General features: G+C 29.4%; 53 protein-coding genes, 1 tRNA gene and 1 riboswitch. Of the genes, 34 read left to right on the top strand and 20 right to left on the bottom strand.

Going from position 1 to position 52,047, the window contains the following annotated elements; translation table 11 throughout:
- The 3 genes from IAA47_01430 to IAA47_01420 form a co-directional block, all read right to left on the bottom strand.
- Positions 1-344, bottom strand: a 344-nt coding sequence (locus tag IAA47_01430) for a RidA family protein (GenBank protein MBU3841657.1), incomplete at its 3' end; no start/stop codon positions are given.
- Between the two features lie 74 nt (positions 345-418).
- Positions 419-1,186: an XdhC/CoxI family protein gene (locus tag IAA47_01425; GenBank protein ID MBU3841656.1), complete on the bottom strand. Its 768-nt coding sequence runs from the start codon at positions 1,184-1,186 to the stop codon at positions 419-421.
- A 12-nt stretch (positions 1,187-1,198) separates the two neighbouring features.
- Positions 1,199-2,014 carry an EF2563 family selenium-dependent molybdenum hydroxylase system protein gene (locus IAA47_01420; GenBank protein ID MBU3841655.1) on the bottom strand — a complete coding sequence of 272 codons (816 nt, stop codon included), beginning with the start codon at positions 2,012-2,014 and terminating at the stop codon, positions 1,199-1,201.
- Between the two features lie 140 nt (positions 2,015-2,154).
- On the opposite strand from IAA47_01420, the gene moaA reads away from it, so the two are divergent.
- The 7 genes from moaA to nhaC all read left to right on the top strand — a co-directional run bounded on the left by moaA (position 2,155) and on the right by nhaC (position 8,842).
- Positions 2,155-3,132 (top strand): GTP 3',8-cyclase MoaA, encoded by a 978-nt coding sequence (moaA, locus tag IAA47_01415; GenBank protein MBU3841654.1) that lies wholly within the window; start codon positions 2,155-2,157, stop codon positions 3,130-3,132.
- Between the two features lies 1 nt (position 3,133).
- Entirely contained in the window at positions 3,134-3,565 is a 432-nt protein-coding gene (locus IAA47_01410) for an MOSC domain-containing protein (protein ID MBU3841653.1), read from the top strand.
- 107 nt (positions 3,566-3,672) lie between these two features.
- Positions 3,673-4,815, top strand: coding sequence for an ABC transporter ATP-binding protein (locus tag IAA47_01405; protein ID MBU3841652.1), 1,143 nt, complete (start codon positions 3,673-3,675; stop codon positions 4,813-4,815).
- Positions 4,799-5,659 carry an ABC transporter permease gene (locus IAA47_01400; protein ID MBU3841651.1) on the top strand — a complete coding sequence of 287 codons (861 nt, stop codon included), beginning with the start codon at positions 4,799-4,801 and terminating at the stop codon, positions 5,657-5,659. The genes IAA47_01405 and IAA47_01400 overlap by 17 nt, the downstream gene beginning before the upstream one ends.
- Positions 5,652-6,425 carry an ABC transporter permease gene (locus IAA47_01395; GenBank protein MBU3841650.1) on the top strand — a complete coding sequence of 258 codons (774 nt, stop codon included), beginning with the start codon at positions 5,652-5,654 and terminating at the stop codon, positions 6,423-6,425. The genes IAA47_01400 and IAA47_01395 overlap by 8 nt, the downstream gene beginning before the upstream one ends.
- Positions 6,426-6,491: 66 nt before the next feature.
- Entirely contained in the window at positions 6,492-7,301 is an 810-nt protein-coding gene (locus IAA47_01390; GenBank protein ID MBU3841649.1) for a peptidylprolyl isomerase, read from the top strand.
- 158 nt (positions 7,302-7,459) lie between these two features.
- On the top strand, positions 7,460-8,842 hold the full coding sequence (gene nhaC / locus IAA47_01385) for a Na+/H+ antiporter NhaC (protein ID MBU3841648.1): 1,383 nt from the start codon (positions 7,460-7,462) through the stop codon (positions 8,840-8,842).
- A gap of 72 nt (positions 8,843-8,914) precedes the next feature.
- On the opposite strand, the gene IAA47_01380 is transcribed toward nhaC, so the two are convergent.
- Both IAA47_01380 and ptsG read right to left on the bottom strand, forming a co-directional pair.
- Positions 8,915-9,718 (bottom strand): hypothetical protein, encoded by an 804-nt coding sequence (locus IAA47_01380; protein ID MBU3841647.1) that lies wholly within the window; start codon positions 9,716-9,718, stop codon positions 8,915-8,917.
- Positions 9,719-9,868: 150 nt separating this feature from the next.
- Positions 9,869-11,356 carry a glucose-specific PTS transporter subunit IIBC gene (ptsG, locus tag IAA47_01375; protein MBU3841646.1) on the bottom strand — a complete coding sequence of 496 codons (1,488 nt, stop codon included), beginning with the start codon at positions 11,354-11,356 and terminating at the stop codon, positions 9,869-9,871.
- Positions 11,357-11,530: 174 nt separating this feature from the next.
- On the opposite strand from ptsG, the gene IAA47_01370 reads away from it, so the two are divergent.
- The 8 genes from IAA47_01370 (at position 11,531) to IAA47_01335 (ending at position 18,750) form a co-directional block, all read left to right on the top strand.
- A complete protein-coding gene (locus IAA47_01370; protein ID MBU3841645.1) occupies positions 11,531-12,658 on the top strand; it encodes a helix-turn-helix domain-containing protein in 1,128 nt (375 codons plus the stop codon).
- A gap of 108 nt (positions 12,659-12,766) precedes the next feature.
- Complete coding sequence (locus IAA47_01365) at positions 12,767-13,471, top strand: radical SAM protein (protein MBU3841644.1); 705 nt, start codon at positions 12,767-12,769, stop codon at positions 13,469-13,471.
- Between the two features lie 41 nt (positions 13,472-13,512).
- Positions 13,513-13,588 (top strand) — tRNA-Thr (locus IAA47_01360).
- Positions 13,589-13,830: 242 nt separating this feature from the next.
- Positions 13,831-15,090 (top strand): sugar ABC transporter substrate-binding protein, encoded by a 1,260-nt coding sequence (locus IAA47_01355; protein MBU3841643.1) that lies wholly within the window; start codon positions 13,831-13,833, stop codon positions 15,088-15,090.
- The gene (locus IAA47_01350) at positions 15,090-15,971 is read left to right on the top strand and encodes a sugar ABC transporter permease (protein ID MBU3841642.1); all 882 of its coding nucleotides are present in this window, start codon (positions 15,090-15,092) and stop codon (positions 15,969-15,971) included. The genes IAA47_01355 and IAA47_01350 overlap by 1 nt, the downstream gene beginning before the upstream one ends.
- Entirely contained in the window at positions 15,958-16,797 is an 840-nt protein-coding gene (locus IAA47_01345) for a carbohydrate ABC transporter permease (protein MBU3841641.1), read from the top strand. Before IAA47_01350 ends, IAA47_01345 begins: the two co-directional genes overlap by 14 nt.
- Positions 16,798-16,815: 18 nt before the next feature.
- Positions 16,816-17,583 (top strand): CoA activase, encoded by a 768-nt coding sequence (locus IAA47_01340; protein MBU3841640.1) that lies wholly within the window; start codon positions 16,816-16,818, stop codon positions 17,581-17,583.
- Positions 17,584-17,601: 18 nt separating this feature from the next.
- Positions 17,602-18,750, top strand: coding sequence for a 2-hydroxyacyl-CoA dehydratase family protein (locus IAA47_01335; GenBank protein ID MBU3841639.1), 1,149 nt, complete (start codon positions 17,602-17,604; stop codon positions 18,748-18,750).
- A gap of 145 nt (positions 18,751-18,895) precedes the next feature.
- Here the strand turns inward: IAA47_01335 and IAA47_01330 are convergent, their stop codons facing one another.
- From IAA47_01330 to IAA47_01280, 11 genes are all read right to left on the bottom strand, one after another.
- On the bottom strand, positions 18,896-19,540 hold the full coding sequence (locus tag IAA47_01330; GenBank protein ID MBU3841638.1) for an amino acid ABC transporter ATP-binding protein: 645 nt from the start codon (positions 19,538-19,540) through the stop codon (positions 18,896-18,898).
- Between the two features lie 2 nt (positions 19,541-19,542).
- A complete protein-coding gene (locus IAA47_01325) occupies positions 19,543-20,169 on the bottom strand; it encodes an amino acid ABC transporter permease (protein MBU3841637.1) in 627 nt (208 codons plus the stop codon).
- Between the two features lie 21 nt (positions 20,170-20,190).
- Positions 20,191-20,952, bottom strand: a complete 762-nt coding sequence (locus IAA47_01320) for an amino acid ABC transporter substrate-binding protein (protein ID MBU3841636.1) — start codon at positions 20,950-20,952, stop codon at positions 20,191-20,193.
- 286 nt (positions 20,953-21,238) lie between these two features.
- Positions 21,239-21,805 (bottom strand): xanthine phosphoribosyltransferase, encoded by a 567-nt coding sequence (locus IAA47_01315; GenBank protein MBU3841635.1) that lies wholly within the window; start codon positions 21,803-21,805, stop codon positions 21,239-21,241.
- A 68-nt stretch (positions 21,806-21,873) separates the two neighbouring features.
- A complete protein-coding gene (locus IAA47_01310) occupies positions 21,874-24,123 on the bottom strand; it encodes a molybdopterin-dependent oxidoreductase (GenBank protein ID MBU3841634.1) in 2,250 nt (749 codons plus the stop codon).
- Positions 24,123-24,578 carry a 2Fe-2S iron-sulfur cluster binding domain-containing protein gene (locus tag IAA47_01305; GenBank protein ID MBU3841633.1) on the bottom strand — a complete coding sequence of 152 codons (456 nt, stop codon included), beginning with the start codon at positions 24,576-24,578 and terminating at the stop codon, positions 24,123-24,125. The genes IAA47_01310 and IAA47_01305 overlap by 1 nt, the downstream gene beginning before the upstream one ends.
- Positions 24,578-25,366, bottom strand: a complete 789-nt coding sequence (locus IAA47_01300) for an FAD binding domain-containing protein (GenBank protein ID MBU3841632.1) — start codon at positions 25,364-25,366, stop codon at positions 24,578-24,580. The genes IAA47_01305 and IAA47_01300 overlap by 1 nt, the downstream gene beginning before the upstream one ends.
- A gap of 29 nt (positions 25,367-25,395) precedes the next feature.
- Positions 25,396-26,730: a purine permease gene (locus IAA47_01295; protein ID MBU3841631.1), complete on the bottom strand. Its 1,335-nt coding sequence runs from the start codon at positions 26,728-26,730 to the stop codon at positions 25,396-25,398.
- A gap of 88 nt (positions 26,731-26,818) precedes the next feature.
- Positions 26,819-26,918, bottom strand: a riboswitch (purine riboswitch).
- A 248-nt stretch (positions 26,919-27,166) separates the two neighbouring features.
- A complete protein-coding gene (gene pepT, locus IAA47_01290) occupies positions 27,167-28,381 on the bottom strand; it encodes a peptidase T (GenBank protein ID MBU3841630.1) in 1,215 nt (404 codons plus the stop codon).
- A 33-nt stretch (positions 28,382-28,414) separates the two neighbouring features.
- Positions 28,415-29,791 carry an MATE family efflux transporter gene (locus IAA47_01285; GenBank protein ID MBU3841629.1) on the bottom strand — a complete coding sequence of 459 codons (1,377 nt, stop codon included), beginning with the start codon at positions 29,789-29,791 and terminating at the stop codon, positions 28,415-28,417.
- A gap of 23 nt (positions 29,792-29,814) precedes the next feature.
- Positions 29,815-30,249, bottom strand: a complete 435-nt coding sequence (locus tag IAA47_01280; GenBank protein ID MBU3841628.1) for a MarR family transcriptional regulator — start codon at positions 30,247-30,249, stop codon at positions 29,815-29,817.
- A gap of 149 nt (positions 30,250-30,398) precedes the next feature.
- Between IAA47_01280 and IAA47_01275 the strand changes: the two genes are divergently transcribed.
- Positions 30,399-31,781, top strand: a complete 1,383-nt coding sequence (locus tag IAA47_01275) for an aminopeptidase P family protein (GenBank protein ID MBU3841627.1) — start codon at positions 30,399-30,401, stop codon at positions 31,779-31,781.
- 74 nt (positions 31,782-31,855) lie between these two features.
- Here the strand turns inward: IAA47_01275 and IAA47_01270 are convergent, their stop codons facing one another.
- From IAA47_01270 to IAA47_01260, 3 genes are all read right to left on the bottom strand, one after another.
- A complete protein-coding gene (locus tag IAA47_01270) occupies positions 31,856-34,060 on the bottom strand; it encodes a penicillin-binding protein (GenBank protein ID MBU3841626.1) in 2,205 nt (734 codons plus the stop codon).
- A 9-nt stretch (positions 34,061-34,069) separates the two neighbouring features.
- Positions 34,070-35,131: a 23S rRNA (adenine(2503)-C(2))-methyltransferase RlmN gene (rlmN, locus tag IAA47_01265; protein ID MBU3841625.1), complete on the bottom strand. Its 1,062-nt coding sequence runs from the start codon at positions 35,129-35,131 to the stop codon at positions 34,070-34,072.
- Positions 35,132-35,245: 114 nt separating this feature from the next.
- On the bottom strand, positions 35,246-36,370 hold the full coding sequence (locus IAA47_01260; GenBank protein MBU3841624.1) for an alanyl-tRNA editing protein: 1,125 nt from the start codon (positions 36,368-36,370) through the stop codon (positions 35,246-35,248).
- 245 nt (positions 36,371-36,615) lie between these two features.
- On the opposite strand from IAA47_01260, the gene IAA47_01255 reads away from it, so the two are divergent.
- The 16 genes from IAA47_01255 (at position 36,616) to IAA47_01180 (ending at position 49,976) form a co-directional block, all read left to right on the top strand.
- The gene (locus IAA47_01255; protein ID MBU3841623.1) at positions 36,616-37,458 is read left to right on the top strand and encodes a fumarate hydratase; all 843 of its coding nucleotides are present in this window, start codon (positions 36,616-36,618) and stop codon (positions 37,456-37,458) included.
- A gap of 20 nt (positions 37,459-37,478) precedes the next feature.
- Positions 37,479-38,036 carry a Fe-S-containing hydro-lyase gene (locus IAA47_01250; GenBank protein ID MBU3841622.1) on the top strand — a complete coding sequence of 186 codons (558 nt, stop codon included), beginning with the start codon at positions 37,479-37,481 and terminating at the stop codon, positions 38,034-38,036.
- A 183-nt stretch (positions 38,037-38,219) separates the two neighbouring features.
- On the top strand, positions 38,220-38,909 hold the full coding sequence (locus IAA47_01245; GenBank protein ID MBU3841621.1) for an ATP-binding cassette domain-containing protein: 690 nt from the start codon (positions 38,220-38,222) through the stop codon (positions 38,907-38,909).
- Between the two features lie 2 nt (positions 38,910-38,911).
- Positions 38,912-39,844: an ABC transporter substrate-binding protein gene (locus IAA47_01240; GenBank protein MBU3841620.1), complete on the top strand. Its 933-nt coding sequence runs from the start codon at positions 38,912-38,914 to the stop codon at positions 39,842-39,844.
- Positions 39,822-40,571 (top strand): ABC transporter permease subunit, encoded by a 750-nt coding sequence (locus tag IAA47_01235; protein ID MBU3841619.1) that lies wholly within the window; start codon positions 39,822-39,824, stop codon positions 40,569-40,571. The genes IAA47_01240 and IAA47_01235 overlap by 23 nt, the downstream gene beginning before the upstream one ends.
- Complete coding sequence (locus tag IAA47_01230) at positions 40,568-41,245, top strand: ATP-binding cassette domain-containing protein (GenBank protein MBU3841618.1); 678 nt, start codon at positions 40,568-40,570, stop codon at positions 41,243-41,245. The genes IAA47_01235 and IAA47_01230 overlap by 4 nt, the downstream gene beginning before the upstream one ends.
- A 55-nt stretch (positions 41,246-41,300) precedes the next feature.
- Positions 41,301-42,155: a S1 RNA-binding domain-containing protein gene (locus tag IAA47_01225; protein MBU3841617.1), complete on the top strand. Its 855-nt coding sequence runs from the start codon at positions 41,301-41,303 to the stop codon at positions 42,153-42,155.
- 30 nt (positions 42,156-42,185) lie between these two features.
- Positions 42,186-42,530: a signal peptidase I gene (locus IAA47_01220; protein MBU3841616.1), complete on the top strand. Its 345-nt coding sequence runs from the start codon at positions 42,186-42,188 to the stop codon at positions 42,528-42,530.
- A gap of 192 nt (positions 42,531-42,722) precedes the next feature.
- Positions 42,723-43,595 (top strand): RluA family pseudouridine synthase, encoded by an 873-nt coding sequence (locus IAA47_01215; GenBank protein MBU3841615.1) that lies wholly within the window; start codon positions 42,723-42,725, stop codon positions 43,593-43,595.
- Between the two features lie 81 nt (positions 43,596-43,676).
- Positions 43,677-44,252, top strand: coding sequence for a carbonic anhydrase (locus IAA47_01210; GenBank protein MBU3841614.1), 576 nt, complete (start codon positions 43,677-43,679; stop codon positions 44,250-44,252).
- Positions 44,253-44,264: 12 nt separating this feature from the next.
- Complete coding sequence (locus IAA47_01205; protein MBU3841613.1) at positions 44,265-45,065, top strand: DUF368 domain-containing protein; 801 nt, start codon at positions 44,265-44,267, stop codon at positions 45,063-45,065.
- 14 nt (positions 45,066-45,079) lie between these two features.
- Positions 45,080-45,511 carry a septal ring lytic transglycosylase RlpA family protein gene (locus tag IAA47_01200; GenBank protein MBU3841612.1) on the top strand — a complete coding sequence of 144 codons (432 nt, stop codon included), beginning with the start codon at positions 45,080-45,082 and terminating at the stop codon, positions 45,509-45,511.
- Between the two features lie 97 nt (positions 45,512-45,608).
- Positions 45,609-46,364 (top strand): SDR family NAD(P)-dependent oxidoreductase, encoded by a 756-nt coding sequence (locus IAA47_01195; GenBank protein ID MBU3841611.1) that lies wholly within the window; start codon positions 45,609-45,611, stop codon positions 46,362-46,364.
- A 53-nt stretch (positions 46,365-46,417) separates the two neighbouring features.
- Positions 46,418-47,584, top strand: a complete 1,167-nt coding sequence (locus tag IAA47_01190) for a hypothetical protein (protein ID MBU3841610.1) — start codon at positions 46,418-46,420, stop codon at positions 47,582-47,584.
- 11 nt (positions 47,585-47,595) lie between these two features.
- Complete coding sequence (locus tag IAA47_01185; GenBank protein ID MBU3841609.1) at positions 47,596-48,846, top strand: aminotransferase class I/II-fold pyridoxal phosphate-dependent enzyme; 1,251 nt, start codon at positions 47,596-47,598, stop codon at positions 48,844-48,846.
- A gap of 167 nt (positions 48,847-49,013) precedes the next feature.
- The gene (locus IAA47_01180) at positions 49,014-49,976 is read left to right on the top strand and encodes an FUSC family protein (protein MBU3841608.1); all 963 of its coding nucleotides are present in this window, start codon (positions 49,014-49,016) and stop codon (positions 49,974-49,976) included.
- Positions 49,977-50,080: 104 nt separating this feature from the next.
- Here IAA47_01180 and IAA47_01175 read toward each other — a convergent pair whose 3' ends face one another.
- Positions 50,081-50,413, bottom strand: coding sequence for a DMT family protein (locus tag IAA47_01175; protein ID MBU3841607.1), 333 nt, complete (start codon positions 50,411-50,413; stop codon positions 50,081-50,083).
- Between the two features lie 189 nt (positions 50,414-50,602).
- Here IAA47_01175 and IAA47_01170 point away from each other — a divergent pair, with 189 nt between their 5' ends.
- Entirely contained in the window at positions 50,603-51,409 is an 807-nt protein-coding gene (locus IAA47_01170) for a histidinol-phosphatase HisJ family protein (protein ID MBU3841606.1), read from the top strand.
- 66 nt (positions 51,410-51,475) lie between these two features.
- Positions 51,476-51,904 carry an META domain-containing protein gene (locus tag IAA47_01165; GenBank protein ID MBU3841605.1) on the top strand — a complete coding sequence of 143 codons (429 nt, stop codon included), beginning with the start codon at positions 51,476-51,478 and terminating at the stop codon, positions 51,902-51,904.
- The last annotated feature ends 143 nt before the right edge of the window (positions 51,905-52,047 follow it).

Genomic DNA, 52,047 nt, shown 5'->3' with positions numbered 1-52,047 from the left:
ACATCTTTTGGTAATCTTGCTACTTCTACACAAGCTCTTGCTGGTTTTACATCCCCTAAATACTCATTGTATACTTCGTTTATTGCTGCAAAATCATTCATATCTTTTATAAATACTCCTGCTTTTACTACATTTTTCATTGAGTATCCTGCTGCTTCTACTATCGCTTTTACATTTTCTAATGATTGTCTTGTTTGAGCTTTTACATCATCTGATACTAATGTCATTGTTTCTGGTACAAACGGAATTTGTCCTGATACAAATAACATTCCATTAGCTTCTATAGCTTGTGAGTATGGTCCTAATGCTGCTGGTGCTTTTTCTGTGTGAATTACTTTATTCATTTTTTTATTCCTCCTACTTAAAATTTAATATACTTTATATAAATCTTTATTCTTTATAAAGATTTTTAGCTTAACTATATAATTGTTCTATGAACTAATTCTCCATTATTTTTTATTTTTAAAATTTCTGCTAATACCTCAATGGCAATCTCTTCTGGTGTTCCGTTAGATAATTTTAAACCTATTGGAGCATATATATTATCTTTAATCTCTCCGGATTTTTCTAAATTCTCCTTTAAAGTTGTAATTTTTCTTCTACTACCAATAATACCTATATATTTAGCTCCTCTATCCTTTACTAAATTTAATACTTCTTCATCTAATAGATGACCTCTTGTTACAATCACTATATAAGTATTACCATCTATTCTCTCTTTTGTCAAGATATCTTTAAATTTTCCTAAAGTAAGTTCAGGTATATCAAACTTTAATTCCTCTCTGTCATCAATGATTTTCAAATCAAAATCAAGAGTTTTAGCTACTTTAAAAATTTTTTGTCCAACATGTCCAGCTCCACAAATTAGCAGTTTCGGAAAGGGAGAAAAAATTTTAATATAACCTTTCATAGTTCCACCACAATTCATCTGTAGCTCATCTGTAGTTGTAAGATTATATTCAAATCCCTCACTTTTTCCCGTTTCTAAAAGCTCCCTTGCCTTATCTATAACAACACTTTCAATCTTTCCACCACCAATAGTCCCCATCAGCTCATTTTTAAATACACCCATAATTGTTCCACTTTTTCTAGGGGTAGATCCAGTTGCTTCAGTTACAGTAACTAAAGCAGCTCTCTCCCCTTGAGATAATTTTTCCTCTATTTTTTTCAGAATATTTAACTCCATTCAATTTCACCTCTATATATCTCTTTGATGTTTTAAATATAGAACAGCTTCTAATACTGCTCCACCTATTGCCCTCGCCTTATCTGAAATAGTAAAACAGTTGGCTTGCTCCTCTTCTCTCGGATCTATATCTGCCATTTTAAATTTTTCTGGAACCTCGTATCCATCTCTAATAAGCCCTCTTAAAACTCCACTTATAGTAGCCAATACATCTACCCCATTTACTGTTGCTATAACTTGATTTTTCTCTACCATATCACCTATTTTAGATATATTTTTTACAATTCCCTTACATGGACTATATATAACTCTCTCTTTTCCTACTCCTTTTATGATTCCAGGTATTCCTGTATTTTCCATTGGTTTTCCTTCAAAAATAAGTTTCCCTAAATTATGTCCTCTCATAGTTTCAACTACGATATCCACATCATCTCCAGCTATAAATCCAGGTCCAAGTCCTATGGTAATAGGAGCCATTCCTCTATTTGTTCCATAATTTTTTTTAGCTAAAATTGCATCTATAACTACTTGTGGTTTTATTTTTTTTATAATTTTCCCTTGTGGATCAATAATTATTGGTATATTTTTTTCGCTCCAGCATCTCTCTATCTCTTCCAAAGTAAAACATAACTTTGCCTTTACTCCCTCTATTATCATCTCTTTTTCATATACAGCTTCACAAAAGGCAACCTCTCTCCTAATAGCAGATGGCTTCTCAATCTCTAAAACTAAAACCTTAAATCCCGCTCTATATAGTTTTTGAATACTTCCAGTGGCAATATCTCCTCCACCTCTAACAACCACTACAGTTTCATTAATATTTAACATTTTTTCACTCCCCTTAACTTTAACTCCTTTCTTTTAGAATAATCCAGTTTATAAAATATGTCAACTTAATTTTTTATATAGAAATATTTTTATAAATGTGCTATATTAAAGGAGGATAAAAAAATTAGAAAGAGGATAAAATGAAAGATAAATTAAATAGAAATATTGACTATTTAAGACTCTCTATTACTGATAGATGCAATCTTAGATGTAAATATTGTATGGGAAATAAAGATATAGTATTCTTACCAAAAGATGAATTATTATCATCAAATGAGATTGAAAGATTGGTAAAAATTTTTTCAGAACTTGGAATAAAAAAACTTCGTATCACAGGTGGTGAACCACTTGTAAGAAGAAATTTTCGTGAAATTGTAGAAAATATTAATAATATTTCTGGAATTGAAGAGATTAATATTACTACAAATGGAATTAGACTCAAAGAGGAACTCGAGTTTTTAAGCAACAAAAAAATTCAAAGTTTAAATATTAGTCTTGATACTTTAAAAGCTGATCTATATAGAGATATTACTGGTGGTGGAGATATAAATAAAGTTTTAAATTCTATCCACAAAGCTATAGCTTTAAAATTTAAAAGAATTAAATTGAATGTTGTTCTTGTCAAAGGAAAAAATGATAGTGAAATTATGGACTTTGTAAATCTTACAGAAAAATATCCAATAGATGTCAGATTTATCGAACTCATGCCTATCGGTTTAGGTAAAGAGTTTTTACCCATTTCAAATGATGAAGTTTTATCTCTTATCTCAAAAGAAAGGAGTTTGACTCCATTTAATAAAAGAATTGGTTCTGGACCTGCTAAATATTACAAAACGGAGAAGGGGATTGGTTGTATTGGATTTATTACTCCAATATCTCATAATTTTTGTGAACAATGCAATAGAATTAGAGTTACACCTGAAGGATTTTTGAAACTTTGCCTACATTGGAGTAGTGGTTTAAATCTAAAAGAGCTTCTAAGAAATGGCTCTTCAAATGAGGAAATAAAAAAGAAAATTTTACAGGCACTTGAGAACAAACCTGATAAACATAATATGGAAAAAAAAGAAGAGGATAAAAACTTTGATAAAAGATATATGAATAGAATTGGAGGATAAAATGGCAAAAATAGTAGCAGTATGTATCAGTGAGAGAAAAGGAACTCAAAAAATTAATGTTCACGAAGGAGTGTTAATAGAAAACTTCGGATTAGAAGGAGATGCTCATGCTGGAAATTGGCATAGACAAGTAAGTTTACTTTCTAAAGAAAAAGTTACCGATTTTATAGCTAGAGGTGGAAATGTTGTTGATGGAGATTTCGGAGAAAATCTTATAATAGACGGTATGGATTGTGCCAAACTTCCTGTTGGAACTAGATTAATTATAAATAATGAAGCTATATTAGAAGTTACACAAATAGGAAAAGAGTGCCATTCACATTGTGCAATCTATCATAGTGTTGGAGATTGTATCATGCCAAGAGAGGGAATATTTACAAGAGTTATAAAAGGTGGAAAAGTTAAAGAGGGAGATAGTATTGAGATAATTTAATATTATCTCTTTTCATTTTTTATAATCTATGTTATAATTTTAAGAGTGATTAAAAAAATATATTATTAAACTAAAAGAATTGAATAATAATTCTGAGTAATGGAGGTATGAAATTGAAAAAAGACATAAAAATTAAAAATGTTACTAAAAGCTATGATGGAGTTCAAGTGTTGAAAAACATCAATTTAGATATAAAAGATGGAGAGATTTTTTCTATTTTGGGACCTTCAGGATGTGGTAAAACCACCTTGCTCAGAATGATAGCAGGATTTACTGAACCAGATGGTGGAGTTATATATTTAGGTGATGAAGACATTACAAAGTTACCACCTAACAAGAGAAATGTTAATACAATATTCCAAAAATATGCCCTTTTCCCTCATTTAACTGTGTATGAGAATGTGGCTTTTCCACTGAGACTAAAAAAAATAGATGAGAGCACTATCGATAGTGAAGTTAAAAAATTTGTAAAATTAGTAGGATTATCAGAACATATTAATAAGATGCCAAATCAACTTTCAGGTGGACAACAGCAGAGAGTTTCTATAGCTAGAGCACTAATTAATAAACCTGGACTTTTACTTCTAGATGAACCACTTTCTGCTCTAGATGCTAAGTTAAGACAAAATCTATTAATAGAACTAGACTTAATTCACGAAGAGGTTGGAATTACATTTATATTTATAACTCATGATCAACAAGAGGCACTTTCTATATCAGATAGAATAGCCGTTATGAATAAAGGAGAGATTCTACAAGTAGGAACTCCAGCAGAAGTATATGAATCTCCAGCTGATTCTTTTGTAGCTGATTTTATTGGGGAAAATAACTTTTTTGATGGAGTTGTAACTGAAATTATAGATAAAGAATTTGCTAAACTTCATAATGAAAAATTAGGAAGCTTAGTATTTGAAATGGATAAATCTGTAAAAGTTGGGGATAAAGTAAAAGTTTCCATTAGACCTGAAAAAATTAAACTTTCTAAATCAATGCCAAAAGCTGTTAATGAAAATGAGAAAATAAATGTATTAAGAGTATATGTTAATGAATTGATATATTCTGGTTTCCAAAGTAAGTATTTTGTATTCTTAAATAATGATAAAGAACTTACTTTTAAAGTTTTTAAGCAACATGCAGTTTATTTTGATGATAATGATGAAGGAGCTATTTGGTGGGACGAAGAAGCTTATATAGCTTGGGATGCTGATGACGGTTTCTTAGTAGAGGTGATATCTGGTGAAGAAAAGTAAACTTGGTTCATACTATACTCTTCCCATTGCATTGTGGTTAGTAGTATTTTTTGCTATTCCTATGGCAGTTGTTTTAGGATACGCTTTCTTAAAAAAAGGAACATATGGTGGTGTAGAACTAGAATTATCTTTTGCTAGCTTCTACATCTTCACTGATAAAATTTTTCTGACTATACTATTTAAAACAGTTTATATCTCTATTATGGTCACTATATTTACTGTACTTTTATCTTTACCTACAGCTTATTATATAGCAAGATCAAAGTACAAAAAGGAACTTTTATTCCTTGTAATTATTCCATTTTGGACAAATTTTCTTATAAGAATTTATGCGTGGATAGCAGTTTTAGGAAATAATGGTTTTCTTAATAATATTCTAATAAAGCTTGGATTAATTGATGCTCCACTACAATTTTTATATAATACCAGTGCTGTTATTTTAATCTCAGTTTATACAAGCTTACCTTTTGCTATTTTACCTCTATATGCTGTTATTGAAAAATTTGATTTTTCACTTATGGAGGCTGCTAGAGATTTGGGGGCAACAAACAGAGAGGCTTTCTTTAAAGTATTTATACCAAATATAAAACCTGGAATTATAACTGCTGTATTATTTACATTTATTCCAGCTCTAGGTTCTTATGCTGTTCCAAAGCTTGTTGGTGGAACACAGGCAACTATGTTAGGAAATATAATAGCTCAACATCTTACTGTTACTAGAAACTGGCCTCTTGCCTCTACAATATCTGGGGCATTGATACTTGTAACATCAATAGCGATACTTATATTTATGAAAATCAGTACTAAAGAAACAAAGGTAGAGGTGATATCTGAAGATGAATAAAAGAAGAACTTCATTATTCTTTTTTATACTTTCAATGTTATTTTTCTATATTCCATTGGTAATATTGATTGTTTACTCTTTCAATAATGGAAAATCTATGGTATGGAAAGGATTTTCTTTAAGATGGTACAAAGAACTTTTTATGTATTCTGATAATATTTGGAAAGCCTTTAGATATAGTGTAGTAATTGCTATTATCTCTGGACTTACTTCTACTATTATTGGAACTTTAGGTGCTATTGGATTACAGTGGTATGATTTTAAAGGAAAAAAATATTTACAAACTTTAACTTATATTCCACTTGTTATTCCTGAAATTATTTTAGGAGTTTCCCTACTTATCCTTTTTGCAACTATAAAATTTGAGTTAGGGCTAACTACTATATTTATTGCACACACTACTTTTAATATACCATTTGTACTTTTTATAATTTTATCAAGATTAGAAGAATTTGATTATTCTATAGTAGAAGCTGCCTATGATCTTGGTGCAACAGAGTGGCAAGCTCTTACAAAGGTAATCATACCAGCAATACTTCCTGGAATTATATCTGGTTTCTTAATTGCTGTTACTCTTTCCTTTGATGATTTTGTAACTACTTTCTTTGTAGCTGGACCTGGTTCCTCTACACTACCTCTAAGAATTTATTCTATGATTAGATTGGGAGTTTCTCCTGTTATTAATGCTTTATCAGTTTTACTAATTGGTATATCTATAATTCTTACGTTATCTACAAAGAGCTTACAAAAGTATTTAATAAAATAAACTCTTGGAAAATAAAAAAAATTATAGTATAATTTATTAAATAATAAATTTGGGAGGACTAAAACAATGAAGAGATCGATTAAATTTTTACTTATGTTAATTCTTGTTTTTTCTACTTTCTCTTGTACTAGTTTAAAAGAAATAGCTAAAAGAGAGCAAGCTGCTAAATATAATGATATTAGAGCGACATTTGTAACTACTCAAGGAGATATTACATTCTATCTTTATCCAGAAGCAGCTCCTATTACTGTAGCAAACTTTATAAACTTAGCACAAAGAGGATATTATAATAATACTAAAATACATCGTGCTGTTGAAAACTTTGTAGTACAAGGTGGAGATCCTACAGGTACCGGAACTGGTGGTCCTGGTTACTCTATTCCTGATGAATATGTTGAATGGCTAGATTTCTTTCAACAGGGAATGTTAGCTATGGCTAATGCTGGACCTGGAACTGGTGGTTCTCAATTTTTTATGACACTTTATCCTGCTGATTGGTTAAATGGAAAACATACTATTTTTGGTGAATATGTAAGTGATATTGACTTTGAAAGAATAAAAAAATTAGAAGTTGGAGATATTGTAAAAGAGATTAAATTCAGTGGTGATATTGATTTCTTCCTATCTCTTCATAAAGATCAAATAGATGAATGGAATAAAATTCTAGATAAAACTTATCCGGGATTAAAAAAGTATCCTGTTAAGCCAATAGAGGAATATCAAGGTGAAGCTTTTGCCTATAAAGAAGAACTTACTAGAATATATACTAAACAGGAAAAAAAGGAAGAGGATAAAGAGTGGCCTATTCCTAGATTAATAAGAGCTGTAGAGAAAAAAATCAAAGGTGAAACTGAAACTAGTTCTTATGAATTTTAATATTAATTTGAATAGACCTCACTTCTAAATAATTTAGAAGTGAGGTCTATTCTTGTATTCTAGAATAATTTTTAAAAAAATATTGACTTTTTCTCTAATGTAAAGTATATTAAATTGTTAAAAAAAATATTTTAATCAAAGGAGTTGATAAATAAGAAATGAAAAAGAGACAAGTATCCCTTTCTTGTGCATTATTACCAATAATATTTTTAGTAATAATACTTTTTTATTCAGTACAGATAGCTAAACTAGAAGTACATATACCAATTTTTATTTCTGCTATGTTTGCAGGTTTTGTTGCTTTGATATGTAAATATTCCACTTGGGATGAGTTAGAAGATGGAGTAGTTGAAACTATCAAAATGTCTATGAGAGCTATACTTATTCTTATGATAATTGGTATGGTTATTGGAAGTTGGATTCTATCAGGAATTGTTCCTTCTATGATTTACTATGGTTTAAAAATAATAAATCCGTTAGTATTTTTACCTATTACAGTTATAATTTGCTCTATTGTTTCTCTTGCTACCGGTAGTTCTTGGAGTACAGCTTCTACGGTGGGAATTGCTTTAGTAGGAATTGGAGAAGGTTTAGGACTTCCTAGACCAGTTATAGCAGGTGCTATTATTTCTGGAGCATATTTTGGTGATAAATTATCTCCGATGTCTGATACAACAACATTAGCCCCAGCTATGGCAGGTGCAACATTATTTGATCATATAAAACATATGCTTTGTTCTACTATACCTTCATATATTTTTACATTGATAGGATTTATAATATTAGGTATAAAATATAGTTCTAGTGGAGAGGTGGATACTGTTCAGGTTAATGAGATATTAAGTGCTCTTTCTAACTCATTTAATATCAGCCCATTTCTTTTATTGATTCCTGTTTTTGTTATAGGAATGGTTGTTATGAAAGTCCCTGCTATTCCAGGACTTTTTGCTGGTGCCTTAATTGGTGGTGGAGCTGGAATACTATTCCAGGGAGCTTCTTTAAAAACAGCTCTTTACTCTCTTCATTATGGTTTCAATGGAAATACTGGTAACCCTATGGTTGATGAGCTTCTAAATAGAGGTGGACTAAACTCTATGATGTGGACAGTTTCTATTATTTTATGTGCAATGACCTTTGGTGGAATAATGGAAAAATCTGGAATGCTTGGAAGAATAGCTCAAGAGATATTAAAGTTTGCTGATACTACTGGTAAATTAATATTAGCTACACTTCTAACTCCTATATTTATAAATTCTGTTGCAGGAGATCAGTATCTTTCTATAGTTATTCCAGGTAGAATGTTTAAAGAAAGTTATGAAAAGAGGGGATTAGCTCCTAAAAATCTTTCTAGAGCTTTAGAAGATTCAGGAACAATGACTTCACCTCTTATACCTTGGAATACTTGTGGTGCCTTTATGATGGGGGCTTTAGGTATAGGTCCATGGATATATGTACCTTATTGCCTATTTAATCTTATATCTCCTGTAATATCAGCCTTTTACGGCTTTACGGGTATTACTATCGAAAAAATAAAAAAATAAAAAATAAATAGAGGGAAATTTTAATACTTCAGTTAGAATCTCCCTCTTTATATTTTATTGGTAACTATTTAGTTATCTTTTCTTTATATACTGTTCATCTTCTATCTTTTCTATAGTTATCTCTAACTTTTCTAATATTTTTTCAGTAAATTCATCTCCGAATATATAATTTAATACACTATAATAATTCTCTATAAAAGCTTTATACTCACCAATCTTAAATCCTATTGGATTCTCTCTTCTAAAATATGGAGATTTTGCTTTCTCTATATTCATACAAGGGAAATCACAGTCATTCATTGAAAGAAAATTATTTCCTTGAGTAGGGACAAAAATATACAATTTATTTCCATCTTCTATCATTTCTAAAGGATAAATTGAACACCAAAAAGGTTTTGTATCAATAATCTCTTCAAGTGTCATTCCCTTATCTATACATATTTTATGTAAAGCACAAAGACTTCTATCTATGTAAACACAAGAACAAGTACATCTATCAAACACCTTTTCTTCAAACTCTTTTGGAATAAGCATATCATCTAATTTTATAGATTCCTCTATCTCTTTTTCTGTCATTCCCTCCTCTTTCATAATAGAAACAGCTTTTGTTAACTCATTATACTCTTTTAAATTATTTAATATTACCTCTCTAGCTTTAGAGTTAAAATTATAAGGGAACTGCACACAACAATTGGTCAAACAGTTAAAACAGTCAAAATTGCTTAACCATCTAAAGCTTTCTACATCAATAATACCTATATACTCCTTATTTAAAAAATTTATCTTAATCTCTATAGTTTTTATCTTAAGAAAATAATCCTTTATTCTTTTTTCAAGCTTCAAAGAAGCTTCTCTATTATGCATAAGATATCTCATTCTCATCCTCCAATTTTTTTGAATAATTTAATTATAACACTAAATTTTATAAATTTAATACTTTTTTATATAAAAGAAAAAAGGCTGTATATTACAACCTTTTTCCCACCCTTATTAAATTACCCATATGACATTAACTAAAATTTCTTATTAAATTCCAGTCATTTTCTTTAAATCGTTACAAATGAATTGTGCTTTTGATCCAAATATTGCTTGAACTCCATGAGCTCCAACTTTTAACACTCCTGAAGCTCCTAATTTTTTAAGATCAGCATCTTTTACTATAGTTGTATCTTTAACTTCTACTCTTAATCTTGTGATACAAGAATCTAAAGATATTAAGTTTTCTTTTCCACCTAAAGCTTCTAAAACTCCTACTGCTAAAGCATCTCCTTCAACTGCTTGAGCTTCTCCACCTTCTGAAGTTGCTTCGTCTCTTCCTGGAGTTTTTAAATTGAATTTTCTAATTGCAAATCTGAATCCAAAGTAATAGATTATAGAGAAGAAAATTCCAACTATTATAACCATATACCATCTTGTTTCAAATCCACTTGTACCTGGTAATACTCCAAATACTACATAGTCTATTAATCCACCTGAGAAAGTCATTCCAATTCTAACTTGGAATAAGTTCATTAACATAAATGAAAGTCCTGCAAATAAACAGTGTATTCCATATAAAACTGGAGCAACAAATAGGAATGAGAACTCTAATGGCTCAGTAATTCCTGTTAAGAAAGCTGTTAAAGCTGCTGAGAATAAAATTCCTCCAACTACTTTTTTATTCTCTGGCTTAGCTTCATGATACATAGCTAAAGCTGCTGCTGGTAATCCAAACATCATGAAAACAAATTTTCCAGTTAAGAACTTTCCAGCTCCTTGATATGTAGATGATGAAAATGAGTGAACTCCATCTTTTAACATTGCAAACCATATAGTTTGGTCTCCTTGTACTACTTGACCAGCTTTAGTTGTGTACTCTCCAAATTGATACCAGAATGGTGCATAGAATATATGATGTAATCCGAATGGGATTAAAGCTCTTTCTATTATTCCGAATATGAATGTAGACACATTTGTATTAACTTCATTAGCTAAGAAAGATAATTTTGCTAATCCGATTTGAACTGGTTGCCATATTGTTGGCATAGCTAATCCTACTAAAAATGCTAATATTGCTGTCATGATTGGAACTAATCTTTTTCCAGCAAAGAATCCTAAGAAAGCTGGTAATTCAGTTTTATAGAATTTTTTATAACAAATTGCTGCGATAATACCTGCTATTAATCCTCCAAATACTCCTGTTTGTAGAGTAGGAATTCCTAATACCATAGCATATGATAGGTCTCCACTTGCAACTCCTGCTGCTGCATCAGTCATAATTCCCATAGTTGTATTCATTATTAATATAGCTACTACTGCTGCTAAAGCCGCTATACCATCTCCACCTACAAGACCTATAGCTGCTCCTATTGCAAATAGTAAAGGTAAGTTAGAAAATATTATTTGTCCTGCTTGCTCCATAAGAGTAAAGTGTAACTTGTTTCCAAAAGCTAAAAATAATCCTGCTGCTGGTAATATAGCTACTGGAGTCATTAAAGCTTTTCCAATTTTTTGAACTTCTGCGAAGATTTTCATAAAAATTTTCCTCCATAAATTTATATTTTTTGACACTATTAATATATCTTAGTTTTTTAAAAAAGTCAATATTTTTTTCAAAATAATTGAGCCTTTTTTATTTAGAATTGATTTTTTTTAAAAAATAGTGTATTATTTTATTATAATAAAGACAATAGTTATAGGAGAAATTTAATGAAAACTGAACAAGAATTAGAAATAACTCGTTTCAAAATAATTGAGCCTTTTTTAAAAAAGGAAAAAAAATTGAAAGAGATAGAACTGGAGGAAAATATCTCCTATTCAACTCTTAAAAGATGGGTAAATGCCTATAAAAAAAAGGGAATGCTTGGACTAGAAAAAAAAGAGAGAGAAGATAAAAACTCCTTTAGAAATATAGATGAAGATAGCTTAGAAAAAATAAAAAATATATGTAAAGAGTCTGGTGAAACAAATATTACAAAACTCTATAGTGATTGTAAGGATAATTTTCCCGAAACCTTTTCTATAAGTTATGCAACCTTTTATAGAATTGTTAATAACATAGATGAGTTTTTTAATAAAACTACTGTAAAATATATGGAAAAAATAAAAAAAGAAAATCAATGTTATTTAGTTTTTGATATTCCTCTTTATATACTAGTAGATGATTTCTTTTCTAATAAAAAAGTTGTACCTAGGCTACTTATTATGTTAGATTCTGCCTCTCTAGAGCCAATAAATTTCGCAATCGATTACTATTTTTCAAATTTTTACTCTCTTTTAGGCTTCATCAGAGAAGGAATATTAAAGGTTTCTATTAAACATAATAAATTTACTATTCCAAAAGAAATTTTAGTTGCTTCAAAAAATATAAATAATAAAAAAATTTTAAAAGAGATATATAATAAACTGGGGATAAAAATTAGTGAGCACTATACTAAAAATAGTGAGGTATATAAATTCATTGAATTTATTAAAAATGATATTGAAGATTTTTATAAAAGAAATAATTATGAGTTAACTTTAGTAAAACTTACGGAGTTTTTGAGTAATTATATTTATCTACAAAAGAAAGAGTTTGCTTTTTCTATAAATTATAATATAATAAATAGCATTAAATATATTCGTCAATTGGATATCTTTTTACAACTTACAACTAGAAAAATAACTGATTCAAAGGTTAGAGTTAAAAATTTTCAATATATTTCTTCTATTTTGAAAGGATTAAATGGTCAAGATATACTTATAAAGTTTTCTCCTATCAATCCTAATATTATCTATCTTTTCACCAGTACAGCTTATCTTGGATTTGCAAATTTAAATTTTGATATATCTAAATAATTTTAGATAATGCTTTCAATTTATTATTAAGAATAAAAAAATTTGAAGATATTTATAAAATAATATATAATAGATATTACATTAAATTTAATATTGAAAGGATAAAGTATGGGAATAAGATATAATAAAATTGAAAATAAACATAAAAGAGAAATTGTTTTACTCAAAAGCTTCCCATGTAAATATGGAAAGTGTAGCTTTTGTAACTACATTGAAGATAATTCTATTGATGAAAATGAAATAAACAGAGTAAACTTAGAAGTACTCAAAGAGATTACAGGAGAATATGGGGTACTTGAAGTTATAAATTCGGGTTCTGTTTTTGAACTTCCTAAGCAAACTTTAGCTGAAATAAAAAAAATAGTTATTGAAAAAAATATTAAAACTCTATATTTTGAAATTTACTACGGATATACAAAAAGATTAAATGAGATTAGAAACTATTTTGAAGGAATAGACATTAGATTTAGAATGGGACTAGAAACCTTTGATAATGAATATAGAATAAAAGGTTATAATAAAAATTTTACTCTAAATGAAAATCAGCTAATTGAACTTGGAAAAGAAGTATACTCTGTATGCTTACTTATCTGCACCAAGGGACAAACTAAAGAGATGATAAAGAGAGATATTGAATTAGGACTGAAATATTTTAAAGGTATTACTATTAATATTTTTATCGATAATGGAACTATTGTAAAAAGGGATAATGAATTAGTAAAGTGGTTTATTGAAAATTATTTTTATCTTATCAATGATGAAAGAATAGAACTTTTAATAGATAATAAAGATTTAGGAGTTTTTGAACAATAGTTGTATTTTATATAAAATTATGTTATACTTTTTATAAGTTAGCTCTAGTAGCTCATTAGGTAGAGCACTTGCATGGTAAGCAAGAGGTAGGTGGTTCGATTCCACTCTGGAGCACCATTTTATTAATAAATTATTTAATTTTATAAAAAAGGGAAAAAATATGTTATGATCAACTTTATTAGTAAGTATTGTAACTAATTATTTTCTCTTTTTTTATTTTTTGTTTTTTATTGATATAAATCTAACCAAAAAGAGAATAAAAAAAAACACTATTTTTTATCTTCTTTTATTGACATTACTAAAAATATAACTTATACTATTCCTAGCTAACAAAAATAAAAGGAGTGGTAATTAGAAAAATGAAAAGAAAATTTTGGGTAACAACATTTTTAACACTATCTGGTATTTTAGTTCTTACTGGATGTTCAAAAGAAAAAAATGAGGGAACTGTAAAAGAGAATAAAAATCAGGAGATAACATTTATGATACCTGATTGGGGAGTACCACCGCAGAGTATGTTAGCTGAATTTGAAAAGGAAAAAGGAATTAAAGTTAATATAGAAACTGTTTCTTGGGATGATATAAGAAATAAAATTGCTATTGCCGCTAGTGGAAATAAAGCTGCAGCTGATGTTTTTGAAGTTGACTGGTCTTGGATTGGTGAGTTTGAAGATGCTCAATGGCTAGAGCCAATAGAATTATCACAGGAAGATATTAAAGATATTCCAAGTATATCAACTTTTATAGTGAATGATAGAGTTTTAGCTATTCCATATGCAAATGATTTCCGTATAGGATATTATAATAAAGTGATTTATCAACAAGCTGGATTAGATGAACCTCAAACTTGGAATGATGTTATGAAAGATATGGAAATACTTAAAGAGAAAAATATATTAAAATATCCATATACTTTCCCTTTAAATGCAAATGAAGCTACTACGACTTCATTTATTTGGCTAACTTATCTAAGAGATGGTAAAGTATTTAATGATGATGGTACACTAAATAGAGAAAATGCTTTAACAACTTTAAATTTTATCAATGATATGTTAAAGAAAGGACTTATTAATCCAGCTAACTTAACTTTGAATGGTTTAGATACTTATAGACAAATTTTAAGTAAAGATGCTGCTTTTATGGTAGGACCTACATCTTTTATAGCTAGATCTGTTGATCCTGATCAATCAAAAGCTATTGGTGAAATCGAAGTTATTTTACCTCCAGGAAAAGATAGTAAAGCTACTCAAACTATGGCTCTTACAGAGGCTGTAGGAGTATCTTCTTTATCAGAAAATAAAGAAGCTGCTAAAGAGTTTGTTAAATGGTACACTTCTAAAGAAACTCAAAAAGCTTTCTTTAAAGAGATTAGTGCTATTCCAACTAGAACTTCTGTATTAAATGAAGTTATTGATGCTGGTGAAATAAAAAATTCTGGTGCTATGAAGGAAACTTCTATACTTGTTAAATCTCCTTTCCCTAATGGAGTTCCAGCTTATTATGCTGAAATGAGTAACTCTATATACAATGCTATAAATAGTATGGCTAGTGGGAACCTTACTCCTGAAGAGGCTGTTAACCAAATAGATTCAAAAATTCAGGAGCTTATTAAAGATTAATGAAAAGAGAAGATAAAGTATTACCATATGTTCTAATACTACCAGGAGTCTTTATAGTAGTTCTAACGATACTTTATCCAATACTACTCACCTTAATTTATAGTTTACAGTTTTATAAACTTACAAAGCCCTATGATAGAAAGATTATAGGGCTTCAAAACTATATAGAAATATTTAAGAACTTTGATTTTTATACAACTCTCATAAATACAGGAGTTATTATTGGAGTAGTTTTAGTGGTTGGAACAATACTAAGCTTTACTATAGCATTAATTTTGAATAGAGATACTAAATTAAGTAATATTCTTACTGCTGTTGCTATTATCCCTTGGGCTCTTCCACCAGTTGTGAATGGGGTTATATGGAAATTTATATTTTATCCTGAATTTGGTTTAATAAATAAAATTTTATATTCTTTAGGAATTGTTGATGGAGCAATACTCTGGTTAAATAATAGATATATATCACTGATAATTTTAGGAATTATACTCTCTTGGAGAGTTATTCCTTTTTGTAGCATACTTATTTTAGCTAATATTAAAGCTATTCCAGATGATATTTTTGAGGCTGCCCAAGTAGATGGAGCATCTACTTTTTATCAAATAAAGGATATATTACTTCCTATTCTCAAACCCTCATTTATAATTGTTATAGTTAATTTAATCTTAGCTGGAATAAATATATTTGATGAAGTAGTTGCCCTTGTTGGATTTAGAAAAATAGGTGAACCCTTTATGCTCTATAATTATAATCAAACTTTTTCCTTCTTTAATATCGGATATGGAAGTGCAATCTCATATATGTTGACAATAATTTTAGGAGCTTTAGGATTTTTATATATAAGATTTTTAAAAAAGGTGAAAAAAGATGAAAAATTATAAAAATAATATAGTCTACTGTATTTCAGTTATCATCTTTTTAATTTTTATAATGGTTCCTATTCTTTGGTGTTTCATTATAAGTATTAGTTTTGAAAAAGATATTTTTAATGATATGAGTGTATTTTTTCCTAAAAATATCAGCTTTATAAACTATTTAAAATTATTAAATCCAAATATAAGAGAAGGAACTAACTTTTTATTAGCCATGAAAAACTCTCTTTTTACAAGCTCAATTACAGTTTTTATTGGAACACCTTTAGCAGTTATGTGTGGTTACTCCTTTGCAAGATTTAAGTATAGAAAAGGAATTAAAATTTTTATGGGAATCCTTCTTTCAACTATGATTATCCCATTTTTTACTACGATAATACCTCTCTATACACTCTTTGCAAAATTTAATCTTTTGAATAGTATAGGATGGCTAGCAATTATTTATATCTCCTCTTTTCTTCCGATGGTTACATGGATAACTACAAATTATTTTAAAGAGTTTCCTATTGAAATTGAGGAGATGGCTCTTATTGATGGTTGTACTAGATTTCAAGTAATAATAAAAATACTACTTCCAAATGTATATCCCATAATTTTAACAGGAATGCTTATTATATTTTTAAGAGCTTGGAGTCAATATCAACTTCCATTAATTTTAGCAGCTTCTAGAGATGTAAAACCTCTCACTGTTCTATTAGCAGAGTTTTCATCAAAGGATTTAATACTTTATGGACAAATAGCTGCAGCAGGAATTTTAACATTATTACCACCTATGATATTCTCTTTTATATTTAGAAAGTATCTAATTTCTGGTTTAACAAAGGGAGTATCTTAGAAAACTTAAGGAGGAACATTGTATTTTATAGGAATAGATATCGGTTCTACAGCAGCTAAAGTAGTTGTAATGGATACCGATAAAATAATAGATAAGTTTACTATGCCAACTGGTTGGAGTTGTGTAGAAACTTCTGAAAATATTTTAAAGAAATTAACAGAAATGGGATATATGAAAGATGATACCAAAATAGTTGGAACAGGGTATGGTAGAGTTTCTATACCCTTTGCTAATAAAACAGTTACTGAGATAACTTGTCACGGATTAGGAGCTTTTTATCTTTTCAAAAAAGATTGTACAGTTATTGATATAGGTGGTCAAGATACCAAAATAATTACTCTACAAGATGGAATGGTTTCAGATTTTATTATGAACGATAAATGTTCTGCTGGAACTGGTAGATTTTTAGAAGTTATGGGAAATATATTGGGAGTAAAAATAAATGAACTCATAGAACTTTCTAAAAAAGGAAAGGATACTAAAATAACATCTATGTGTACAGTATTTGCTGAATCTGAAGTTATAAGTCTAATTGGAAGAGGAGAGAGTAGGGAGAATATAGCTTATGGAGTAGTTAACTCTGTTATTGAAAGAGTTTGTTCTCTATGTAAAAAACATACTAAAAACTCTGTTTTCTTTTTAACAGGTGGGTTATGTGGCAATGATTATATTTTAGAACTATTGAGTAAATCATTAAATGGAGAAGTTTATTCAAATAGTGAATTAGCTAGATATGCTGGAGCTATTGGAGCTGCTCTTACAGCTAAAAAAATAAAAAATAGATAATTTAAACAAGGAGAATATATGAAAAGTTTACCAAAAGATTTTGATGCTTTTTCCGATGCTAGAAGGCAAGGATTTTTAAAAGCAAAAGAGATGAAAGATAGAGGAGAAAATATAGTTGGAGTATTCTGTACTTATACGCCGAAAGAGGTAATTTATGCTGCTGGAGCTCACCCAGTTTCACTTTGTGCTTCAAATGATGAAACTATTCCAGAAGCTGAAAAACATCTTCCTAAAAATCTTTGCCCTTTAATTAAAGCAAGCTATGGATTTGCTTTAACTGATAAGTGTCCATATATGTATTTTTCCGACTTAGTTGTTGGTGAAACTACTTGTGATGGAAAGAAAAAAATGTATGAGCTTTTAGGTGAGATAAAAGATACTCATATAATGAATCTTCCTAATATGAAAGATGAAGATTCTCTAAAACTTTGGAGAAAAGAGATTGAAAAATTAATAAGTAGATTAGAAGAAAAATTTAATGTTAAAATTACTGAAGAAAAATTAAGAGATAGTATATTATCTTGTAACGAAGAAAGAAAAATCTTAAAAGAGTTCTATTCTCTTGGAAAACTAGTTCCTCCTCCAATATCGGGATATGAGATCTATAAAGTTTTAGAAGGAGCTAATTTTACTTTTAACAAAGAGGAACAAAATAACAGATTAATTAAAATGATCGAACATCTAAAAGAGGTTCATAAAAATAATGAAGGACCTATATCTAAATCTGCTCCTAGAATACTTATAACTGGTTGTCCAATAGGTGGAGTTTATGAAAAAGTTGTTAAACCTTTAGAAGAGTTAGGAGGAGTAGTTGTAGCTTTTGAAAGCTGTAGTGGAATAAAAAATTTAGAAGAGTTAGTAGATGAAAAGGAAAATCCCATTGATGCTTTAGCTAAAAAATATTTAAATATTCCTTGTTCAGTTATGAGTCCAAATAAGGGTAGAGAAGATATCATAAAAAATCTAATTGAAGAGTATAAAATAGATGGAGTAGTTGAGGTAGTATTACAAGCTTGTCATACCTATGCTGTGGAAAGTTATAATATAAGAAAAATTGTTACTAAAGATAAAGAAATACCTTATATAGCTTTAGAAACAGATTACTCTCAAGCTGATTTTGGACAAATCAAAATAAGAATGGAAGCTTTTTTAGAATTATTAGGATAATAACTTTAAACTAGCCATAAAACTTTAAAATTTATATTATTAAAAAGAAGTTGATTAACCCAGTTAAATAAAGCTTGGTTAATCAACTTCTAAAATTATATAACAATTCTTATTTTTATTTCAAACTCAAAATATAATTAAATAATTATTTATTATTTTTTGAAACCTCTCTTATCTCCTTAATATTTCCATTTTCCATAACTACTATTCTATCAGATATTTTATTTACAAAGTCTATCTCATGGCTAACTATAACCATCGTCATCTTTGTAGTATCTTTCAAATTTTGAATTACATTTAATACTTCATTTACCATCTCTGGATCTAAAGCAGAGGTTGGTTCATCAAATAAAAGAACCTCTGGATTTTTAGCCATAGCTCTCGCTATTGCAACTCTTTGTTTTTGTCCACCTGAAAGTGCTTTAGGATAAAAGTTAGCTCTCTCCTTTAACCCTACTCTTTCTAAAAGTTCCAGTCCTATCTTCTTAGCCTCTTCCTTTGGCATCTTATCAACTACAACTAATGATTCCATTATATTTTGAAGGGCTGTCATATGTGGAAATAGGTTAAACGATTGAAATACCATTCCCATTTTTTGTCTATCTGGTGTCTCTATACTCCCTTTATCAATCTCTTCTAAACCTATCATACATCTTAGAAGTGTTGATTTTCCACCTCCTGAAGCACCTATTATAGATATTACCTCACCTTTTTTTATATCTAAGTTTACGCCTTTTAAAATCTCTATATTTCCTTCATAATTCTTATGTAAATCTCTTATCTTTATAATCATTATATTACCACCTTTTTCTCCATTCTCTTAAAGAATATTACAACTACTGTTGAAAGTATTAAATATATTCCAGCACATATTATAAATGGTGTTATTGAAAAATCTCTCGTTACAATCTCTCTTGAGTTTCTTAAGATTTCAGCCATTCCTATTGCTGAGATTAAAGATGTATCTTTTATCAATGCTATTGCTTCGTTTCCAAGAGGAGGTAAAGCTGTAATTAAGGCTTGAGGAATAATTATTCTTACCATAGTTTGCCAGTAACTCATCCCTAGTACCTTAGCTGCTTCATATTGTCCCTTATCTATACCTAATATACTTCCTCTAAAGATCTCACAAAAATAAGCTGTATAATTAATTATAAAAGTAAGAGCTGCAGCTGTAAAAGGAGATAAAGTTATTCCTATTACAGGTAGTCCATAATATACAAAGAATAACTGTAATAGTAGAGGTGTTCCTCTAAATACCCATGTATAAACTTGTATTCCATTATTTAAAATTGAATTTTTTGATATTCTTCCTAGTGATAATATAACTCCTAATGGTAAAGAGAATATCATCGTAACTATATATAACTTAACTGTTAATCCAAGTCCATGCAATATAAATAAAATATTATTTTCCATTCCTTATCTCCTTTTTAATTATTAATTAGCCATCCATTTACTTTTTATTTGATCGAAAGTTCCATCAGCCTTTATCTCATCTAATAATCTATTTATCTCATCTACTAAAGCCTTATCTTGTTTTCTAAGAGCTACTCCAAAATTTTCATCTGCCAATGTTTCAACTGAATAAGTTAAAGTTGATTTTTTTTGATTGTAATACTTTCCTGATATCTCATCCATTACTACAGCATCTAATCTTCCTGCTTCTAGATCCATAAGTGCTTCTACGTTAGTAGCATATTTTTTTACCTCTTTAATCTGCTTACTAATCGGATTATCTTCTACAGCTTGAGCTCCAGAGCTTCCCAATTGAACTCCAACTACTTTGCCAGCTAAATCTTGAACCTTTGCAGGAGCTGTTCCTTTTTTTGTAAATATTATTTGATTATCAGAAAGATAAGGTTTTGTGAAAGCTACTTGTTTCTCTCTAGCTGGAGTTATTGTCATTCCATTCCAAACCATATCAATATTCTTGCTTCTTAGATCAAATATTATTGCATCCCACTCACAAGGTTTAAATCTTGCTTCCACTCCCATTCTCTTTGCAACCTCTTTAGCTAAATCTATGTCAAATCCAACTATCTCTCCATTTTCATCTCTATATCCCATTGGAGCAAAAGTTGCATCTAATCCAACTATAAAATATCCTTTCTTTTTTACATTTTCTAATGACTTATCTGCTCCAGAAGAACTTACAAATAGACTCACCATTAACATTAAACATATTATTATTTTTTTCATTTTGATTCCCCCTTTTAATTAAATAAAAAAGACCATCTATTCATCTAGATGGTCTTACTAAAAATTATGAAGCTCTTATTTTACCATCATAGATACACTCTTAATTTGCATGCTAATCAGAGTCTGTATCTATGAAATAACTTTCACAAAACAAACTCTCTACCCATGATGGTGATGATGAATTGTTGCTAAGTTTAGTAAAATAAATTCTCTCTTCATAATAATCTCCTTTTAAATTTTTTGTATGATGTTATAATACACCTATATTAAAAACTTGTCAAGCTTTTTATCTAAAATTGATTTCTCCATTTTCTAAAGAGTCTACAACAGCTAAAGATTCAACTCTAATTCCGTTATCTTGAAGTAGTTTTTCTCCACCTTGGAAACCTTTTGTAACAGCTATTCCAGCTCCCATTACCTTAGCTCCAGCCATCTCCACTAACTCTTTAAGCCCAAGAACTGCATTTCCCATTGCTAAAAAGTCATCTATTATTAATACTTTATCCTCTGGCTGTAAGAAATCTTTTCCTACACAGATTGTATATTCTTGATTTTTTGTGAAAGAAAACACTTTAGTTGTATAAAAATCTGACATTGTAGAAGGTACTTTTTTCTTAGCAAATACTAATGGTACATTAAGAGCATATGCAGCAGCAAGTCCAATAGCTATTCCAGATGCTTCAATCGTTAGTATTTTATTGATTTCTACTCCTTCAAATCTCTTTTTAAATTCTTCTCCCATTTTCATCATAAGAACAGGGTCAATTTGATGATTCAAAAAACTGTCCACTTTTAATATCTTTGAACCAATAGTTTTACCATTGTTTAAGATATAATCCTTTAGTAATTCCATTTTAAAATAAGCCTCCATATTTAACTCATAAATTTAATGATATTTTTATATTATATCACAACTTCCAATTATTTTGAAGAGATTTCCCAGAATAATTTTTCACTTGTTATAGGTAGACTTCTAACTCTTGCTTTTGTTGCTTTGTAAACAGCATCTGCTATTGCTGGAGCTGCTGTGTTAATAACTACCTCTCCTATAGATTTTGCTCCAAACGGTCCTGTTGGCTCATTAGAATGACTAAATAAAACATTAACCTTTGGTCCAACATCTTTTCTTGAAGGTATCTTATATTGCATTAAAGTATCTTGTAAAAGTTTTCCATTCTTATCTATAGTGATCTCTTCTGTAAGTGCAAGCCCTATTCCTTGAGCTATTCCTCCCTCTACTTGTACCTTTGCTAAAGCTGGGTTAATTGGTGTTCCACAATCAGCTACTGATAAGAAATCTAATACTTCGACTCCTCCAGTAAAGGTATCTACTTCTACTTCAACAAAACTTGCTATAAATGGTGGTGGTGAAGTTTCTCCTCCCCAAGTTCCTGTAGTTGTAATTTGATTTTGTCCTTCAAAAGAGATACTTCTTACTCCTATCTCTTTTAAGGTAAGAGTTGATCCATCTTTTGCTTCTACATATTCTCCCTTATATTCTAACTCTTCTTCAGTTTTATTCATCAGTTGAGCCGCAGCTTTAACAATCTCTTTCTTCATTTTTTCACATGCTATAATTACAGCGTTTCCAGTAACATAAGTTCCACTTGATGCATATGCTCCCGGATCATATGGTGATGTATCTGTATCTGCTGTATTAACTATTATCTTATCCATAGGTACATCTAATATTTCAGCAGCCATTTGAGTAAGAACAGTATCACATCCTTGTCCCATATCAGTAACACCTAACATTAAAGTAAAATCTCCACTATCATGGAATTTTACTGTAGCAGAACCTGTATCTACTCCAGCTATTCCAGAACCTTGCATAGTTACTGCCATTCCAGATGCTCTTACTTTTCCATCTCCCATGTCAATTACTTCTCTATTTTTCCAGTTGAAAGCTTCCTTACCAATCTCAATACATTTTTTGATATCTCCACTTACAGTTTCTGATTGATCTACTAAGTTCTTCATTCTTACTTCTGTAGGATCTAATCCTAATTTATGAGCTAACTCATTTACTGCTGACTCGACAGCAAATGTTCCTTGAGTAGCTCCATATCCTCTGAATGCTCCTCCAACCATAGTATTTGAATAAACTATATCAGCTTTACATCTCATTGGTACTTTAGCATATAGAGGGAAGGTCTTATATACAACAAGTGATGTAACAGTTGGAGCATGTTCACCATAAGCTCCTGTATTTGATAATACATTTATGTCTATAGCTTTTATATTTCCTTCTCTATCCGATCCTACTTTTACCGTAAGTCTCATTCCATGTCTTGTATTTGAATAAGCTTGGCTCTCTTTTCTTGTATAGATAATTTTTGAAGGTTTACCAGTTTTTAATGTTACAAAAGCTGCATAAATCTCACAAACAGAAGTTTGTTTTCCTCCAAATCCACCACCAAGTTTTGGTTTTATAACTCTTATCTTACTACTAGGATACTCTAAAGCTCTAGCTAAGTGTCTTCTTACATGAAATGGTATTTGAGTAGATGAAATTACTGTAAGTCTTCCATAAACATCAAAATATGCCGCTGATCTATAAGTTTCCATCATAGCATGAATTTGTGGTTGTGTATAATATGTATTTTCTATTATTACTTCACTTTCTTCAAACCCTTTATCTACATCTCCCTTTACTTGTAAATATGAAGACGCTAAGTTTCTTTTGTGATCATATCCTATATTATCATAATTTGTATGAGCTTTATCTTTATGTACTAATACATGAGAGTCTAAAGCCTTTTCATAATCTACTACAGCTTCTAAAACTTCATATTCCACTTTTATTAATTTCATAGCTTTCTCAACTGTTTGCTCATCTACTCCAGCAACTATAGCTACAGGATCTCCTACATATCTTACATATTCATCTAAAATTTTTCTATCATAAGGAGATGGCTCTGGATAAGATTGCCCTGCTAATGTAAACATAGTTTGAGGAACATCTTTATATGTGTATATAGCCTCTACTCCTGGTACTTTCTCAGCTATTGTAGTATCAATACTCTTGATTTTAGCATAAGCATGTGGAGATCTTAGAAGTTTGATTATTAAGTACTCTTGATTTGCAACTAAATCATCAGTATAGAATGGTTTTCCTGTAATTAATCCAATTCCATCTACTTTTTTCATCTCTTTATTTACAAATTTCATTATTTTTTCTCAGCCTCCATAAAGTTTTTTATAGCTCTAAGTTGTGAAATATATCCACTACATCTACATAGATTTCCATTTAAGTAGTGTAATATCTCTTCATCAGTTGGATTTTCAAACTCTTTCATTAGTGCAAGAACTGTTAAAGTAAACCCAGGTGCACAAAAACCACATTGTTCAGCTCCCTCTGCTGCCATAAACTCAGCAAATTTTTCAGCTTCTCTTTGACATCCTTCTATAGTTGTTACTCTCTTCCCTTGAGCTCTTATAGCTAAAGTACTACAAGATAATACTGGTTTATCATCTACAAGAACTGTACAAAGACCACAAGAACCAGTATCACACCCTCTTTTTACACTTAAATACCCTAATTTTCTCAATACATCTAATAAATATTCATCAGCTGAGATTGAAATCTCTCTTTTTCTTCCATTCACATTAAGAGTTAAAAGCACTATAATACCTCCTTAATTGCTCTCTTTAATAAGTTTTTAGAAACAGCTCTTCTGTACTCTCCTGTCCCTCTCATGTTACTTCCAAAAGTAACCTCTTCACCCATAGCTTCACACGCTTTATCAATAATTTCATCTGTTATTTCATTACTATTCAAAATATCCATAGCTCTATATGATAAAACCGCCTTACCTGGTCTTACTCCAATAGCAGCTCTTATTCCAGCTTCTGTCTTAGTTACACAAACATTTGTTATTGCATAATCAGTTTTACTTTTTCTTATACTTTGGAATGATCCTCTTCCATCTTTTCTTATTTTTACTTCTACTAGAATATCTCTTCTTAGTCCCTCTTCTTTTAGGTAATCTTCTAAAGATATCTCTCCATCGTTATAAAGTACAACAGTAGCTCCCATAGCTAATAAAGTGGGAATTAGATCTGAAAATCCATACTTAGAAAAAACTGTAGCTCCTACAGTCACATTTGTTCTAAACTGTACTCCTATTATCCCTCTTACACATTTATCTAAAATTCCGTCAAATATTTTTTGAGTAATTTCATTTGTTTCTAGATCTCTAAAGCTTGTCATCGCTCCTATATGAATGTACTCCCCCTCTTCTCTTATATAGTTAAGAGTAAGGTTTGATAAATCTATAGCTGTATTATAAGAAACGTTTCCCATTCTAAGGTAAGAAGTTCCTCCTAATACAATATTTTTTTTGTTTTTTAACAACTCATTATAAGCTTCCTCTAATGTTGTCACAGCTAAATAATTTTTAAAACTAAACAAAGCTGACCTCCTAATATTATATAAATTTTTTATGCCTCTATTTTTTTCTCAAATTTTATATGTTTTTTCATCTCTTCATCTGGTGGTAATATCATATTCAATATTACTGCTATTGATCCTGAAACTACAATACCAGATCCTCCAAATATAAGTCTGATACTCTCAGGAAAATGATTTAGTGCTGTTGGAACACTTCCAAGTCCATACCCTAATCCTAGTGAAACTGAAAGAATTAAAGCATTTCTTCCCTTTAAAGGTTCCTTTGTAATAAGATTTATTCCAGAAATAGAGATCATAGCAAACACCATTACTAAACTTCCACCTATTACACTTGCTGGAACTGCAGATAAAATAGCTCCTACTTTTGGAATAAAAGCTCCTAACATTAAAAATGCTGCTCCTACACCTACAACAAACCTACTCATAACTCCTGTCATGGTAACAAGTCCAGTATTTTGGCTAAAAGATGTTGTTGGTAATATTGAGAAACAAGCAGCTATACAACTACCTACTCCATCAGCTAAAATTCCACCAGATAGCTCTCTATCTTCTAGCTCTCTGTTAGCTCCTCCCATAGTAACTCCTGACATGTCTCCAACTGTTTCAACAGCTGAAACTATATACATCATTATCATAGCTAAACAGGCATCTAAATGAAATGAAAGACCATATGTAAATGGTTTTGGTAAGTTAAAATATCCTGCATCTGATAAAGAACTTAAATCAACTTTTCCCATGAATAGTGCTACAATAAATCCTACTACTGTTCCGATAAACATAGCTCCGGTACTTGTTATTCCCTTAGTAAACTGTTTGAAATAAATAACTGTTATTAAAACGACCATTCCTAAGGCTAAATTTGAAAATGATCCAAAATCTTGTGCTCCTACTCCACCAGCAAAATTTGAAACACCTACTGGTAATAGTGATAATCCAATAGATAATACAATAACTCCAGTTACAACTGGTGGGAAATATCTTCTTATTTTCTTTATAATTAATCCAATGAAAGCTTCAAAAATTCCTCCAACCAAGGCAGCTCCCAAAATAGCTTCATATCCGTATTGTAATCCAATAGAAAGGGCAACTGGTACAAAAGCAAAACTTGTACCCACAACGATAGGTAATTTGGCTCCGATAGGTCCAATAGTATATGCTTGTATCACGGTATTTAATCCTGCTACAAACATTGTACATTGAATTAGAAAGGTCTTTGTTTCAGCTGGGATCCCTAGAGCTCCAGCTACAATTATAAGCGGTGTAATGTTACTTACAAACATTGCTAAGACATGTTGTAATCCTAATGGTATAGCTTCTTTTAAAGATGGAACTCCATCTAAATGATAAGGCGATCTGTTTCTCACTTTTTCCTCCTAATTACTCTCTTATATCCTTCTAATTTCAGTTAGGAATCAAAAAATAAGAAAACTTTTTTAAATTATATAAAAGCTCAAATTTTTTATTTCAACTCATAGAGGATTGTTATATTGGCAACCCGTAGAAACTCCTGACCATATTACAGGGATATATGAGATATATATTTTATTTTTAAATTGCTAACATTTTTGTGTTCTTAAAATGAAAGTATTTTTTCATACTGTTCTAGTTTCACTTAATTAGTTGTTTTACTTTACTTTTAATATATCATATATTCTGTAATAATTCAACTATTTTTTTATACCTCTCTAGTAAAAATTAATTTTGCTCGCAGAAAATAATTAAATTTACAAGCTTTTATATAAAAAAGAGAAAAAACTATTTAAAAATTTTTTAAACTAGTCTCTCCTCTTTCTTAGTTTATTATAAATTAGTTACATTTTCAGCTATTTTTATAATTAAATCTCTAGCTTTCTCCATCGAATTCACTGGAATGTATTCAAATTTCCCATGAAAATTATGTCCACCAGTAAATAAGTTTGGACAAGGAAGTCCTTTATATGAAAGTCTTGCCCCGTCAGTTCCACCTCTTATAGGTCTTATGTGTGGTTCAATTCCCAATTCTTCCATTGATTTTTTAGCTAAATCTATTATATAACTTACTGGTTCAATCTTTTCTCTCATATTATAGTAACTATCTTTTACTTCGATCTCTATAGAAGCATCTTTATATTTTAATTGAAGATACATTACTACAGCTTTTATCAGATTTTTTTTCTCATTAAACTTTTTCATAGAATGATCTCTTATTATATAGTTCATAGTTGTATTTTCAACTGTTCCTTTCATATCATTTAACAAAAAAAATCCCTCATAATTTTCTGTATGTTCTGGTCTTTGATCAGCTGGAAGCATAGAGTTTAATTCCATAGCAATAATCATTGAGTTAATCATACTATTTTTAGCTGTTCCTGGATGAATATCTCTTCCCTTAATCTTTATTACAGCTGAAGCTGCATTAAAGTTTTCATATTCTAACTCACCAAGCTCTCCACCATCAACTGTATAAGCAAATTTACAATTAAATTTTTCAACATCGAATAGATTTGCTCCTCTTCCTATCTCTTCATCTGGTGTAAACCCAATTTTTATCTCTCCGTGTTTAATCTCTGGATGCTCTTTTAAATATTTTATGGCTTCTATTATCTCAACAATTCCAGCCTTATCGTCTGCTCCTAGAAGTGTTTTACCATCCGTTACTATTAACTCTTCTCCTATATATTTATTCAAACTTGGAAAATCTTTAGGCGAAAGAATTACATCTAATTCTTTATTTAAAACTATATCCCCACCTTCATATTTTACAACTTTTGGATTTACTCCTTTTCCATTATAAGTTGGAGCTGTATCCATATGAGCTATAAATCCTATTGTAGGAATATCTTTTCCACAGTTAGATGGAAGAGTAGCCATTATATAACAATTTTCATCTAAACTTATATCCTCTAATCCTATCTCTTTCAAATCTTCTATTATAACCTTAGCTAAATCCCATTGTATCTCACTACTTGGACATAAAAGACTCTCTGGATTGGCATCAGTTGCTATCTTTACATACTTTAAAAATCTGTTAATCATTATATTACCCCCATATATACATTTTAATTTTAATTACTCTTCTATTTTATGTTGAACTTTTATTTCTAACTCTTTTAGATGTTTCAATTCCATTTTTATAAAAATAAATGTTACCACTGTAGCTATAAAATCTGCTGTTGGTCCTGCAAACCAAACTCCCTCTACTCCAAATAATTTAGACATTATCAATATACACGGTATTAATACAATTATCTGTCTTGTCAAACTCATAAAAAAACTCATCTTAGGCTTTCCTATTGCCTGAAAATATATTGAAGCTATTATTTGAAATCCTACAATTGGTAACATAAATGTTTGGATTCTAAGTCCAATAGAGGCTATTCTAACTAATTCTTTTTCATGAGTAAAAATATTGATAAAATATTTAGATAAAAATTGAATTGCTAGGAAATCTATTACACATAGAACTGTTGCTGCAAAAATAGCTTTGAAAAGTGCCTCTTTTACTCTTGAATAAAGTTTTGCCCCATAGTTATATCCCAGTATTGGTTGTAGCCCTTGGTTTATTCCAAAAATTGGCATAGAGATAAAAGTTATTACGGCTTGTACAATTGCCATAGCACCTATAGCTGTATCTCCACCATATATTTTCAATGTGCTATTATATGTGTAATTTACTACACTTGCTCCTATTTGAATAGCAAAGGGAGCACTTCCTAATGATGAAATACTCTTTATCTTTCCAAAATCTAACTTTAAATTTTTTAAATATAGTTTCATTCCGCTGAATTTAGAAGTAAAATAGTATATAGCCCAGATTCCTGATACATACTGAGATATTATAGTTGCCCAAGCTGCTCCTTTTACTCCCATTTTAAGATAGAAAATAAATATTGGATCTAAGGCAATATTAGTTATAGCTCCTATCAGCAAAGTTGCCATTGCCATCTTAGGGTTTCCATCTGAACGAATAGAAGCGTTTGCTACATATCCCACTACCGCAGCTGGAAAACCATAGGCTAAGATTTTTAAATACTGAGCTGCATATATTCCAGTTTTATCACTTCCACCAAGTATATTTACTAACCATTCCAGTTTCCATAAAACAAGCACCATTAAAATCAATGATACAATAAATCCAAAAGATACTGCTACTCCTAAAAATTTTTCTGCCTCCTCTTTCTTTTTTTTCCCTAAATTTAGAGAGGCATTTGTAGCCGCTCCTAATCCTATTAGAATAGAGAAACCAAATACAAAAATAACAACTGGAAAGGTTATTCCCACACCTGCTATTGCTATATGTCCTACATTTTCAATATTTCCTATATATATTCTATCTACAATATTATATAGGGCATTCACCAACATACCTATTATTGCTGGAAGTGAAAATTGAACTAAAAGCTTTGTAATTTTTTCTGTTCCCATCAACTGATGTTTCTTTTCCATTTAATCCACTCCTTCAAAATATTTTAAAAATTTTTTATTAATTTTTCCATCAAAGTAAAGAGAGTAGTTATTTCCTCTTTTGTTAATATGCTCTCTACTTTTTGATGAAACAGATTAGCTACTTGAAAAACTGTTTCTACTATCTCCTTTGCTTTTTCTTCTAATTCTAAATAAGTAACTCTCCTATCTTTTTGACAAGATATTTTTTTTACATACCCCAATTTTTCTAGCTTATTCACCAATGTAGTAACTGTTGATTTATCTTTACTTATAAGTTCACTTATCTCTTTCATAGATATTCTATTATGAATACTCAATATTATAATAATTCTAATATGAGAATAAGATAGATTTTTTACTCCCTTTTTTTTCAATAGTTCATCTATATAACTAGCTCCCTTATGATGTACTCTACTCATATAACTAAAAAGTGTATTTCTTATCTCTAAACTTTCCATACTATCACCCTTTTAGTAGTTTATCACAAAAATAGTTTTATATCAAACTATTTTTAAGTTTACTTTTATATTTAATAAAATAAACCTATTCTTTTTATTATAAATTTTTGCTATAATAATATAACAAATTAAACATTAAGGAGGTAAAGATGTTTAGTAAAGATATATATATTGAAAGAAGAAACATATTAAAAACTAATTTGAAAAGTGGACTTGTAATTCTTCCAGGGAATCAAGAGTCACCTAGAAACTATAAAGGCAATGATTACAATTTCGAACAAGATTCATGTTTTCTTTATTATTTTGGTATGAATGTACCAAATTTAATTGGAGTCATTGACGTAGACAACAATCAAGAGTATATTTTCGGAACTGATTTTACTCTTGATGATATAGTGTGGATGGGAGAACAGAAACTTCTTAAATCTTTTGCTGAAGATGTGGGAGTTAAAAATTTTGTCGAAATGACAGAGTTTAAAAAATTTGCTACTAAAGCTTTAGAAGAAAATAGAGAACTTTTATTCTTACCACAATACAGGGCAGAGACTGTTATGCAACTAAGTAAAGCTTTTGAACTAAATCCTTTTGAATTTGAGATAAATGTTTCTGAAAAACTTATTAGAGCTGTAGTTGAACAAAGAAATATAAAATCTGCTTTAGAAATAGAAGAGATAGAAAAAGCTGTAAATATTACTAGAGCTATGCACTTAGAAGCTATTAAAGTTACTAAACCTGGTATGAAGGAGTATGAAGTAGTTGCCGCTCTAGAAGCTGTTGCTGCTAAATATAATGCTTCTACTTCATTCCATACTATATTCACAAAGAATGGACAAACACTACATAATCACTATCATGGAAATACATTACAAGAGGGAGATCTTATTGTGTTAGATGCTGGAGCTAGAGCTCACACTGGGTATTGTGGAGATATGACTACAACTTTCCCAGTTTCTAAAAAATTCTCCGAGAGACAAAGAGATATCTACTCTCTTTTAATTGAAATGTTTGAAAAAGCTGAAGAACTTATTAAGCCTGAAATAACATATAAAGAGGTTCATTTAGAAGTTTGTAAAGTTCTTGCTGAGGGTATGAAAAAAAGAGGTCTTATGAAAGGAAATATAGAAGAAGCTGTAAAAGCTGGAGCTCATGCTATATTTTTCCCTCATGGTCTAGGACATATGCTTGGTCTTGATGTTCATGATATGGAAGCTCTTGGAGAAAATTATGTAGGATATGAAGATTTTCCTAGAGAGATGCAATTCGGATTAAAGTCTCTAAGACTAGCTAGAAAACTAAAACCAGGATACGTATTTACCGTTGAGCCTGGTATCTATTTTATACCAGAGCTTATTAAAAGATGGAAGGAAGCTAATAAATTTACTGAATATCTAAATTATGATGAAATTGAAAAATATATAGATTTCGGTGGAATGAGATATGAAGGTGACTTTTTAATAACAGACAATGGAGCAAGAAGATTAGGAGATAAAATGCCTAAATACTTTGATGAAATTGAAGCCCTTAGAAAATAAATAATCTCAACATAAAAAGAAGAGAAGTATTAGTAGATTAATCTACCACTACTTCTCTTTTTTATAATTTACTATTAATTACCTAATAATCTTTGGAATAAAGAGTCATTTGTTCCACTATTTTGTATTTTATTTTCTTGAGAAGGTAATATACTATTCTTCTCATTTTCAATCTGATCTACTTCTTTAAAAGAGTTTTCTTTTGCTTCATCACTCTTTGTTTTATAACCTGCTTTTTCAAATACTCCAGCTATTCCATTACTATATTTATCATCTCTCTCTAACTCTAATTTTCCTTTTCTTATGACAAAATCTCTTCCCTTATCCAATTTTAATCCTGTATTAAGGGCTAAAGTTTGCATAACTAAATCTCCATTTTTTAGATAGTTATCTAGGAAAGAAAACTTAGCTTTTGTATCATAAAGATTATTATCTACAAGTTTTTGATAATATTGAGCCCAAAGAGGTGCAACTCCATTTCCTCCACTTACATCCCCTACTATTGGTGCATTATTATCGTAACCTATATAGATAGTTGTTACATAGTTTGGTGTAATTCCAGCAAACCAAAGAGTTCTATTTTCATTAGTAGTCCCAGTTTTTCCTCCCTGTTCAATTCTTCTTTTATTTGCATCATAAACAGCTGCTCTACCAGAGCTTCCAAACATTACAGAGCTTTTTAACATATAAGTTATTAAACTTGTATCTAAACTATCATATATCTTTTCTTTTTTAGGTAACTCTTCGTATAATGTATTTCCATATTTATCAATTACAGAAGTTACAATAACTGGAGATATTTTATATCCTCCATTAGCAAATACACTATAATTTAGTGCGTGTTGTAGTGGAGTATTTTCAAAGGAACCTAAAGAAGCTGTTAAATCATCTGGAATTTTTAAATTAGGATCAAGTTTTGCTATATTTCTTTTTACTGTACTTATCCCTACCTTATCTAACAGTTGAATAGAAACTGTATTTACAGATCTATCTAATGCTGTAAGTAGTGTTAAATTTTTATTATATCTATTTCCGTAGTTTTTTGGTATCCACTTACCATACTGTAAATATCTATCCTCTATTACGGAGTTTAACTCATATCCATTTTGTAAAGCTGTAAAGTATAAAAATGGTTTAAATGATGAACCCATTTGTCTTTTAGCCATAGTAGCTCTATTAAAACCACCATCTTTGAAATTTTTTCCAGCAACAAGGGATATAACATAACCGTTGTTTGGATCAATCGTTACCATTCCCCCCTGTAAATTCTCTCTTCCCTCTTTTTTAAAGAAAGAATAATTATCAAAGGTTTCTTTAGCAATTTTTTGTATATCTAAATCTAATGTTGTATACACTTTTAATCCACCAGTATATACTAAATCCTCATCAAATTTTTCCAATAAGAATTTTTCAACAAGTCCTGAAAAATCTGGTACGTTATACTCAACTTCACTTCTTTTATTGTAAACTATTGTTGTATCTTCATCCATTACAAAACCTTTTGGCAATTTTCCCTCATTATAGAATTTATGATTTAAAGCCTTATTATACTCCTCTTCACTAATCATTCCATCTTTGTACATCTCTGAAAGTATTAATTTCATTCTCTTTAATGAGTTATTCAATTTTCTTGTTGGATTGTAAGTTTCAGGTCTATTTGGAATTCCAGCTAGTAGAGCTGCTTCCGCCAAATTAATTTGAGATATATCCTTTCTATAAAATTGTTCTGCTGCTGTTCTCACTCCATAGGCTCCAGCACCAAAATATATCTCATTTAGATATTTCTCAAAAATCTCATCTTTAGTGTATTTTCTCTCTATTTCAAAAGTTATCAAAGCTTCTTTTATCTTTCTTGCTATACTTTTTTCATGTGATAAAAAAGCATTTCTTGCTAATTGCTGTGTAAATGAACTAGCTCCTTGTGCTGCTGAGCCACTTCTTACATTTGCTATTACAGCTCCTAACAATCTTTTAAAATGTATTCCATGATGTGAATAAAACTGCTTATCCTCAATAGCTAAAAAAGCATTTTTTACATTTTGAGGTATCTCCCTAAACTTTGCAACCTCTCTTTTTTCACGGGATATGACATCTATTACTCTGCCTTTTCTATCATAAACAGTAGTAGGAATAGAGGGAGAATAATCCTCTATTAAGTTTGAAATATCTGGAAGCTCCTTATAATACTTATATACTAAACCAAATACAGCTCCAGAAGCCAGTATTCCCCCTAAAAATACAACTACTAAAAATATTTTTAAGTATGTAAGTTTCTTCATAGCCTCCTCCTACTTAGTAGTATTTTTATTTTTTTGTCTCAATTGTCCACAAGCTCCATCTATATCTGTTCCCTTTTCTCTTCTAATAGTTACATTAACTTTTCTTACATTTTGTAAGAAGTTTACAAATCTTTCTATTTTCTTATCAGATGGTCTTGTTAAATCTGTTCCCTCTACTGGATTACAAGGTATTAGATTAACAACATGGTCAAAATCATGTACAAAATCTGCTAAGGCATTGGCATCAGCTTCAGAAACATTGAAATTATTAATTAAAATATATTCAAATGTAATTCTTCTCTTAGTTTGTCTTTGATACTCTTGTAATACTGCATGTAAATCCTCTAATGGATATCTTCTATTTATAGGTATGATCTCATCTCTTTTTTCATTAATAGCAGAGTGAAGTGATACAGCTAACTCCACATGAGCTTTTTCTAACAGTATTTTCTCTATATTTGGAACAATTCCAGAAGTTGAGATTGTAATCTTTCTTTTTGAAATATTTATTCCATTTTCATTTGATAATATTTCTAGTGCTTTTAAAACATTAGTTAGATTTAAAAGTGGTTCTCCCATTCCCATAAATACGATATTATTTAAGTTTTCTCCCTGTTTCACAAGTCTTCTTTCTACAGTATATACTTGGTTGATAATCTCACTTACATTTAAATCTCTTACAAATCCCCCTTGTCCTGTTGCACAAAAAGCACATTTTACAGCACATCCAACTTGTGATGAGATACAAAGAGTGTTTCTTTTATCTTTGTGTCTTAATAAAACTGTTTCTATAGTGTTTCCATCTTCTAATTGGAATAAAAATTTCTCTGTTTTATCTATTTTAGAAACTTGATGTTTTAATAGATTTAAAAATGGGATATAAGCTTTCTCCATAAGTAATTCTCTATCTTTTAAAGAAAGGTTTGTTACTTCATTTAAATCTCTAACTATTTTTTTATGTAACCAGTTAAAAAGTTGTTTTCCATAAAATTTTTTCATTCCAAGAGATACTAAAAACTCTTCTAATTCCTTTTGGTTAAGATTTAATAAATTTATTCTTTCTGACATTATTTCCTCCATAAAGCTTTTATTTAACGATACATTATATCATACTTTCATAGTAAACACAATATTAAAGGAATATATACTAGTAATTTATTTTAGTTTTGTTTTACTCCATTATTTTTAGAGAGTAGAATTTTTTAAATAATCAAGTAAAATACCCTTTATCTCACTCTCTTTTATCTCTCCTTTAAAATTTCCTTTACTCTGATTTCCTCCACCTTTTATATTTGAGTATTTATTTGTCAAAAATTTTATAAACTCTTTACAATCAAACTCTTGAGCTGATATTGAAAAATTACTTCCACTTCCTGTGAGAAGAATGTTATTATCTCCCATATATTTTACTAAAAATTGTGCAACACTACTATCACCAAAATAGAAAATTGGTTGATACTTCCCTATTTTTTCACTCTCCTTTAAAAGTTTAGTTGCTAAAAGCTCACTATATTGCATAGCTAAATTTTTATATTCACTCTCTACCTTTCTCTTTTCTCCAATACTTTTATCTACCATCTCTATTATCTCTTTATCTTTGCAACTAAAAGTTTGACACAACTCTCTTGATAATTTATGCTTATTAGAGTAATCCTCTATAGCTCTTTTTCCTGCAATAAAATAGAATCTTGTATAATTTCCTTTTACTTTTTCTTGGTTTATAATTTTAAACAGTTGAATATCCTTAGTATTCTTTACATGAAAACCAGCACAAGCCCCTAAATCAATCTCAGGTATCTCTACAAATCTCACATCACCAGTAACTTTTTCCTTAATTGCTTTACGAAGTCCTTCTATATTTCTTGCCTCATCATTATCCATAACAAATATTTTTAGTTCTTTTCCATCTCTTATGACTTCATTAACTCTATTTTCTAAGTCAACTACAATCTCATCTGTTATTGTATTAGAGTCTAAATCTACAGTCGTATACTCCTCTGCCATTCTAAAACCTACTGTATTTAATCCATATATATTGTAAGCTAAAGCTGAAAATATATGTTGAGAAGTGTGTTGACATGCTATATCCTCTTGTCTTTGTGTATCTATCTCTATCTCATACTCCTGAAGTTCAAGTTCTCTGTCTACAACAACTCCATTTTCTTTAACTTCAATAACTTTAGCCTCCCCTATACTTCCTCTATCTCCAAGTTGTCCTCCCTTTCCATCTATATAAAAAGCTCCATTTGGTTCTAGTTCTAAAATATATCCATCTTTTATCTTTTCACACTTTTTTACTAACACTCTCATTTTTTAACCTCTTTTCTAATATTATTATATTGTATTTTTTTATTATATCATTTAAAAATTAAAAATTTAAATAAAATTTAATTTCTTTGAAAACTCTTTATTATATATTTCATCAATCTTTTTTACATTGATTATTTTAAAATTCTATTGACTTCGCTATTTAAAATAAGTACATTTTGTGGTATGATTGTATTAGAGATAACAATTAGCTTTTCCAAAACTTTTAAAAGAAAGGTGGTTTTTCAATGAAAGAATTAGATTTAAAAAAGATTACTGATGAAGTGGAGAGACTTTGTATTGAGGGGAACTATTTTATCGGTCAAGAGGTTTTAAATAAAATTAAAGAAGCTTATGAAAAAGAGGAATCAGAAGTAGGAAAAAATATTCTAGGACAGATCATAGAAAATGATGAAATTGCTATGAATGAACAGGTTCCTATGTGCCAAGATACTGGTATTGTCGTTGTTTTCTTAGAGATTGGTACAGATGTTAAAATTAATGGAGATATATATGAGGCTATAAATGAAGGAGTAAGAAGAGGTTATGACAAAGGATATCTTAGAAAATCTGTAGTTAGACACCCTTTAGATAGAGTTAATACTAAGGATAACTCTCCTGCTATAATTCATACTAAACTTATTCCAAACTCAGATAAAGTAAAAATAATTGTTGCTCCCAAAGGAGGAGGCTCTGAAAATATGAGTGCCTTAAAGATGTTAAAACCTTCTGATGGAATAGAGGGAATAAAAAAATTAGTAGTTGAAACAGTTAAAAATGCTGGTGGAAATCCTTGTCCGCCTATAATTATTGGTGTTGGGATAGGAGGAAACTTTGAAAAAGCTGCTCTTCTTGCCAAAGAAGCTGTTCTTAGAGATATAAATGATGTTACTTCAGATCCAATAGCAAAAAAACTTGAAGAAGAGTTACTTGAGTTAGTAAATAAAACAGGAGTTGGTCCTTTAGGATTAGGAGGAATTACCACTGCCTTAGCTGTAAAAGTCAACACCTTCCCTTGCCATATAGCTGCCCTACCTGTTGCTATAAATATTAATTGCCATGCTGCTAGACACAAAGAAGTCGAGTTATAATTACTAAGGAGGAAATAGATATGGAATACCATTTAACAACACCTTTAAAAGATGAAGATATAGCTAAATTAAAAGCTGGTGATTCTGTTAAGATAACTGGAGTAATATATACAGCAAGAGATGCTGCTCATGCTAGACTTGTAAAACTACTTGAAGAAGGAAAGGAACTTCCTGTTGACATAAAAGGACAAATAATATACTACGTTGGTCCTACTCCAGCTAAACCAGGAAAACCTATAGGAAGTGCTGGTCCAACAACTAGTTATAGAATGGACGCCTATGCTCCTGCTCTAATAAATGTTGGACTAAAGGGAATGATTGGTAAAGGAGCTAGATCTAAAGAGGTTAGAGATGCTATGGTTTCTGAAAAAGCTGTATATTTTGCTGCTGTTGGAGGAGCTGCTGCCCTTATAGCTAAATCTATAAAAAAATCAGAGCTGATAACATATGAAGATTTAGGTGCTGAAGCTTTAAGAAGACTTGAGGTAGTAGATTTTCCTGCTATAGTTATCAACGATATCTATGGAGGAGATCTTTACCAAGAAGGACAAGCTAAGTGGAATAGACTTGATAAGTAATAACTAAATTATTATTTTAAATTTTTGGAAAATTGAGAGTGTTTATCTTTAAATTACTCTTGATTTTCCTTTTTTATAATTTCCAGTAATTTTTACTCTCTTCTCCTTTACTCTTTTTGTTTACTTAGTATCTTTAAAGTGTTATAATATAGTATGAAATAAATTTTAATGGAGGGAAGCTAGATGAGTAATTGTATTTTAACTGTTGATGATTTTTGTTTATCTTATAAGAATAGAAACATTTTAGAAAACCTTTCTTTTTCTGTTGAAAAAGGAGATTATCTAGCTATTGGTGGAGTTCCTGGTTCTGGTAAAAGTACTCTTATTAAGAGTATCCTAGGACTTATAAACAGCGGAATAAGTGGAGATATTCATTACCACAATCTAAAAAAAGCTGAGGTGAGCTATATTCCTCAAAACTCTATACAACAAAAAGAAAATTTTTTAGGAAGTGTGAGAGAAGTTGTTGCCGTTTCTCTTCTGTCCAAAAAAAGAGGAAAAATCTTCAATGATGAAGATTGGGAAAAAGTTGATTCTCTTTTAAAAAAATTAAATCTTTTTGATATAAAGGATAATAAAATAAATAAATTAACAAAGGGACAGTTACTTAAAGCTAGTTTAGCAAAACATCTAATAAATGAGCCAAAACTTCTCTTTATAGATAGCCCTAGCTCTACCTTAGATATAAAATATAAATTAGAGTTCTATCAAATTTTAAAAAACTTTTGTGAAACTGATAACCTAACTGTTATATTTATAACTCATAACATAAAGGAGATTTGCCAGTATGCTAATAAACTACTCTTTTTAAAGAAAAAAGATAGAACATACTACTTTGGAAATCCCCAAGAATTTTTTAAAGATAAGGAGTAATTATGCTGAAAAAAAATTTACTAATCCTATTTATTTTACTTAGCCTAAGTGTATTTGCTGAAACCATAAAAGTAGTAACTCCAGATGGCTTACCAGCTCTTTCTTTAGTCAATATGATGGATACTAAGAAGATTGATAATATTCAACTAAATTATAAAGTTGAAAAGATGTCTGATGCTTTAATTGTAGATATGTTAAAAAGAGAGGGAGATATAGCTATTGTTCCTTCTAATTTTTCTGCACAACTTTATAATAAAAAATTAGGTTATAAAATCCTTGGTACTATTGGTTGGGGTTCATTTTATGTAGTCAGTAGAGACAATATCAACTCATTAGAAGAGTTAAAGGGAAAAGAGGTATATACCTTTGGAAAAGGTCTTACACCTGATTTAATATTTCAATCAATTTTGGAGAAAAAAGGGATTAACAAAAACAGTATCAAGATAAATTATCTCTCCAGTGGTAACGAGGTTGCTTCTCTATATTTAGGTAAAAAGGTAGACACTATTGTTATCCCTGAACCTATGTTGAGTAAAGTACTTAGTAAAAGTCCAACTTCCACTATTGTAGCTAACTTAAATGATGAGTGGAAAAATATTACTAACTCTGATTTAGGTTACCCTCAATCTACTCTTGTTATAAAAGAGGAGATATATGAAACTAATCCAAAATTTGTAAAAGAATTTATTAATAAACTTACTGAAAGCATTTCAAAACTTTATAAAAATAGTGGAGAAACAGTTGAAAATGTAAAGAGAAACAGTCTTAGTATTGATACATCTGTCCTTGATAAAGTACTTACTCGTGCCAATATTTTTTACACTCCTATTATTGATTGCAAAGAGGAGTATAATAACTACTTTAAAATATTGGAATTAACAAATAAAAAAGTTATAGGGGGAAAGTTACCTGATGAAGAGATATTTGCAAAATAGCTCCAAGATATTATCACTCATCTTTTTCTTTATTATTTGGGAGGGAGTTGCCTTTTATATAGACAACTCTCTTCTTTTTCCAAGGATAGGTGAGATAGCTAGCTCTCTTAAAAATATACTTATAGAACAAAGTTTTATTTTTGTCCTTTGGAACACTTTAAGTAGATTTTTTATATCCATAATTATATCTTTAGTACTCTCTATAATTTTGGCTGTAATATCATACAATTATAATTTTATACAATTAATTCTATCTCCATTTATAATTTTTTTAAGGGCAGTTCCCACTATTGCTATAATCATACTTGTACTTATTTGGAGTAGTGTTGAGGTAGTTCCAATAGTAGTCGGAGTATTAATACTATTTCCAATACTCTATGAAAGTATTTTAGGTGGAATAGAAGGGGTAGATAAAAATCTAATAAAAATGTCTAGAGTATTTAAAGTCTCTAATAGAAGAGTTATTAAGGATATATTTATTCCAAGTATCTACTTCTCTATCTCTCCTAGTCTTCCATCTTATATAGGACTTACCTTTAAAGTTATCATAGCAGGAGAAGTCCTTTCTCAAGAAAGTTTATCTATAGGTGGAGAGATTTTCATCAATAAGATATATTTAGAGAGCCCTAATATTTTTGCTTGGATTATAGTTATAATATTCCTTAATTATATTCTAGAAAGAGGATTAAAACTTTTAAATAACAGATTTTGTAGGTGGAAAAGATGAAAGTTATCAATATTAAAAAAAATTATGGAGAAAGGAAGATTTTAGCTGGAGTATCCTTTGAGGGAGAAGAGGGAAAAGTGACAGTTATCCTTGGAGAGTCTGGTTGTGGAAAATCTACACTTTTAGGTATACTTTCTAATAATATCAAAGACTTTTCTGGAGAGATTGTATTTGATAGAGATATTAGTTCTGGTATCTCCTATATTTTTCAAGAGGATACCCTTATTCCTTGGAAAACTGTGTATGAAAATATAGAGTATGTACTCAAAGATAAGATTTCTGCTTCAGAGATGAGAACTTATATAGAAAAATATCTCAAAATGGTTAATTTGTTAGAGTATAAAGATGAATATCCTGAACATCTCAGTGGTGGAATGAAAAGAAGAGTTGGAATTGCTAGAGCCTTTGCATACCCTAGTGATTATCTCTTTATGGACGAGCCCTTTGAGTTTTTAGATATTAAAACTAAAGGGGAGATAATAGAGTATTTTAAGTTACTACAAGAAGAAAATAAAAAAACTGTACTATTTATAACTCACGATATTGAATCAGCTTTAAAAATTGGAGATAAGATAGTGGTATTTTCTTCAAAACCAACAAGAGTAAAAAGAGTTTTTGACACTGTTACCAACAATGAAAAATTGAGTGATGAAATTAGAAAAATCCTCTTGTAAAAAAATATAATTAGATATATAATAAGTACAGATTAATAGATAGAAGGAGATTTTAATGATAAAAATAGGAAAAAGACAAAAATTAGTTATAAATAATTTTGCAAGTGTTGGAGCTTATCTTGATGCTGGAACTGGAGATAGTAAAGATAATATCCTACTTCCTAACAACGAGTTAGAGGATAGAGACCTAAAAGAGGGAGACGAAGTTGAGGTTCTTATCTATATGGACTCTGAAGATAGACCAGTAGCTACTTTCAGAAAAACAGAAGCTATAGTTGGAACATTAGCTAAGTTAGAGGTTACAGATGTACACTCTACTCTTGGAGCTTTTATGGATTGGGGATTAAAAAAAGAGTTACTACTTCCTAAAAGACAACAAGAAACTGATGTAGAAGTTGGAAAAAAATATCTAGTTGGAATATATGAAGATAGTAAGGGAAGACTTTCTGCTACAATGAAAATATATAAATTTTTACTTCCTAGTACAACAATGAAGAAAAATGATATAGTATCTGGTACTGTATATAGAATAAATGATGAGATTGGTGTCTTTGTAGCTGTTGAAGATAGATACTTTGGACTTATCCCTAAAAATGAGTACTTTAAAAACTATAAAATAGGTGATGAGATAGAAGCTAGAGTTATCAGAGTTAGAGAAGATGGAAAACTTGACCTATCTCCTAGAGAGTTAGCATATTTACAGCTTGATAAAGATGCTGAGCTTATTTTAGAAAAGATGAGAATTTTAAAGGACAGTTTTAGATTTAATGATAAAACTAATCCTGACCAAATAGTAAACTATTTTAATATGAGTAAGAAAGCTTTTAAAAGAGCTATTGGAAATCTATTAAAACAGGGTAAAATAGAAAAAACTGAAGATGGGTATTTTAAATTAGTTGATAAAAAATAATATATAAAAATATTTAAGGAGGAAAACATTATGTTAAGTTTTATTATCTATGTTATCTTAGTAGCTGGTATGTGGAAAATGTTTGAAAAGGCTGGTATAGCTGGTTGGAAAGCAATAATCCCTATATACAATATCTATTTGGAAACTGTATATATTGCCAAAAAAGAGTGGTGGTATGTAATACTATACTTTATTCCAGTAGTAAATATCTTTGCACTTATAAAAATTCATATGGAAGTTGCTAAAAATTTTAGAATTTCATCACCACTTGCATTCTCTTTAGGAATGACATTTTTAGCTTTCATCTTCTATCCTATATTAGGATTTGGAGATTATAAATTTGTTTGCGGTGATAATGCTGAAATAATCGATTAATATAATTAATAAATTAAATAAGCTTTGAATTGAAATAGGGAGAAAATTTACTCTTAATAACTTTTTGAAAGAGAAGAGATTGGAGTAAAACTTTCTTCCTCTTTTTTATGAAAAATTTTAAATGTATAGTCATATACTTTATTTTGAAATTATGCTATAATAAGTAGCACAAAATTTTATGGAGGAAATAAGATGTCAAAACATAATACAAGTTTTAAAGTTGATAAAGATAATGAGCTAATGAAGTTTTTAATTGAAAAAATGCCTCAAAATAGCCGTAATAGTATAAAATCTCTTCTTACTCAAAGAAGAATTTTAGTTGATGGTAAAGTAGTATCTCAATACAACGCTCCTGTTAGAGAGGGACAAATAGTAAGTATAAACAAAACTAAGATTACTAAACATAATCTTGAAGGTGTATCTATTGTCTATGAGGACAATGATATCTTAGTTGTGGAAAAAGAGAGGGGTATCCTTTCTATAGCAACTAAAAATGAAAGAGAGAAAACAGCATATAATATTCTTAAAAACTATCTAAAGGAGAAAAATCCTAAAGATAAAATATTTGTAGTACATCGTTTAGATAGAGATACCTCTGGAATAATGATATTTGCTAAAAGTGAAAAGGCTCAAGATATATTACAAACGACTTGGAATGACTCAGTAAAAGAGAGAACATATGTTGCCTTGGTAGAAGGGAGTGTAAAAAAAGATAGTGATACAATCATATCATACTTAGCTGAAAACAAAGCTATGATAACTTATTCTACTGATAATGAAGAAGAGGGAAAAAAAGCTATCTCTCATTATAAAGTTTTAAGAAAAAATAGAAATTACTCTTTACTTGAAGTAAATATAGAAACTGGCAGAAAAAATCAAATACGTGTACATATGCAAGATTTAGGACATAGTGTTGTCGGAGATAAAAAATATGGTTCTGCTAAAAATCCTATAAAAAGACTAGGACTTCATGCTCATACAATCGTATTCACACATCCGCTAACAAAAGAGTTACTATCTTTTACAAGTAAAATCCCTGATTCATTTTTATCTATTTTTAAGTAAATAGATAACTTGACATAGTTTGATAATTAAGTTAAAATATCCTAAATAAAAACTTACTGAAATTTTTTATGAGGTGATTTGATGGAAACTTTAAACAATCTAGAAGAAATTTTAAAATTTAACAAGGAATTTGTTGAAAATAAAGAGTATGAAAAGTACAATACAACAAAATATCCTGATAAAAAAATTGCTATACTTTCATGTATGGATACAAGACTTACTGAACTACTACCTAAGGCTTTAGACTTGAAAAATGGAGATGCTAAAATCATAAAAAATGCTGGTGGTACTGTTATTCATCCATTCGGAAGTGCTATGAGAAGTTTACTAATCTGTATCTATGAATTTGATATTAAGGAAATTTTTATAATTGGACACTATGACTGTGGTATAAGTAGTATGAATACTGATAAATTAATCAAAAAAATGATTGATCAAGGTATTGATATAAAAACTTTAGATACTCTTTCTCGTGCTGGAATAAAAGTTAAACAATGGTTACATGGATTTGATTGTGTTGAAGAGTCTGTAAAAGAGAGTGTAGCAAAGGTAAAAAATCACCCACTTATGCCAGATAATATAGCTATTCATGGTCTAATTATGGACCCTGAGACTGGAAGATTAGATGTAGTAATTAATGGATTTGATTATATTTAGTGAGGGGATGAGATGTTACAACTTTTTTTAAAGGGAATTATTATTGGTATAGCTAATATTATGCCTGGAGTATCTGGGGGAACTTTAGCTATTATTATGGGAGTGTATGATAAACTTACTGAAGCAATTGGTAACTTTCCTACTGCTCCTATTAAGAAAAAGATAGAATACATAAAATTTTTATTACAAATTGGAAGTGGAGCAGCAATTGGAATAATTCTCTTTGCAAGAGTTATTGAATTTTGTTTTACTAACTACCCTAGAGCTACTGCTGGAGGATTTAGTTTACTTATCCTTCCATCTATTCCTTATATTATAAAAGGAGAAAATAAAAAAGATATTAAAAATATCCTATCTTTCTGTTTAGGAGCTTTTCTTACTTCAATCTTTGTATATTTAGATTATAAATTAGGAAAAGATGGTCATTCACAAGAGTTGGTTACTGTTATTACTACTAGCTATGCCTTAAAGCTTTTTGCCTGTGGTGGAGTGGCTGCTGGAGCTATGATTATACCTGGTATATCTGGTTCTCTACTACTTCTTATGTTAGGAGAGTACTACAATATTTTAGGATTTATTAATAAGTTTTTCTCTAATCTTATCCATATAATGAGTTATTCATCATTATGGGAAATTATAACAAACTTATATATTATTCCACTGACAGCTTTTAGCTTAGGAATGTTGATTGGACTTGTTCTTATCTCTAAACTTATAAATATATTACTTCAAAAACATAGAAGTGTTACACTATTTTTCATAACAGGAATAATAGTTGTATCAATTTTACAAATTTGGTTAAGTCTATATTAATAAAATTTATATAAATGGGAGAGGATAGTGTGAGATATTTTTTATTAAGCTTAATTCTAATGCTTTTTGTTGCATGTACTTCTACTGGAACAGCTAGCTGGTATGGAAAGGGATTTGAAGGAAAATTAACTGCTAGTGGTTATGTTTTTGATTCAAATCAACTTACTTGTGCCTCAAATGAATATCCTTTTGGAACTGTATTAAAGGTTACAAATAATGAAAATAAAAAATCTGTTTTAGTCGTAGTTACAGACAGAGGTGGTTTTGAAAAATATGGTAGAAAGATAGATTTAAGTAAAGCTGCCTTTTCAAAAATTGCTTCAACAGCTAATGGATTAATAGATGTAAAAATTGAAGTAGTTAGTCAAAAAAATACTTTCAAATATAAACATGGAAGTCCTAAATTTACTTCAACTGAGTATAAAAAATATATCAAAGGAATATAAAATGAAAGAAAGAGAGGGTTTTCTAATTTTAAGCTATTAAAGCTAAAATGATTAACTCTCTTTTTTATTATAATATAAGTTAATAAGGAGTTTAAAAATGAAAGTTTTAATTACTGGAGCTACTGGTGGTATTGGTGAGGAGATTATAAAAGTTTTTTATAAAAATAACTATGAAATTATAGCAGTTGGAAGAGATCATAGCAAATTAAAATATTTAGAAGAGATTTATAATGTTAAAAGCTATGCTCTCAACATTGATATTGAAAAAGAGATTGATAAATTTTTGAATGAGATAGATAATGAAAATATAGATATTCTAATCAATGGTGCTGGGATTGGTGAGATTGATTATTTTGAAAATCTTGAATTTGATAAAATTAAAAAATTAATAGAGGTAAATAACCTCGCTCTTGTAAAATTTACTCACCATTTCTATAAAAAAATGGTTTTAAAAGGCGAAGGAAAGATTGTAAATATCTCCTCTACTGCTGGTTTTCAACAGGGTGGACCACTTATGAGTGTATATTATGGAACAAAAGCCTTTGTAAACTCTCTGACACTATCTCTTTATGAGGAGGGAAGAGATAGAGGTATTGAAGTATATCTACTTGCTCCTGGCCCTACTAAAACAGGTTTTAAGGGAATGGATAGAGAACTTTCAAAATTTGAAAAACTCTACGTTACCACTCCTGAAGAGGTAGCTAATGAATTATGGAAAGGTATTCAAAATAAAAAGAGTATTATCATTCCCGGAAAATTAAATAAACTCCTCTATTTTCTTGATAAATTTATTCCTTTAAAAATTAAATTAAAATCTTTAAAAAAAATTCAAGAAAAAAAGATAAAAAAATAGTTTTATTTTTTCGAAAAAATGGTATAATATTTTTGTTAAGTTTTGGAGGTGTTATGAAAAAGTTTTTTATTCTTTTTATACTTTCATCTTTTCTATGTAGTTGTACATATTTTCAAGTAAAAGATGCAATAAAAAAAGCTGATAACGGAAATTATGTAGCTTCTCTAACAGAGCTTTACAATATTCTTAAAGAAAATAGTGAAGATAGAAGAGCTCTAGATGCTTTCGAAGTAATCTATCCGAATGCAGAAAAACAATATTATGATGAGCTAGATATTACTCGTGGTAGAGATATCATAGGGTATACAAAGGCTCTTCTTAACCTTTTGAGAGTTCAAGAGATATACTATAAATTGCCAACCGCAAGTAAAAACTCTATAGCTATTATAAAACCACCTCAAGCTGAAAGAGTAGATATAAAAAAGGAGTTAGCTCAAAGCTTTTTTACAATAGGTAATGGTACTCGAACTGAAACATATGAAGAGAAATTGAGAGCCTTTGGTTACTTTTCTCAAGCTAAAATATATGATTTAGATTTAAGAAAAGACATTGATGAAAAATATATAAGTAGTAGAAATTCAGCTTTAGGAAAATTTTTACTAATCTTTAATGGGGAGAATAGAGCTTTTAATAATAATTTAAAAACTCTTTTTAATGAAAATTTTAAAAATTACCCGCTCTTCTCCATTGGAAATAGCAAAAATTATAACTTAAAGTTCGATATAAATATCTCTAATATTCTCTATTTTCCACCACAAACAACAGTGCAAAGTGGTATAGATAGCTATATTGAAAGAGTCAGAAAAACAGTTATGGAAAAAGTTATAGAAACTAAAATAGTAGATGGAAAGGCTATACAAGTTGAGAGATGGGTTCCTGTAGAGAGAGAGGTTGAGGTTGAAATATTTTACAGATATGTAAAACACATTAAAACTACAGCTATGGAATACCAACTAGATTATAATTTAATAGAAAAAAATGGTTATTCTATCTCTACAAATAGTAAAAAGATTGCATATGAAGATAGAGCTGTTTGGTATGAGTATTATCCTCTTCGTCCTTTTCCATATGGAATAAGACCATTTAGATTTCCAATAAGTGAATCTGAAAAATATGTTATGAACAGAGAACAGCTTGAAAGACAGGTCCTACTTCTTGGAAATGAAGAGTTAAATGATGTATTAAAAAAATTAGATTCTAATAGAATAATAGATTGGTAAGGAGGAAATAAATGTTAGCAAAAGACTTGGGAGAAAGAAAACTTATAGATAAGGTATTTAGTACGGCTAAAAAAGCTAAGGAAGCTATGGTAACTTTTGGTGAAGAAAATGTAGTTAATGCCACTATAGGTTCTCTTTATGATGAAAATGGTAAATTAGTTGTATTAAATACAGCTATGGAGGTATTTAGAGAACTGCCAGCAGAAGAATTAGCTGGATATGCTTCATCTTTCACAGGTGCTCCTGAATACAATGAAAGTGTAAAAATTTCTCTTTTTGGTAGAGATTATAAAAATTTTTTTAATGGACATCACCTTGAGGTTATTGCAACTCCTGGAGGAACTGGAGCAATAAGTAATAGTATAAAAAACTATCTTAATTACGGAGATACAATACTTTTACCAAAATGGTTATGGAGTCCATATATACTGATGGCTAAAGAAAAAAATGGAAGTTGTGATTTTTATACTCTTTTTAATAAAGAAAATAAATTTGACCTCAAGGATTTTGAAATGAGAGTAGAAAAATTAGCAAACAAACAGGATAATGTTGTTATTATTATCAATGACCCTTGTCAAAATCCAACTGGATATAGATTATCTATTGAAGAGTGGAAAGAGGTTAGAAAAATTTTAATCTCTGCTTCTAAATTAGCTAATATCATTCTTATTTTAGATGTTGCCTATATTGATTTTGATGATAGAAATAATGAAGAGAAAAAAGAATACTTTGAAATCTTTAAAAATCTTCCAGAAAATATTTTAACTATTTTTACTTTTAGTCTATCAAAATCTTTAACTTGTTATGGTATGAGAGTGGGAGCTCAAGTGGCTCTTTCTACTTCTAAAAAAGTTATTGAAGAGTTCTATGATGCTAACTCTTTTAGCTGTCGTTCAACTTGGTCTAATATCTCTAGAGGTGGAATGAAGATGTTTAGCAATATTATCTTAGATGAAAAAAAGAGTGCTCAACTTGAAAAAGAGAGAGAGTTCTATAGAAATCTTATAAAAGAGAGGGCGGATATTTTCTTAACTGAAGCTAAAGAGTGTAACTTAGAAGTTCTTCCATATATAAGTGGTTTCTTCCTTGCTATTCCAACAGGTGAGTATACTCTAAAGGTTGAAGAATTACTTGAAAAAAATCATATCTACACTGTGGTATTAGATAAGGGAATAAGAATAGCAGTATGTAGTGTTACAAAGAAAAAGATAAGTGGTCTGGCTAAAAGAATAAAATCTATTATTGATGAGGCTAAAAAATAAATATATATTAACCTAGCATAATAAAATTATTTTAACATTATAAAGAGAAGTGTTGCTTTTAATTATAAGAAAGTAATCTCTTCTCTTTTTTATTCTCTTAAACTCAATGTAGATTTATAAATATAAATATGTTAAAATTAATTAGTAATATTAAAATTGGAGGAATTATGAAATATATAGACCATAAAGTTATAAAAACAGCTATAGGAACTTTTATCTCTATCTATCTTGCAGAACTTTTAGGAATAAAATTTGGAGTAACAGCTGGAGTAGTTACAATAATAAGTATTCAAGCTACTAAAAAAGAATCTTTAAAAATTGCATTGGAGAGATTTATAGCTTCTCTTATTGGTCTTTTTATAGCTGTTGTATTTTTTGAAGCTCTAGGCTATACTCCCTTTGTCTTTGGAATATTTATTTTGGTATTTATGCCTATTTGTCTTAAATTTAACCTATTTCAAGGTTTTTTAGCTACAGTAGTATTAGCTACTCATATATTAAGTTTAAAAACTGTTTCATTTGATATAGTAAAAAATGAAATATACATACTTCTACTGGGAATTTTAGTAGCTCTCATCTTAAATTCATATATGCCTAATATGAAAAAAGAGTTAAATGAAAAAAGAAAAAATATAGATTTGCTTATGAAAACTCTTATTAACTATTTTGGAGATGTTTTAATTACTGGCTCTGTATTCATTGATGAAGAAACTCTGTTTAAAGAGCTAAAAAGTGAATTAGATTCAGCTAGAGATATAGCCTTTAAAGAGTTTAACAACGATATTTTTACTAGTTCAAGAGAAGAGATTGAGTTTTTTCAAATGAAAAGAAGTCAATATAAGGTTCTATTAAGAATGAGAAATCATTTTTATCGTTTCTATATAAGTAGTGCCCATGCTCATATCATATCTGAATTTACTAGAAAGGTAGCTGATGCTATAGGGGTAGATAAACTCTATCAAGAGGTATTAGTTGAATTAGAAAATGTAAGAGAGATATTCAAAAATATGCCCTTACCTCAAACAAGAGTTGAATTTGAAAGTAGAGCTATGCTATTTCAATTTTTAAATGATATTGAAGTATTTTTAGAAATCAAAAAAGATTATATGAAGAAAATAAAAAAGCCGTAGATATTATTCTAGGGCTTTTTTATTTTTAATGAAATCATTTTAGAACCATTCTAAATAAAGATATCTTGTTTATACGTATAAAACAAGCTTTTCTACAATTCAAGCTATTTTTTAAACATAAAATATACTGCCCCTATTAAGCATAGAAAAGCATATATGTAGTTTAATTTAAACTCTTGTTTTAAATAAAGAACCGAGAATCCAGAGAAAACTACTAATGTGATTACCTCTTGAATTATTTTCAGTTGAGCTACTGTAAAAAATTGTGATCCTATTCTATTAGCTGGTATAGAGAAACAGTATTCAAAGAATGCTATTCCCCAGCTACTAAGTATTGCAAACCATAGAGCACTATGTGTATTTTTTAAGTGTCCATACCATGCAAAAGACATAAAAATATTTGAAATAAAAAGTAAAGCTATTGGTAGAAATTTCATAAATTTTTCCCTCCTTAAATATATTTAGCTAAAAAATTTTATACCTTTTCATAAAAAAAATCAATATTTTATTTTTAAATTTATAAAAAATTTTTGAATATTTTTATAATAAAAAAATAAAATACTATTAATCTTAAAAATGTGGTAAAATACTTAAGTAAAAGCTTTATAAAATTTGAGGTGAGATAGATGTTTATAAATGATTATCATATTCATAGTGAATTTTCTGGAGATTCTAAACAGGATTTAAGAGAAATATTTGAAAAAGCTATATCTCTTGGATTAGAAGATATAGCTATAACAGACCATTTAGAGTATGATATTGAGGGAATAACTGATAATTGGATTTTGGATTTAGATAAGTATGTTCAAACTATTCTTAATTATCAGAGAGAATATAAAGGCAAACTTGATATCAAACTTGGAGTGGAAATAGGAATACAACCACACACTAGAGAGTACCTAGAAGCTCAAGTTAATAAATATCCTTTTGATTTTGTTATTGCTTCTACTCATGCTATTAATAGACACGATTTAGCTTGGGGAGAGTTGCAGAAAACAAGAAATAAAGAGCAACTTCAACAATATTATTTTGAAACTGTATTAGATAATGTTAAAAACTATAATAATTTCTCTGTGTATGGTCATATGGATTTTGTTACTAGATATGGTGGAGAGGAATATAGAGGGTTAGAATATAGAAAAAATGCTGATTTAATAGATGAGATTTTAAAAATATTAATATCTAAAGGAAAGGGTATTGAAATAAATACTTCTGGTTATAGATATAAAGAGGATAGATTTTATCCTTGCAAAGATATTATTAAAAGATATCATGAGTTAGGTGGAGAGATACTTACAATAGGTTCTGATTCACATATTAAAGAGCATTTAACAATGGATTTTGATATTGTATATGAATTTTTAAAAAGTATTGGAATCAAGTATATATGCAGTTTTGACAAGATGAAACCAATATTTAAAAAGTTAAAATAAAGTTGCTATTCTCTACTAAATATGGTAATATATTATTGCAATTTATAAAATAAAGGAGAGATAAGTATGAAAAAAAATTTAGTAATATTAACACTTGCAGGAGCTCTATTAGGTGGATGTTCTGCTCTTGAAAAAACAAATGCTGCAGCTGAAAAAGTAGCTAATGCAACTCAATCAACTCAAACTTATGTAGATATCAACTCTATAAGTGGAAAAGAGTTTACTCTTGAAAATTCAGATATCACTATCACATTTGAAACTGCAAAAGTATACGGGTTCTCTGGAGTAAATAGATATTTTGGTTCTATTAAAGTAGATGGAAATAAGATAGCTATTGAAAATGTAGCTTCAACAATGATGGCAGGAACTCCAGCTAAAATGGAAGAGGAGTCTAACTACTTAAAAGCTCTTGCTGAAGTAAACTCTATCTCTATAGATGGTAATACTGTTACTTTATCTGGAAACGGAAAAACTTTAAAGTTCTTAGGAAAATAGTTTAAAATTGCTTGTAACTACTCAGCCAGTAAATTAATTTAAGAAAACTCAAAGAATTGTGTAATTTATGAAGAGAAGTTAGATTAACTCAGTGAAATCGAATGCTAAAAAATTCAATAAGTCGAAGACTTAACCCTTGCATT

The sequence above is a fragment of the Candidatus Fusobacterium pullicola genome (assembly GCA_018883725.1).
Lineage (GTDB): Bacteria > Fusobacteriota > Fusobacteriia > Fusobacteriales > Fusobacteriaceae > Fusobacterium_A > Fusobacterium_A pullicola.
Note: the sequence above shows the minus strand (reverse complement) of the source record. Positions and strands in the feature narration are given on the sequence as shown.

Bases quoted from the DNA above. Each gene is read 5' to 3' on its own strand.
- IAA47_01395 (MBU3841650.1), top strand. From the start codon at position 5,652: ATGAATAAAAGAAGAACTTCATTATTCTTTTTTATACTTTCAATGTTA.
- IAA47_01205 (MBU3841613.1), top strand. From the start codon at position 44,265: ATGTTACAACTTTTTTTAAAGGGAATTATTATTGGTATAGCTAATATT.
- IAA47_01235 (MBU3841619.1), top strand. From the start codon at position 39,822: ATGAAGAGATATTTGCAAAATAGCTCCAAGATATTATCACTCATCTTT.
- moaA (MBU3841654.1), top strand. From the start codon at position 2,155: ATGAAAGATAAATTAAATAGAAATATTGACTATTTAAGACTCTCTATT.
- IAA47_01325 (MBU3841637.1), bottom strand. From the start codon at position 20,169: ATGGAAAATAATATTTTATTTATATTGCATGGACTTGGATTAACAGTT.
- IAA47_01170 (MBU3841606.1), top strand. From the start codon at position 50,603: ATGTTTATAAATGATTATCATATTCATAGTGAATTTTCTGGAGATTCT.
- IAA47_01240 (MBU3841620.1), top strand. From the start codon at position 38,912: ATGCTGAAAAAAAATTTACTAATCCTATTTATTTTACTTAGCCTAAGT.
- IAA47_01315 (MBU3841635.1), bottom strand. From the start codon at position 21,805: ATGGAATTACTAAAGGATTATATCTTAAACAATGGTAAAACTATTGGT.
- IAA47_01245 (MBU3841621.1), top strand. From the start codon at position 38,220: ATGAGTAATTGTATTTTAACTGTTGATGATTTTTGTTTATCTTATAAG.
- IAA47_01335 (MBU3841639.1), top strand. From the start codon at position 17,602: ATGAAAAGTTTACCAAAAGATTTTGATGCTTTTTCCGATGCTAGAAGG.
- IAA47_01175 (MBU3841607.1), bottom strand. From the start codon at position 50,413: ATGAAATTTCTACCAATAGCTTTACTTTTTATTTCAAATATTTTTATG.
- IAA47_01405 (MBU3841652.1), top strand. From the start codon at position 3,673: ATGAAATTGAAAAAAGACATAAAAATTAAAAATGTTACTAAAAGCTAT.
- IAA47_01390 (MBU3841649.1), top strand. From the start codon at position 6,492: ATGAAGAGATCGATTAAATTTTTACTTATGTTAATTCTTGTTTTTTCT.
- IAA47_01185 (MBU3841609.1), top strand. From the start codon at position 47,596: ATGTTAGCAAAAGACTTGGGAGAAAGAAAACTTATAGATAAGGTATTT.
- IAA47_01250 (MBU3841622.1), top strand. From the start codon at position 37,479: ATGGAATACCATTTAACAACACCTTTAAAAGATGAAGATATAGCTAAA.
- IAA47_01190 (MBU3841610.1), top strand. From the start codon at position 46,418: ATGAAAAAGTTTTTTATTCTTTTTATACTTTCATCTTTTCTATGTAGT.
- IAA47_01195 (MBU3841611.1), top strand. From the start codon at position 45,609: ATGAAAGTTTTAATTACTGGAGCTACTGGTGGTATTGGTGAGGAGATT.
- IAA47_01310 (MBU3841634.1), bottom strand. From the start codon at position 24,123: ATGAAATTTGTAAATAAAGAGATGAAAAAAGTAGATGGAATTGGATTA.
- IAA47_01285 (MBU3841629.1), bottom strand. From the start codon at position 29,791: ATGGAAAAGAAACATCAGTTGATGGGAACAGAAAAAATTACAAAGCTT.
- IAA47_01225 (MBU3841617.1), top strand. From the start codon at position 41,301: ATGATAAAAATAGGAAAAAGACAAAAATTAGTTATAAATAATTTTGCA.
- IAA47_01280 (MBU3841628.1), bottom strand. From the start codon at position 30,249: ATGGAAAGTTTAGAGATAAGAAATACACTTTTTAGTTATATGAGTAGA.
- IAA47_01355 (MBU3841643.1), top strand. From the start codon at position 13,831: ATGAAAAGAAAATTTTGGGTAACAACATTTTTAACACTATCTGGTATT.
- IAA47_01410 (MBU3841653.1), top strand. From the start codon at position 3,134: ATGGCAAAAATAGTAGCAGTATGTATCAGTGAGAGAAAAGGAACTCAA.
- IAA47_01210 (MBU3841614.1), top strand. From the start codon at position 43,677: ATGGAAACTTTAAACAATCTAGAAGAAATTTTAAAATTTAACAAGGAA.
- nhaC (MBU3841648.1), top strand. From the start codon at position 7,460: ATGAAAAAGAGACAAGTATCCCTTTCTTGTGCATTATTACCAATAATA.
- IAA47_01255 (MBU3841623.1), top strand. From the start codon at position 36,616: ATGAAAGAATTAGATTTAAAAAAGATTACTGATGAAGTGGAGAGACTT.
- IAA47_01220 (MBU3841616.1), top strand. From the start codon at position 42,186: ATGTTAAGTTTTATTATCTATGTTATCTTAGTAGCTGGTATGTGGAAA.
- IAA47_01200 (MBU3841612.1), top strand. From the start codon at position 45,080: ATGGGAGAGGATAGTGTGAGATATTTTTTATTAAGCTTAATTCTAATG.
- IAA47_01165 (MBU3841605.1), top strand. From the start codon at position 51,476: ATGAAAAAAAATTTAGTAATATTAACACTTGCAGGAGCTCTATTAGGT.
- IAA47_01425 (MBU3841656.1), bottom strand. From the start codon at position 1,186: ATGGAGTTAAATATTCTGAAAAAAATAGAGGAAAAATTATCTCAAGGG.
- IAA47_01320 (MBU3841636.1), bottom strand. From the start codon at position 20,952: ATGAAAAAAATAATAATATGTTTAATGTTAATGGTGAGTCTATTTGTA.
- IAA47_01270 (MBU3841626.1), bottom strand. From the start codon at position 34,060: ATGAAGAAACTTACATACTTAAAAATATTTTTAGTAGTTGTATTTTTA.
- IAA47_01350 (MBU3841642.1), top strand. From the start codon at position 15,090: ATGAAAAGAGAAGATAAAGTATTACCATATGTTCTAATACTACCAGGA.
- IAA47_01380 (MBU3841647.1), bottom strand. From the start codon at position 9,718: ATGAGATATCTTATGCATAATAGAGAAGCTTCTTTGAAGCTTGAAAAA.
- IAA47_01420 (MBU3841655.1), bottom strand. From the start codon at position 2,014: ATGTTAAATATTAATGAAACTGTAGTGGTTGTTAGAGGTGGAGGAGAT.
- IAA47_01230 (MBU3841618.1), top strand. From the start codon at position 40,568: ATGAAAGTTATCAATATTAAAAAAAATTATGGAGAAAGGAAGATTTTA.
- IAA47_01275 (MBU3841627.1), top strand. From the start codon at position 30,399: ATGTTTAGTAAAGATATATATATTGAAAGAAGAAACATATTAAAAACT.
- IAA47_01180 (MBU3841608.1), top strand. From the start codon at position 49,014: ATGAAATATATAGACCATAAAGTTATAAAAACAGCTATAGGAACTTTT.
- IAA47_01365 (MBU3841644.1), top strand. From the start codon at position 12,767: ATGGGAATAAGATATAATAAAATTGAAAATAAACATAAAAGAGAAATT.
- ptsG (MBU3841646.1), bottom strand. From the start codon at position 11,356: ATGAAAATCTTCGCAGAAGTTCAAAAAATTGGAAAAGCTTTAATGACT.
- IAA47_01370 (MBU3841645.1), top strand. From the start codon at position 11,531: ATGAAAACTGAACAAGAATTAGAAATAACTCGTTTCAAAATAATTGAG.
- IAA47_01260 (MBU3841624.1), bottom strand. From the start codon at position 36,370: ATGAGAGTGTTAGTAAAAAAGTGTGAAAAGATAAAAGATGGATATATT.
- pepT (MBU3841630.1), bottom strand. From the start codon at position 28,381: ATGATTAACAGATTTTTAAAGTATGTAAAGATAGCAACTGATGCCAAT.
- IAA47_01345 (MBU3841641.1), top strand. From the start codon at position 15,958: ATGAAAAATTATAAAAATAATATAGTCTACTGTATTTCAGTTATCATC.
- IAA47_01215 (MBU3841615.1), top strand. From the start codon at position 42,723: ATGTCAAAACATAATACAAGTTTTAAAGTTGATAAAGATAATGAGCTA.